Genomic DNA, 56,925 nt, shown 5'->3' with positions numbered 1-56,925 from the left:
GATGATTCTGTGCGGCATGCTCAGCGATCGGCTGTGTCGCAACTCACCGGAGCGCAAGGTCAGCCTGGCCATCGCCTTCTGCCTGGGCAGTTGCCTGCTCTTGTCGGCGGCGTTCGCGCTGCAGGCGGGGCCCGTGCAATTGCTGTTGATTTGCCTCGGCATGTTGATTGCCACCGGGACCACGGGCCCGGCTGGCGCGATGGTCGCCAACCTGACCCATTACTCGGTACACGGCACGGCGTTTGCCACGTTGACCCTGGCCAACAACCTGCTCGGCCTGGCCCCGGGGCCATTCATTACTGGCCGGGTTTCCGACCTGATCGGTCTGCATGCCGCGTTTCAACTGGTACCCCTGATCGGCCTCGCGGCAGCGGCGGTGTTCTTTTACGCCAAGTGTCACTACCTCAAAGACATTGCCCGTTTAACGGGTGACAGCGTCGCAGCCCCGCCACTGTGGTCAAGCTGATACGCGTCGCCATGCTGCTGCCGGTCATCGTCGCTGCGGCCATGGTTACCCGCATGCAAGGTGCCGACCCGACAGGCAAGCGCCCACCGCTGCTGCCATGGTTCGCCGTGGGATTTCTGATGCTGGCCTGCATCAACAGCACCGGCTGGATCGCGCCGGCGGTGCAAGGCGGGCTCAATGAGTTCTCGCGCTGGTGCCTGGTGATTTCCATCAGTGCCCTGGGCATGAAAACCCGGCTCAAGGAACTGGCGGCGGTCGGGATCAAGCCGATCCTGCTGATGGTCGGGGAAACGGTGTTTCTCGTGGTGCTGGTGCTTCTGTTACTGCACTGGGGCTCCTGAAAACAGGCTTCACACAGGTTTATGGCAGGGCTTCACTGGGCTGGCTCCTCGTGACAGTGAGGCTCACCACCGGTGTGACAAGCACCGGTTTTCACGGCGACTGTACCAGCAGTCGCCGTTTTTTGTGTGTGCGTTGAAAGGCGGGAACAGCGCTCCCTGTCAGGGAGCGACCGCTTGTTTCTGCGCGCGACGCCACGCCGCTGGCGGCATGCCGAACTGGTTGATGAACCAGCGGGTGAAGGAGCTGGCCATGGAGAAGCCGAACATGTCGGCGATGCTACTCATCGAGTGGTTCGGGTTTTCCAGATAACGGAGCGCCAGGTCACGGCGCACCTCGTTGATCAGGTCGTTGAAGGCACAGCCGTCGTCTTGCAGGCGGCGTTGAAAGGTGCGCACGTTCATGCCCTGTGACAGCGCGATCTGTTCGATCGTGGCGCGGCCCATGGGCAACAGCAGGTAGATGGCCTTGCGCACCTCGAACAGCAACGAAGTGTTTACATCGCTTTGCAGCGAGTCGATGTAGTGTCTGGCATAACTTGCCATGGCCGGGTCGGCATTGGCGTTGACCATGTCCAGGCTGGCATCGGAGCAGACGATGCCGTTGAAATCGCTGCCAAACTCCAGGTTGCAGCCGAACAGGCGCCGATGCAGATGCAGGTTCTCTGGCGGTTGGTGCATGAAGTTGACGCTGTACGGGCGCCACTGCGCGCCGAGCAGTGTCGAGCACAGGCCGAACAGCACACCGATGACCAGTTCCGAGGCCTGGCGACTGGGCAGCAGCGATTCGGTGACCATCTCGGCACGAATGATCACCATCCGGCCGGCTTCTTCAACGAAGATCCCCAGGGAGTCATTCATCAGATGACAATAGTGCTCCATTACCTGAAAGGCCTCACGCAGGGTGCGTTGCTGGCTGAGCAGCAGGCTGACCGCGCCGAAGTCTGAAAGCTGGCGCGACTCGGCCATGCGCAGGCCGAGGGTCTGACAACCACTGGCGACGGCAGAATCTTCCAGCAGGCGCACGGCGGAATCGATGGGTATACGGTTTTCCGGGACTCGCAGTTGAGACTTGCTCAGCCCGACGACGGTCATGATGTCGCACGGGTTGAATCCGAGGTCCTGGGTGACTTCCAGGTATTTGGTCAAGACGGCGGCGCGAACAAGCTTGGGCATGTGCAGGATCTCCCTCGGCCGATGGCGGCGTTGCTTTTTTCATCGAAGGTGTTTTGCGCGGGAAGAGGGCGCTTGTGGCGGAACTGCTGGCGCCAGCGATCTTCAACCCCTGGTCTGGCGTGATGCAGAGCAGGTAGCGCGGATCCATTTTAGGGAGCATGGGCCCGGTGCCATGGGCATGGCGGGATAATTTCTTAGCATACTGGGACACAGTCGAAGAGCCTGGAACGATGGCGTAAGGCGCCGCGCTGCAGGTGTTGGCGCTGTCCCAATTTCACCAGATTGTGTCCCGGGAAGCTCAGTGCAGGGCACCCTCACGGCGCTACCTTCAGGCCCACAATTAATAAGATGGAGGTAGAAAATGGAGACGCGCACTTCAATGCGTATCGGTCAGCCGCTCGCTGCAATGGCGCCTGCGGATGCCGACGACCCTGATGCATTCAACCACTGCTTTGCCGAAGTCAACGGCATCCGCATGCATTACATCGACGAGGGCCAGGGCCCGCTCGTCATCCTGCTGCATGGTTTCCCCTACCTCTGGTACATGTGGCGGCGCCAGATCGTGGCTTTGGCCGAGGCCGGCTTTCGGGTTGTCGTGCCCGATCAGCGCGGGTTCGGGCAGTCGGACCGACCCGATGCCATCGAAGCCTATGACATGAGCCAGGCCGTCGGCGACATGGTGGGCTTGATGGCGGCCCTGGGCGAAACGTCCGCGGTCATCATTGGGCATGACCTGGGGGCCTGGGTGGCTCAAGCGTCGGCCCTGTTGCGACCGGATCTGTTCCGTGGCCTGGTGATGCTCAATACGCCGGTGCCACCGCGCGGCCAGGTCAAGCCGACCGTGGGTTTGCGGGCCATGGCGAAAGGAAGGGTCTACCACCACCTGTATTTCCAGCAGCTCGACAAGCCGGATCGCGAGTTGGCCCATGATCCGCGCAAGACCTTGAGCAGCGTCTTCTATTCGATCTCCGGCAGCGCCGTCGGCGCCGAACGCTGGCGTCTGTTCGTCGAGGCCGGTGAGCCGATTCTCAATGCCTTCACCGAGCCGAAGGGGGCGTTTCCGTCCTGGTTGAGCCCGCGGTCGCTCGACTACTACGTCGCCGAGTACACACGCACGGGCTTTACCGGAGCCCTCAATTACTACCGCTGTCGTGACCGCAACTGGGAAATCACCGCGTTTCTCGACGGCGCGAAGGTCAGCCAACCGAGCCTGTTCATCGGTGGTGCTGCCGACCCTTCCCTGGAGCCGGTGGAAATCCGCGGCCTCTACGAGCAGATGGACGTCTACCTGCCCGCGCTGCGCAAAAAGGTGCTGCTACCCGGTGTGGGGCATAGCGCCGCAGAGGAAAGCCCCGCCCAGGTCAACGAATTGCTGCTGGAGTTTCTCGAGCAGTCGATGTCCTGTGAGCCAGCGGCACGCTAAGCCACTTCATAGCGTCAACGCAAAAGGCAGGGCGAACGCTACCGGCATCTGCCGTAACGTCCGCCCTGCCTTTGCACATGGACAGGGCTGGATTTCTACCTGGCTGCTCAGCTGACAACCTTGACCAGCAGATGATCGCCGAACTGCTCGCGCAGACGGTTCTTCAAGACCTTGCCCGTAGCACCCAGTGGAATCGTGTCGACGAAGACCACATCATCCGGCGTCCACCACTTGGCAATCTTGCCTTCATAAAAGGCCAGCAGTTCATCCCGCGTCAGGGCGGCCTGCGCTTTCCTGACGATGACCAGCAACGGCCGCTCATCCCACTTCGCATGTTTGGCCGCGATGCAGGCCGCCTGGGCGACTGACGGATGGCTCAGCGCAATGTTCTCCAGGTCGATGGAACCTATCCACTCGCCACCCGACTTGATCACATCCTTGCTGCGATCGGTGATCTGCATGAAGCCATCGCCATCGATGGTCGCCACATCGCCGGTCGGGAACCATGTCTGGCCGGCGTGCTCGAGCAGCGGCGAGCACTCACCTTCATTTCTGAAATAGTCGCGTACCACCCAGGGGCCACGCACCATCAGGTCACCGGACGTCGCGCCGTCCCAAGGCAGTTCCACGCCGTCCGTACCGACGATCTTCATGTCGACGCCAAATACTGCGCGGCCTTGTTTGGACTGCACGGCATTACGCTCGGCCGGGGACATGACCTGGTGCCTGGCCTTGAGGGTGCCAACGGTCCCGATCGGGCTCAATTCCGTCATCCCCCAGACGTGCAGCACCGCCACGCCGTAGGTCTCCTGAAACTTTTGCAGCATGGCCGTGGGGCAGGCTGCACCGCCAATGATGGTGCGCTTCATGCTGGAGAACCGCTGACCTGTGACCTCAAGATGCCCAAGAAGGCCTTGCCAGACCGTCGGTACGCCGGCGGACAGCGTCACCTGCTCGGCTTCGAGCAGCTCAAAAAGCGATTGGCCGTCCAGCGCAGGTCCCGGAAATACCAGCTTGGCGCCAACCATGCAGGCGATATACGGGAGCCCCCAGGCGTTGACATGGAACATCGGCACAACCGGCAGGATGACGTCGCGCGCCGAACAATTCAGGGCATCCGGTAGCGCCGCCGCATAAGTGTGTAGCAGCGATGAGCGATGACTGTACAAGACACCTTTTGGGTTGCCCGTGGTACCGGAGGTGTAGCAGAGCGTACACGCGGCATCCTCGTCGAGATCCGGCCAGGCGTAGTCGCAGGAACCCTGTTGAAGCAGATCTTCATAGCACAGCAGGTTGTCGATACCGGCATCTGTGGGCATGTGCGCCTGATCGGTCATGGCGATGAACGCCTTGACTGTGTGGCAGCGGCCAGCGATGAGCTTGATCAACGGCAGGAAGGTCATGTCGAAAAAGATGTACTGGTCTTCGGCATGATTGGCGATGTAGGCCACCTGGTCTTCATGCAGGCGCGGGTTGATGGTATGCACGATGGCACCCATGCCGCCGATGCCAAAGTACAACTCCAGGTGACGATAGCCGTTCCAGGCCAGCGTACCGATGCGGTCGGCTGGCTGCACGTCCAGTCCGGTCAGGGCGCTGGCCATCTGGCGCGCGCGACGGTGGCAGTCTCGGAAGGTGTAGCGATGGATATCGCCCTCGACCCTGCGGGACACAATCGGTGTATCGCCATGATGGCGGTCGGCATGTTCTATCAGAGAGGAAATCAACAGCTGCTTGTGCATCATCAAGCCATGCATGGGCATCGCTCCGTTCATGAGTCTGAGATCGGGGAGCGGACAGGGTTCTGGGTCAGATTCCACGTCAAGACCGCGAACCGGGACAGCCTGTTTTCCTCCCCTGGATGTTGGCGATCAGGTTTCTGTCCCGGCTCCCCTTGAATGGAGGGATGCCGGGAGTTTTCCCGGAACTTAGATCAATTGAATGCCGTGAGGTCTTTCGGTGTGATGTCGTGCTGCTCGCAATAGTCGAGATAACGCTTGAGTCCGGACTTCCAGTTTTCCAGTGCGACGATGTTGTCGTTGTCATCGACAAACGCAAGATCGCCATTGACCTGGACCAGGGTCAGCACATAGCCGTCGCCATTGCCGGTGCTGACGACTTCCGGTGTGTGGGTCGACCCGGCCGTCTCGTAGACAATGCTGCCCGGGCCGGCGACCCAGTCATGTTCCTTGTATTTCCACTGGCCTTCGAAGGTGTAGACCATCACCGTGCCCGTGTGATGGTGCTTGGGCAGTTGCATGTCGATCGGGGCCTTCATCATGACGATCCATTCGCCGCGGATCGGGTCGAGTTTGAAGTACTTGAGCAGGACGTTATCCGCATACGGGGTAAACGGAATCCAGGGCAGGGATTCGCCATCGATGACGGCGGTGTCGACGTGTTCGTAGAGCATAGGTATCTCCGTTGATTGTTATTGTGATCGGGGATTTTTCGGCGGCCGGGATCGCCCGACCATCACGCAGGGTCGGGTGTTCTGGCAGCCTGTCAGGCAGTCAGGGTCAGGTCAGCGGGGTGCCCGTCAGGGTCGCGCGCAGCATCTTGCGTGGTGCATTGCCGTAGTCAGCCACCGCGTAGTGCTGGACTTGCAGGTTGTCCCACATGGCAACCGTGTTGGTGCGCCACTTCAGGCGAACCTGATATTCAGGAATGGCGGCCTGGGAGATCAGGTAGTTCATCAGATGATGAGCCTCGGGCATGAAGTCCTGGCCGTAACGGATGTCCTCGAAGTTGAAGAAATTCGAGAAATGGGTGGTGAACGCGGAGTTGACGAACAGCACCTTTTCACCCGTCTCGGGATGGATCAGCACAACCGGGTGTTCAGCGCCGGGGGTCTTCAGGGCCATCGCGTGACGTTCTTCGCGTGACAACTGGGCGCCAAAGGTCTGCTCGGCACCGTGCTTGGCATACAAACCCTCGATCCGCTGCTTGATGGTGTCGGGCAGATTGTCGTAGGCCATCACCATGTTGGAAAACAGAGTGTCTCCGCCGGTTTCCGGACCCAGTTCGCAGCGCAACACCGCGCCGCGGGGCGGCGCCTTCTTGTAAGTGACATCGGCATGCCAGAGGTTCTCGCGGCTGGCCTTCTCGACATAGCTCTTGGGCTTGCTCGGATCGAGGTTGCGGTACAGCATCAGCAACTTGTCCGCCTCCGGATGGCTGGGCGCCAGGGGATGTGCTTCCAGTTCGCTGAATTGCGCGGCGAAATGCTGTTGCTCCATTGGAGTGATGTTCTGATCGCGAAAGAACAGCACTTTGTGCTTGAGCCACAGCTCCCGGATTTGCGCGATCAGTTCGGGGTCCTCAGCGGCGTCGACAAGGCTGACGTTGCTGAGCTCGGCGCCGATGGCGGGAGTGCAAAGCTCCACCTTGATCGAATGCTGGCGCACCGACGACCGGATGATGGCCGGTGCCGAGGGAGAGGTTGGTGAAGGGGTGTCCTGGATTTCGGCGATTTTTGTCATTGTTGTCTCCAATCCGTGCTTGTACGGCGGTGCGCAAGCTATGCGCCCGTTATAGGTAACTGGCCTTCGCTGATGGGGCGGAGGTAGTGGCCCTATCGTAGATATCCCGGGCACGAGGCTATGAGCGCAGCGGGACAGTTTCTTAGCATGTTGGGACAACGAGCCGAGCGGTCGGGACTCAGGTGAATGATGACCATGCTCCAGCGCTGTCTATCTTGCGAGGCCGGAATTAGTTGAGATCGACCGTGTGCCAGTGATTGGTCGAATAGGCAGCGCAACCCGTGCGAGATCTGCTGCTTTCATCGAAGGGCTTGAGGTTCTTAAAAAATCGAACGTCTCCTTTTGGCCGATTCTTGCCTTTCAGGCGGGGCGGGAACGGGCTGATCAAAGCCCGTTGCCAAGGGCCGTGAACGACCCTCTGGCGCTTCTCGACTCAGCCGATGTTTTTGCGTGCCTACTTCAAGGCAGGCGCTGCAGCGGCAAAAAGGAGCGTGCGCCTTTCACCGCAGGCAGCGGGTGTTTCACGCCGCAGCCCTCACGCCTGTGCGTTTGCCCTGCGCCTGTACGTCGTGCAGGGAAATTCGTGACGTCTCCGGCAATGCCAGCCCTCCCGCCAGGGCCAGCAAGGCAATCGCGATCAGGTAGAACGCCGGTGACAGGTTGCTGCCGGTGGTGCTGATCAGCCAGGTAGCCACCAGCGGCGCGGTGCCGCCGAAGATCGTGTAGGCCATGTTGTAGGTGATCGCCGAGGCGGTGTATCGAGTGCGGGTCGGGAAGGTTTCCGAGAGCAAGGCCGCGGTGACCACGCCACACAACACCGCACCGACCGCCAGCAACATCACGCCGGCGACGGAGGCCGCGAACGAGCCGGAGCTGGCCATCAGGAACGCCGGGTAAACGGCCACGATCAACAGGGCGCACGCGGTCATCACCGTCATTCGACGCCCGACCCGGTCCGAATACAGCCCGGCCAGCGGGCAGATCACCGCCGCGAACAGCAGGGCAATCAGTGACACCAGCAAGGCTGTCGCGCGACTCAGGCCTCCGGCGACTTGCAGGTAGGTCGCGAAGTAGGTGGTGAACATATAAAACGACAGCGCCGTGAGCGACACGAAGGCGCCCAGGCAACAGATGGCCGCGCCATGGTTGCGCAAGGTTTCCTTGAGGGGGGAGTGGGCGACGGCGTGTTCCTCGGTCACCGCCTGGAACGCCGGTGTCTCATCGAGTTTCCAGCGCAAGTACAGGCCCACCAGCCCCAGTGGCGCGGCAATCAGGAATGGCAGGCGCCAGCCCCAGCTGCCCATGGCTTCGGCCGATAAGGACGCTTCGAGGGCGTAGGCCACCACGGCGGCTGCGGCGAAGGCGGAAAAGGTCGAGACCGGGATGAAGCTGCCGTACCAGGCGCGTTTATCACTCGGTGCATGCTCCATCAGGTAGGCGCAGGCACCGGCGTATTCGCCGCCGGCGGAAAAACCCTGGGCGCAACGGATCAAGGACAGAAGTACCGGCGCCGCGACCCCGATTGCGGCATAGGTGGGCAGCAGACCGATCAGGGTCGTCGCAGCGGCCATCAGCAGGATCGTCATTGCCAGAGTGCGCTTGCGGCCGATCCTGTCGCCCAGCATGCCGAAGAAAATCCCGCCCAGTGGCCGAAACGCAAACGCCACGGCAAATACCGCGAAGGTCTTGAGCAGTGCCGCACTGGCATCGCCGCTGGGGAAAAATTGCTGGGCGATGGTGGTGGCCAGGAAGCCGTAGACGGCGAAATCGAACCACTCGACGAAATTGCCGATGCCGGCTGCCACGATCACTCTTCTCAGGGTTTTCGGGCTGACTTGTTCCGTAGTTGTGCTCGTCATGCTTGACCTCGCCAGTTCGTCAGTAAGCTAACGATTATCGAGGCAGGCGCTGCAGCGGTTCAGTTCAAAAGTGTCATTCACGTAGTCAGAAGCGACTTCGCCAACATCAAGTCCATGAATGTCACCGTTTCGGCGTTAATGGATCCATTAAAAGTCATATATCCGCAAAAAGCTTGACGTATATCAGGTTTATCCGCTCAAATGGATCCATAACAACAAGCCTGTCCCGGAGAATCCTATGTATCCGAAAAACACCTGGTATGTCGCCTGCACCCCCGACGAGATCGCTTCCAAGCCCCTGGGGCGGCAGATTTGCGGTGAGAAAATCGTCTTCTACCGTGGCAAAGAAGGGCGCGTGGCCGCCGTCGAGGACTTTTGCCCACACCGTGGCGCCCCCCTTTCGCTGGGCTATGTCGAGAACGGCAACCTGGTCTGTGGCTACCACGGCCTGGTCATGGGTTGCGATGGCAAGACCGTCGAAATGCCGGGGCAGCGTGTGCGGGGTTTTCCGTGCAACAAGACCTACGCGGTTGAAGAGCGTTACGGCTTCATCTGGGTCTGGCCCGGAGAGCAGGACAAGGCTGATCCTGCACTGATCCATCATCTGGAGTGGGCGGTCAGCGAGGAGTGGGCGTACGGCGGCGGGCTGTTCCACATCAATTGCGACTACCGGTTGATGATCGATAACCTGATGGACCTCACCCACGAAACCTACGTGCACGCCTCGAGCATCGGCCAGAAAGAGATCGATGAAGCGGCGCCGGTCACCACCGTCGAGGGTGACGAGGTGGTCACCGCGCGGCACATGGAAAACATCATGGCGCCGCCGTTCTGGCGCATGGCCCTGCGTGGCAACAATCTGGCCGACGACGTGCCGGTGGACCGCTGGCAGATCTGCCGCTTCAGCCCACCCAGCCACGTGTTGATCGAGGTGGGCGTGGCCCACGCGGGCAAGGGCGGTTACCACGCCGAGCCGCAACACAAGGCCGCGAGCATCGTGGTTGACTTCATCACCCCGGAAACCGAGACGTCGATCTGGTACTTCTGGGGCATGGCGCGCAATTTCAATCCCCACGACGAAGCACTGACCGCCACCATCCGCGAGGGCCAGGGCAAGATTTTCAGTGAAGACCTGGACATGCTCGAACAGCAGCAGAAGAACCTGCTGGCCAACCCTGAGCGCAACCTGCTCAAGCTCAATATCGATGCCGGTGGTGTGCAGTCCCGCCGTGTGCTGGAACGCATCATCGCCCGTGAGCGCGCGCCGGCTGTCGAGCTGATTGCCACGGCCAACTAGCTCAAGCGCTACGCCAGCCCACTCCCATTGATCCTGTTTGCGGCCACTGCGGTGGCCGGTCTTGAAGGTGCGCCATGATTGAAGTCGTCGTGACATCCCGCAACAACGAAGCGCTGGATATTTGCAGCTACGAACTGGCCTGTGCACAAGGAGGGGAGTTGCCCGGCTTCAGTGCCGGTGCCCATATCGACGTGCACTTGCCCGGCGGGTTGATCCGCCAGTATTCGCTGTGCAATCACCCGCAAGAGCGCCATCGCTACCTGATCGGTGTACTGAAGGATGTCGCCTCGCGTGGCGGTTCCCAAAGCCTGCATGAGCAGATCAACAGCGGCGACCGGCTATTCATCAGTGAACCGCGCAACCTGTTCCCGTTGGTGGCCGAGGGGCGGCGCAGCCTGTTGTTCGCCGGTGGCATCGGCATCACCCCGATCCTGTGCATGGCCGAGCAATTGGCCCACGGCGGCGCCGACTTCGAGTTGCATTACTGCGCGCGCTCCAGCGAGCGCGCGGCGTTTGTCGAGCGACTCAAAGGCGCCTCCTTTGCCGATCGCGTGCACCTGCATTTCGACGAAGAGGCTGATTCGCGCCTGGATGCCGCCAGGGTCCTGGCCAATCCGCAGCCTGACGTGCACCTGTATGTCTGCGGCCCTTCAGGATTCATGCAGCATGTGCTCGACAGCGCCAAGGCCCAGGGCTGGAGCGACGAGCACTTGCACCGTGAATACTTCGCCGCGGCGCCGGTGGATACCAGTGCCGATGGCTCGTTCCAGGTCAAGCTGGCCAACAGCGGGCAGGTGTTCGACATTCCGGCCGACAAGACAGTGGTCCAGGTGCTGGAAAGTCACGGCGTCGAGATTGCGCTTTCCTGCGAGCAGGGCATCTGCGGTACCTGCCTGACCCGTGTACTGGAAGGGGTGCCGGAGCACCGTGACCTGTTCCTCACCGAAGAAGAACAAGCGGCCAATGATCAGTTCACGCCTTGCTGTTCGAGGGCCAAGTCGAAGCTGTTGGTGCTGGACCTCTGAACCCGTCGATCACTCGCCGCGGGCGATCACTTTCATCCGGTCGCCGTTGTTGATCGCACCGAATACCTCGGCGTAGCGCAGTGTCGCATTGGCGTGCTCACGCATGATGGCTTCAGCGCGTGCGCCCTGGCGGCTGACCAGCGCGTCGAACACCGAGTGGTGTTGCATGTGGGCGAAGTTGAAGCGCCGGTATTCGCGCGCCATGTCCTGGCGATCGATCGCCAGCGCCGACACTGAAGCGAAAGGGCGATGGTCGTTGCGCGACAGGGCTTCGGCAATCGCCGGGTTGGCGCTGCTGTCGACGATTACCTGATGAAAGCGCATGTTGAGGTCATGGAATGCCTCAAGGTCTTCTTCCGTCACGTAGCCTTTGTCGAACAGCGCATCACCTTGCACCAGGCATTCGCGCAGCGCCGCCTGTGCTTCTTCACTCAAGCCGCGTTCGGCGCTCTGCCGCGCCGCCAGACCCTCCAGCACCCCGCGCACCTCCACGGCTCCGGCGATATCGTCGGCGCTCACCGAGCGCACCTGATAACCCCGGCCACCATGGCGCACCAGCAAGCCTTCCTGTTCCAGTGTCAGGAACGCCATGCGCACCGGCATGCGCGAGACGCCGAAGCGTTCCGCCGTCGGGATCTCCATCAGCCGTTCGCCGGCCGCCAGCTCGCCCGAAGCAATCATTTTGCGCAGTGCGACCAGCACCATTTGACCCGGTTTGCTCATGCAGGCGACTTCCAGAGGGGAGGGCGCCATAGTACCGCAAGGAGTGAGGAGATGCAGGGGCGACAAGCGCCCCTGGCGGGAAGATCAGAGGGAGAGGGGATAACTGACGATCACCCGGGTCTGATCGAAGTCGCTGTTGAAACTGCGACGGTTGGTGGCGTTGTTGACCCGCACGCTGAGGTTTTTCAGCGGGCCACTTTGCAGGGTGTAGCTGACCTCGGTGTCGCGTTCCCATTCCTTGCCATTGCTGCCGGCCTTGGTGGTGGCGTTGTCGCCATGACCGTAACGGGTCATCAGCAGCAGGCCGGGAATGCCGACGGCGACGAAGTTGTAGTCATAACGCGCCTGCCAGGAGCGCTCGTCGGCGTTACTGAAGTTGCCGTTGAACATGTCGTTGCCCAGGGTCCGCCCACTGCTGCCATACACCGACATCCAGCCGGTATCGCCGCTGACCTTTTGCAGCCCCAGGTACAGGGTATGGCCACCCAGGTTGGCCGAAAACAATCCGTAGGCGGTATGGCTTTGCACATTGCCGATCAGGGCGCTGCCGTCTTCCTTGTCGATGAAGTAGCCCAGGTTTGCGCCCAGGGTCCAGTCACCGACCTTCTGTTTATGCAGCAGGTTCAGATAGCTTTGCTGATAGATGTCTTCGAGCTGCGAGTACCAGGCGCCGATCTGGGTCTGTTGTTCGTTGAAGCGGTATTCGGCGCCCGCGTAGTTGAAGCCGTCCGACTTGACGGTGGGCGCCGCCCAGGCCGAGAGGTCTTGCATGTCCGAAGAGTTGCGCAGGCTCACCGAGGTGTATTGACCGCCCTGCAGGCTCAGGCCGGGAAGTTCCCGGGACACCAGCATGGCGCCCTGGAAGGTCTGGGGCAGCAGGCGACCGTCGTCGTAGCGCAGCAGCGGAATATCCGGCATGAGCTCGCCGAGCATCAGCTCGGTGTCGGACATTCGCATTTTTGCCGCCAGCCCCGCGCGCCCGTAGTCGTCGGCGGCGCGACCATCATCATGCACTGGCAACAGCTCCGACCCGCTGCGTTGCGGGCCACTGTCGAGCTTGATGCCCAGCATCGCGATACCGTCAAGGCCAAAGCCGACAACGCCCGGGGTGTAACCGGAACTGAACTTGAGAATCGCGCCTTGGGCCCATTCTTCGATCTTGCTCTTGCTGGCGCCGGGATCGTTGAAGTCCCGATTGAAGTAGTAATTTCGCAGCGTCAGGCTGGTCTTGGAATCTTCGAAAAAGCCGCGGCTTTCAGCGTGTGCCGAAGGCATCAGGGCAAGCGCCATTGCACCGCCGAGCAAGGCCCGGGGAGGGAGAGGGAAGCAAGTCATTATTGTTGTTTTCCTGGAGGATGTTGTCAGTAGCGAGGGCGAAGCCTCGCTACTGTTTTGGGTCAGGCCTGGCTGGGTTGGGCGGCAGGCTGCGCCGGGGCCTTGGGCCGCAGTTGCAGCAACACGGCGGCGGCAATCACGAAGACCACGGCAAATACCCCATACAGGTGCAGTGGCTGCCAACCGCTGTCGAGCAACAGACCGGCAACGGTGGGCGACAGGATCGCGCCGATGCGTCCGATGCCGATGCCCCAACCGACCCCCGTGGTGCGCACCGAGGCGTCGTAGACAATCGGCGACAGCGCGTACAAGCCAGCCACGCAACCGTTGGCGAACAAGCCGATCAGCAGGCCCAGGCCCAGTGCCATCGAGACCGATGATGCAGAGCCGACGAACAGCACCAGCAGGCCCGCGGTAATCAGCATGAACAGCGACAGCACCCGGGTCAGCCGCCAGCGCGAGGCCAGGCCGCCAATCAGCGCGGCGCCGAAGATGCCGCCGACGCTCAGCAGCACGCCGCCGCTGATGCCTTGCTGTGCCGACAGCCCTGCCGAGACCAGCAGCTTCGGCGTCCAGCTCATCACGAAGTAGAAGCCGAACATCACCAGGAAGAACAGCAGCCAGATCAGCAGGGTGGTGCGCCGGGTTTCGGGCGAAAGCAACTGCGCCAGGCGGCCACGGCCGGAAGTCGGCGCCGAAAGGGCGACGGGCAGTTCGCGCAGTGCCGGCTGGCCGAGACGGACGGCCAGGCGATTGATGCGCACCAGGGCGTTCGCGGGGCGACGGGCGATCAGGAAGTCCAGCGATTCAGGCAAATACAGCAGTACCAAAGGAATCACCGCCAGGGTCACGGCCCCGCCGAAGATGAACACCGAACGCCAGCCAAAGTGCGTCAGCAGCCACACCGATAACAGACCGCCCAGGGTCGCGCCCAAGGCGTAACCGGTGGATTGCAGGCTCACCGCCAGCCCGCGCCAGCGCTTGTTGGCATATTCACTGGCAATCACGTTACTGCTGGCCAGGATTCCGCCGATCCCGAGGCCGGTCAACCCGCGCAGCAGCGCCAGTTGCAGCGGCGTCTGGCTCAAGGCTGACAACAGCATGCCGGCACCCGAAAGGACCAGGCAAAACAGGATCAATGGCCGACGTCCATAACGATCCGCCCAGGGTGCAATGAACAGCGAGCCTGCCGCCATGCCAAACAATCCGGCACTCAACAGCAAGCCGATCTGCGCGCCATTCAGGCCCCATTCGGCAGACACCGAGGACGCCGTGAAGGCCATCACCAGCACGTCGAAGCCATCGATCATGTTCAGGACAATACAGATGCCCACGGCCAGCCACTGGAAGTGTGCCATGGGACGCTCATCTACCACGCTTTTCAGATCGACACTCATGGCTGCCCCTCGAGAAGAGGCTGCGTAATGGCAAAGCGAGAAAGGCACACGAAGCTGGGTGCAAGCCAAAGCTCGAACCCGATTGAGAACTCATTCATCCCGACACCCTTGTTATTTTTATGAGCGGGCAGGCGCTGTACCTGACACCGTGCAGTGCCAGTCAATCAATTTATGGATCCATTGAAAAGTGGGCTATTGATTGATTTTCTGTAAAATTTCTAGATGCATCTATAAAACCGTTAATAATCAACAGTTTAGCATTGATAATAAATCGTTCGATTATCGGACGAAATACAGCGTTCTTTTTAAGGGATCCAATGTGCAGTGTGAGATAAATTTGCACAGGGCCAGGCAGCGACCGAGTCTAGCTGTCCTGATCAACCGGCATCTGGATTTTCCCACTATGGTACGAGCGCGTGCACCCGCGCCCTGCCGTTCAGAAAGCACTTCGGCTAGAAGGGCTGGCGTGATGTCGGGCAGCAGCGCTTGCCTGCTCGATTGTGGTACAAACGGGCCCGGCAGACAGGGCAGCGTTTTGCTGCCTGAGATGTCTACAACGACAAGGAGTCCTTACATGAAGATGAACCCACTGGTTCCAGAGATGATTGTCTCTGACTTGCAACGCAGTCTGGCGTTTTACTGCCGGGTACTGGGCTTTCAGATTGAATACGAAAGGCCCGAACATAAATTCTCTTTTCTGTCGTTTCAAGGCAGCCAGTTGATGCTGGAAGAGGATGACCTGAATGAATCTCCATGGCGAGTTGGCCCTCTGGAAGCACCCTATGGCCGGGGGATGAATCTTTCCATCCGTTGCGCCGATGCCAACTTCTTGGCCAAGGCCATCGAAGACGCCGGTATTGAATTGCGCAGACCCATCGAAGAGTGTTGGTACCGCGATAACGAGCGTGAGCATGGAGAGCTCAACTTTTTGGTGCTGGATCCGGATGGCTATCTGTTGCGTTTCAATCAAAGTCTGGGTTTCAGGGCTGTCGAGCGGTGATGCCACTCTCTTGCCCTGCTCATCGATCGAAAGCGACCTCCCACGAATAGCCATCTCGGCCAATCTGCACCCGGAAGGACAGGTGGCGCCACCGCTTACATCCGGTGATGTTCCAACAGGAAGTCCACGAACAACCGCACCCGCGCCGGCATTGCCGAGCCACCTACGAACACCGCATGAATCGGTTCCTGGTCGCCAGGGTTCCAGGCTTGCAGCAGCGGTATCAGGTCACCGCGCTGCAGATCCTCGCTCACGCTGAACTCGCCGATACGCGCAATGCCGGCACCTACTCGCGCAAGTTGTGCCAGCGCTTCACCACTGCTGCATTCGATGTTGCCGCCGACCTTCAGGGAAAACTCTTCTCCAGCGCGGATGAACGGCCAGTTGGGTTCGGCACGTCGGAAGTTGAAGCGAAGGCAGTTGTGCCGTAGCAGGTCTTCCGGTTCCTGGGGGATGCCGTGGCGCTGCAGATACTTGGGCGATGCCACCACTACATGGCCGGTGTCGCCGATCCTGCGCGCGGTCAACGGGCTGTCGGGTAGATGGCCGAAGCGTACCGCGACGTCGGCCTTGCCGCCAAGAATGTCGACCACTTCGTCGCCGAGGGTGAGGTCGACGACGATGTTCGGGTAACGGGCGCTGAATGCTGCCACCAAGGGAACGATGGCCAGCCGCCCGTGACCAAGGGCGGCGCTGACCCGCAACCGGCCCCTTGGTACGCCCTGATCGGCAATGGCTTCTTCAACCTCGTCCATGTCGGCCAGGATACGCCGGGCGCCGCGCAGGAAAGCTTCACCCTCGGCGGTGAAGGTGATCGCTCGAGTGGTGCGCAACAGCAGGCGGGTGCCAAGACGTTGCTCGGTACGCGCGATGATCCGACTGACCGCCGAGGGTGTCAGCCCCAATGTACGCGCGGCGGCCGACAGGCTGCCTTCCTGCGCCACGGTGGCGAACACGCTCATTTCACCTGACCTGCCATTGAAGTCCACTTGTGCTCCTTACGCAAAGGTGATTGCCAAAAATGCGCTCTACCGCCTGAAAAGATTGGATCGTAGCATTAGCGGCATAGATGAGGAGCCTTCCATGCGTATCAATCCACCACTTGTAGCACTCGCCATGGGTGCCTTTGGCATCGGCGTTACCGAGTTCGCCCCGATGGGCATGTTGCCGGGCATCGCTGCGGATCTCGGCGTTTCCATTCCCGCCGCAGGTCTGTTGGTCAGTGCTTACGCCCTGGGCGTATTGCTCGGAGCGCCACTGATGACCCTGACTACCGGCAGGATTCCCCGGCGCTATCTGCTGGTCGGACTCATGGGGATTTTCACCCTGGGTAATCTGATGTCAGCTCTGGCTACCGATTACTACAGCCTCATGGTCGCCAGAGTGGTGACCTCACTGAGCCACGGCGCGTTCTTTGGCGTTGGCTCCATCGTCGCCGCGAGCGTGGTCGCCCCGGAGAAACGTGCCGGGGCGGTGGCGGCAATGTTCATGGGCCTGACCCTGGCGACCATCGGCGGTGTGCCGATGGCCGCCTGGTTTGGCGAACTGTTCGGCTGGCGCACCGCATTCTGGGGTATTACCGGCCTCGGCGTGGTGGCCATGGCCGCGTTGTGGTTCGCCTTGCCCAACTTGCAGGCGCCGCAAAGCGCCGGTGTACTGGCCGAAATTCGGGTACTGGGCCGTGGCCCGGTGCTGGGCGCGTTGGCCCTGACCGTAGTCGGCTCGGGTGCAATGTTTACCGTCTTCACTTACATCGCGCCGATCCTCAGCAGCGAGACCCATGCGTCCACCGCCTACATCACCGCCATGCTGGTGCTGTTTGGTGTGGGCTTGACGCTGGGCAACATGTGGGGCGGCAAGGCCGCCGACCGCTCGATAGATCGCACCCTGATCGTTTCGCTGAGCGTGCTGATTCTCGTCTTGCTGGCGTTCACCGTACTGATGCGTTGGCCGCTGCCGGCCGCCGTTGCCATCCTGATTTGGGGGATCGCCAGCTTCGCCCTCGTGCCGCCGCTGCAGATGCGCGTCATGGAGGCTGCCAAAGACGCGCCAAATCTGGCCTCGGCGGTGAACATCGGCGCCTTCAACCTCGGCAACGCGATTGGTGCGGCGATGGGCGGCGCGGTGATCAACGCAGGTCTGGGTTATCCAGCGATTTCCCTGGCCGGAGCGGCAATGGCAGGTTTGGGACTGCTGATGGTGTTAGCGTTTGCCTGGCGCTCCAGAACGATTGCAGCTGCGGTGGAGTGACGATGAGGTGAGGGGGCTGTTAGTCACCATTGATGGGTGACGTCCAGCCAGTACCGACGCCGTCGGCGCAGGTTCATAGCGTAACGCCCCGACATTCATCGTTGACCAGGTTTTCAATATTCCTGATTGCGGTGTGTCAGCATCAGTTTCACCCTGGTTTTGTGCGCAAGTTTGCCTCCGGTATCCGAAAAAACGTGGTCTATATCGACTACTCGATATTCCTCTTCCTCGGAGGCCGTTTTGCCCCATGCAATGTCAAGGCCTAGATGATTGAAACGATCACCTATCGACACTGCAGGGAAGGGCGTTATCGCTTCAACGCTCCAAACAGCGGCATTAGTGAAAGACTTTTCGTAGACCTCGAAAGAGTACTCAATTTGCTGTGCGCTCATAAAACCTCCTGACACCGGTTTGTTCACGAAAAAATGGCAGCTCATCGAAATTCAGAGGGTTGCCTGAATCGGATCGTTCAGTTCAAAGCCAAAAAACCAGGCTGTAAATCCGCAAAACCTTCCAAAAAAATCCACCGGTCGTAATCATCTACGTTCGAGATTGACCGCGAGCAGTCTTCGACGTTAACTGTATACATATACAGTTTAACCAGGCGTGTCTCATGAGCTTCACCATTATTGGTCCATTAGCAGCGGGGGGAGTCCAACTCCCGTTTTACTCGTTCAAAGTCCCTGCCGGATTTCCATCGCCAGCGGCTGATCATCTTGAGCAGCACATCTCGATCGACGAGCTCCTGGACATCCGCGCCCCGCATATTTACCTGGTGCGTATCGAGGGACACAGCATGGAAGGCGCCGGGATATTCGACGGGGACATGGTCGTGGTGGATCGCTCGATCACTGCTGAGCACGGGCACATCGTGATTGCCGCAGTGAACTGCGAGCCGGTATGCAAACGACTGTGCAAGCGCGGCGCCAACGTCATCCTGATGTCCGAGAATGTAGGCTATCCCCCGCGCTATATCCTCGAAGGCGACGAGTTGATCATCTGGGGTGTGGTGACGTTCAGTGTGCGCGCTCATGATCCAAAAGCCTGAGCCCGTCTTCGCTCTTATCGACTGCAACAGCTTCTACGCGAGCTGCGAGCGAGTGTTCCGCCCTGATCTGCTCAAGACGCCCATCGTGGTGCTGTCGAACAATGATCTGAAGGGTGCCAACTGTTAGCTAATCCATTACAGTCCGCCCCCCCTGATCGAGGTTTGTCCCGGCTCTTGATGGGAGATCACTAATAGGGGCTTGAAGGCTGTGGAATGAGGTTAGTGCTCGCGACAAAAGACCTGACGGTAGCCGGTCGATCCTTCAAAGGTTTCCCGCTCTTGGTTGGTTCAGATGGCTGGCCTGTGGAACCGGCTCAATCATTCCTATGGCACATCCTAGTCGAGTCAGGTGAGGCACTCAGTGTTCTGACGTGGGAGGCCTATGGTCGCCGTCTGTTCGACTACTTCGCCTTCCTGGAGGCTAATGGCCTGGCCTGGAATGAGGAGAGTCAGGCAGATGGCCTGAGCGTCCTGTCGCGATATAGAGACTGGTCGAGCGGTGAGCTGGAGCTAGATCCCAGCACACTGAATAAGCGACTGAACCTAATTGTGAGGTTCTACCAATGGGCCAAGCAGCGTGATCTGATCGCAGTTCTACCCTTTGGCGAGCGAAGGGTCAGAGCGACTCCGCACTCTGGCTTTCTCAGTCACGTAGCGCGTCCTAACGCCGCGAGTACCAAACCCTCAGTGATGGTGCGAGAGCGTAAGCGATTGACCAAATTCCTGACCAAAGATCAGGCAAAGGTTTGCCTCGCCCTTGATGCAGATCCGAGTCACCGGATCTTGTTCCATCTAATGGTTCGTACTGGCCTTCGCTCCTGCGAGGCTCGCACTTTCCCTCTCAAGTACATCTTTAATCCTCGGCTGAAGAAGGGCCTACGTCCTGGGCAAATGATCAGCGTGGCTCTTGAACCATCGGACATGCATCTCAAGTACAACCGTCCGAGGACAATTGACGTGCCTTGGTCGCTGATGGAGGAAATGTGGTCGTACACGCTTCATAAGCGCGAAGTACGGAAAGCGACCGGCAACGGACGCACCACGGCCTTGGTGCTGACCAAGGAGGGGCGGCAATACGCGAAAGACTCTATCGTCGACGTGATGAAAGCGTATGAGCGCAAGTGCGGCTTTTATGTTAGGGCCCATATGCTTCGCCATACCTATGGAACTTATACCCTTCTTGCATTGCGAAAAAGCCGAGATTTTAAAGGCGAGCCGTTACTCTATGTCCGAGACAGAATGGGGCACTCCGACATTCAAACAACAATGGTGTATCTGCATCTAATTAATCAGCTAGAGGCTCAGTCTGTTCTTGCCCATGAGGATGAGATAGACATGATGTTTATGGCCGGCTCTACTCCAAGCGCCTGAGGTACTACTGTTGGCCCGAAAGAAAAGCTATAAGGCCGAGATGCATTCGGTCACTAAAGGATTCGAGACCGTAGAGAATGAGCTTGTAATCGATCTCCCGAAAAATCCTCGGAATGTAACTAAAATTGATCACACTCAGTACATTGGGCTTGGCTTTGACGCATGGGCCATTCAGAGCACTCATGTAATCAGGGCGCTGGTCAATGGAGGGAACTTCTCTCTGGCTACTCTTGTAGGGTACTCCAGCTATGGCCTTCGATATTTCATGGCCTTCTTGAAAAGCGGAGCGATTGATTCACCACCGTCATCCCCCAACAGTCTAACTAGACGGCATCTTGATCGATATGTTTCTTGGTTGAAGCTAAAATATCCAAACGGGTCGACTGCAAAGAACTATTACACTTCACTGAGGTCATTGATCATCAGTCTAATTGAATACGGATTCATTGAGACAGACAAAGATAATTTTCTTCCAGTTGTTCCTTTCCCGAATAACGCGAAATCCACCAATGACGCGAAGCCGCTCAGCCTCTCGGAAATGCAGGGTCTTATAACTGCACTAAAATCAGACTTAATAGCTATTCATAAGGGGTTATTCCCTGGGAATGACGCTGAAGCAATGACGGTCTTGTTACTGATTACAGCCGCCAGATCTGGCATTAACACTACGCCGCTCCTAGAAATGTCTAGAGATGCGCTCCAGCCACACCCATTCATCCCTAATCTTCGACTTTTGAACACCGTAAAAAGACGCGGAAAGGGTGCTCAGAGCAAAACCATTCGACAGACGGGACTGCATGACGAATACAACTCAATTCCTTTAGATGGGGTTGCTGTTGTAAATAAGGCTTTGTCAATTTCTGAACCACTGGTTGGGTTTGCACCTGAGAATATTAAGTCGCATGTTTGGCTATATAGATCCGGACAGAATGGGCATGGTCATAAGATAGTCGCGCTTGCTTCCAGCACGTTATTTCAATCAACGAAGAGTATTTGTGCGCGACACTCTTTGAAGGATGATCAGGGCAAGCCGCTGATCGTTAATCTCAGTCGTCTTCGAAAGACTATGGAAAGTAGGCTTTGGAAGCTCAGCGGCGGCGACCTACTGGAAGTGTCCGCCGTGATGGGCCAGTCCCCTAGCGTCGCTGATAACCATTATTTGAAGATAAATGACGAGATCAGGGTTGAGGGAGCGATCTTCGTCGGATCGGCTTTCACCGATCAGCTGCGTGGCATCAATGTCACACCGACACCCCCAGGAGGCTGTAAAGATAGCCTCTATGGAAGCCTGGCGCCCAAAGATGGTGTCACCCATTGTTCCGAGTTCATTCATTGCTTGACATGTCCTAGTTACGCAATTGTCGGTACTCTTGATGACTTGTATCGACTGTTCAGCTATCAGCAGTTTCTGCGCGCGGAGATGGAGTATTTTTTAACGGATGAGTGGGCGGGATGGCGCAAACGCCAAGGCGATTTCATCAGGCTCATTGACGAGTTTACGTCGAGAAAATTTAATATTGAACTGATCGAGGCGGCTAAAGCCAAAGCGAAAATGTCCCCTCATCCGTTCTGGGGATGCAAGATTGAGTTTATGCGGAAAATTCGAGGGGGCGATCTTGTCGGCTAATAGGAACTCCAAGGCAGCTCTCAAGGCCTATGATGTACTGTTCGCGCAACCTGTAACAGCCTCGGGCCTAAGCAAGGCTGAGCGAGATGCGATAGTTGTTAGTGCGATTGTTAATGATCATGGCGAAACTTTTGTATTAAGCAGATTTGGTGATGCTCGGTGGGATCTTCGGCCATTCTTTGATCAATCTAACGTAAGCGAGGGGCACAAGTATGTCAGTTGGGACTTTAATCTCCCACCTGAGATGATTGATGACTGCAAGGCAGTCGCGTATGCATGGTTCAAGAGAGGGCTCCCAGGGTCAAAGCCACCTGTCGCCAGGGGGATCACAACTCTCGTCAGCGCCAGCGTAATTCCGTTCATTCGTTGGCTTAGTGGCTTGGGAATTGAACGGTTTTCCGATGTTCGGCCTATACATATCAGCAATTACATACATCATTGCAAGTCAGAATCATTGAGGCCGATGCCTCTTTATTCCAGGCTGCGGATAATTGATTTTTTATGGATTTTCTCTGTCGAAACCATTTCCCCTCTTCAGTATTTTCCATGGGGAGAGTCGTCCCTGTGGCGAGTTAGCGGAATTGGAGAAACAAGGGGCAGTTCAGCTGCTAATAAGAACACCGGTAGGACGGATATAATTCCACCAGACGATCAGGCGAAGATATTTAATTACTGCGAGCAGGTCGTCCATGAGGCGAAAGAAGATTTGATGGTCACCGGCATTGGCACCTTTACTCGCCGCAGCTCCAAAATGATTAATTGTCGTGATGCTGTCTTATACATCGCGTCAATTACCAGCGGCATGCGTAACGAAGAAGTCATCGGAATTGAAGTCGGTGCATGGCGAAAAGAGGTGGTGGATGGTGTTACTTACTGCTGGGTAATCACGACCGAGCATAAAACAGGAAAGGGGCGAGTCGAATATCTTGTCCCTGAGCTTACGCTGGATGCGTTAAATCTCTTTGCCATGTGCTCAACCCCAATGAGAAGAGAGCTTGAGGCGGAGTTGAGCGATCTTGAACTGTCGCCCAACTCAACTGACTCCGCTGATCTTTTGCTTCGATTGGAGAAGGCCAGAAAAGACTCGAAGAGACTGTTCCTCTGCTTGAATGGAAGCGGCAACAAAACCGAGCGTGTTGGACACATCGAAGTGCTCAGCGCCGCAGGTTCCAATGAGGCCTTCAAGCGGCTCGCAAAAGCCGCTGGAAGTGATTGGCCATTGCGGACTCACCAGTGCCGTCGCACCTATGCCCGGTGCTTTGTAGAGTCTCGTATGGGGCGTGCTTCGCTTGTATTCCTCAAGTGGCAGTTCAAACACAGCAGTATGAGCATGACTCAGCTCTATGCCTCCAACCCCCTTCAGGATCTCACGTTGTTCGATGAGATCCTCCAGCAGATGACCGAATTCAAAATCGACCTGATTGAATCTTGGCTCGACGATCAGCCATTGGCCGGAGGCGCAGGAGAGAGGATCGTTGAGTTGCGGGCTATTCCGGTCAAGAACAGGGCCGCTCTACTGGCCCAAACTGCGCCTCATGCGAATATTCGGGCGACTGGCCATGGCTGGTGCATTGCCACAGAGCGCGGATGCGGAGGTGCGGGCTTATACGAGGCGACACGGTGCCCTGGGTGCAAGCATTCGGTAATTGATGAGACATTCGCCGGCACTTGGCATGCTATCTACTCGCAACAGCGGGAGCTGATGAAAATTGAGGATGCAGGCCCAGCAGTAAGACAGCGTGCCGAGCGTGATTTGAAAGTCGCGCTCGATGTTATCAACAGCCTAGGCATATCCCCCCATGACGACGAGCAAGAAGGGGCTGTGAATGACTAAGCAAGCGACGGAGCCTCGCTCCACTGGACGATCTCGGCCAAAGACAACCGATGCACTCGACAAGGTCATCGATGGCATGGTCGAGGGCAACCAAAAGCTCAGCATCTCCTCAGTTGCCAGGGCCGCAGGAGTAACGCCGGGCCTTATCCATAACACCTACCCTGCGGTGGCGGAACGTATTCGCAACCTTATGGGCAAGTCGGTGCGCGCCCAGCGTGACTCCAAGCATCAAGCACTGATGAAGGAGAAAGAACTGAACAAGGCGCTCCGGGCGGAGAACAGCCTGCTTCTTGAGGAGTTAGCCAGGCTCGCGTCGGTGAACCAGCGCCTCATGATTGAGCTGGCCCAGTTGGATGGCGTTGCCCAAGGTAAGGTAGTTACGCTAGCACCGAAGCCTGGGGCTAAGTAGCCCCAGGGGCTTATTTCACCATCCGTAGCTGATCGATCCTGGTTGTATAGCTGGGGCTCAGCACCTCGTGCTTCATGTTCCACTCCGGGGTAACTGCTGCCGCATCGGTGGGGGCCTGCCTAACTCATGGTGGAATAGGATGCCCCCCGTGGCGTCGACGTGAGGGCTTAGCGAGGCGGTGTGCCCATGTGTTGCTGATGCTGCATCATCTGATCCATCATCATTTGCTGCATGCCCATGTACCTATCCATCATGTATTGATGCTGCTTCATCTGCTCAGGCGTCATCTGGGAGTAGTGGCTGCCCATTTGATCCCAGCCCATCATGTGACCACCTCCCATCATCTGACCGTCACCCATCATGTGGCCACCTCCCATCATCTGACCGTTACCCATCATATGGCCACCCATCATGCCCCCTCCGCAGCACCCCATCATTCCGCCGCCACGCATTCCGTTCATCATGTGCATTCCTTGCTGCATCATGGTTTGGTGCTCTTGCATCAGTTTCTGACGCTGTGCAGGGTCGCTAGCTTTCTGGATTTGGCTCATTTGCTCCTGCATTTTCTTGAGATTTTCTTGTGCCTTCGCCATCTCTTGGTCGAATTGCTCAACGCTTATCGGTTGCTGTTGGGCCGATTTAGCAGCGGTTGAGTCCTGCTGCGCGGAGGCTAATGCGGGGAAAAGCGCTGCCGCCAAAGCGACGGCGGCGAGTTGGGATGCTTTCATCTTCTACTCCTTGCAGCGGGTGATTGATCGAGGGTGAATCACTACTTTCCAATATAGACCTCAATTTTTGGCATAGCCTGACTGGGATCAATGGTTGACCCTGTACCTGCTACAGGGTGTATTTAGGCTGCCTACTTGTTAGGAGGTGAACGGGATGAGTGGTGACAAAGCTTGTGGTTGTGCGAATAGCGTTGCACCGTCGAATGAGGTGTCCACCCGAAGCAATGGGGCTGCGTGGGTCAGTGAGTTTTCTGTACCCAAGATGGACTGTCCCTCTGAAGAACGCATGATTCGCTTGGCTTTGGAGGGACTGGAAGGTATCGAGTCGTTATCCTTCGATCTCAGTCAACGGCGCGTTCACGTCTATCACTCGGGGGCGATAGATCTGCACGCTAACAAGCTCGATTCCTTGGGCCTTGGCTCGACCCTGATAGGTACGCGGGCTTGCGCACCAAGCGAGGTCGCGGAGAGAGGGAAAGCTGACGCCCAGGAGGCTCTAGACGAGTCCAGAGTGCTTAAAGCTTTGTTGGGTATCAACGCTCTTATGTTTGTAGCCGAGTTGGTTCTTGGGGTTATTGCTGAGTCCACAGGGTTGATTGCGGATTCACTGGATATGTTCGCCGATGCCGCTGTTTATGGCCTTGCCTTCTATGCCGCTGGACGGAGCAAGGGTCTACAGCTTAAGGCCGCACATCTGTCGGGCTTTCTACAAATAGCGCTCGCGTTAGGCGTTTTATTGGAAGTTGTGCGCAGATTTATTTTCGGCAGCGAACCTGAGTCATTGTTGATGATGGGGGTTGGCCTGGTCGCCCTTGTGGCCAATGTTGGCTGTTTGCTCTTGATATCAAAACACCGGAATGGTGGCGCTCACATGCGAGCAAGCTGGATATTCTCAGCAAACGATGTATTGGCCAACCTAGGGGTTATTGTTGCTGGCTTACTGGTTATGCTTACGGGTTCGCCTTATCCCGACCTTGCCATTGGTTTTGCTGTCGGGCTGCTTGTCCTCAACGGTGGTCGGCGAATTCTTGCCATGAAGGCTTGATGATCGTGCTCAAACCTCCGCCCATTAAGCAACGTGGAGGTTTAACCGGGAGGAAATTAATCTTTCTTTTTTCGATCTACCTAAAGGACGTGCTCACGCGCTTGCCAACCCTGAAAGCCAGCGCCTTGATCGAGCTGTTGCTGCACAGCTGGGCTCCCCGGCAGGGCGTGATGCCCCGTTCGCCTAGCTAGATGTATGCGTCCGGTTGATTTCTGTACGTCGGCACGATGGTGCCCACTTACCGTGAGCAAACGCTCTTTTCTGCCACCTCAATCAGATCGGCCTTGCCAGCTTGCGGGCGACTGTACGCATGACCTGCTGGGATGACGATGGTTGCGTTGGCGTTCGAACAGTGGTCGTGAAGGGTTTCAAGAGGCCTCGAAAAATTGAAAAATTGTTAGTCTTGTAAAATGCTTATAAAACAGTATGTTACAATCTACTAACTGTTAGAGTCATTCAGATATAACGACGGCTGCGTGATCGCCCGCAGCGCGGACAGCAAGCCGTTCATCAAGATGGGCGAGCCGTACTTCCAGATCAAACACAAACTCAAGCAGCACGGGATAGTCGCGTTCTCGTCGAACTATGCGTTGTACGGGGACATGAGTGAACGCGTGATGAGTGTGATCGAGTCCCTGGTGCCCGCCGTTGAGGTCTACAGTATCGATGAGGCTTTCGCAGATTTGGCAGGCGTGCCAGGTGATTTGGAGGCGCTCGGCCGGCGTATCCGTGCTCAGGTTTACCGAAGCACCGGCATACCCGTCGGCGTTGGTATTGCGGGCACTAAAACCCTGAGCAAGCTCGCCAATCACGCGGCCAAAAAGTGGCAGGCGCAGAGCGGTGGTGTCGTCGACCTCCGTGATCGGACCAAACGCGACTGGGTGCTCAAGAAGTGCCCGGTCTCAGACGTATGGGGCGTTGGTCGAAAGATGACCCTGCACCTGGAAGGTATGGGTATCAAGTCCGCTTGGGACCTCTCCAAAACCGACCCTTGGACACTGCGCAAAAAATTCAGTGTGGTCATCGAAAAGACCGCTCGCGAGTTAGCCGGTACACCGTGCCTTGAGCTCGACGAACCTGACCCACCCAGGCAAGAGATCTGTTGCAGTCGCATGTTCGGCAAGCGTCTGACCGAGATAGCGCCGATCAAAGAGGCGGTCGCCACCTACATGATGCGAGCCACGGAGAAGCTGCGGGCCCAGCAGTCGCTGTGCAAAAAAATCAGGATTAGCATTCGCACGGGCATGTTCAATCCCGAGGAAGCGAAATACGCCAATGGCGTGCTGGTGGAATTGCCGTATCCCACCGACGATGTTCGCTTAATGACGACCGCGGCGGTGGACGCGGTGGATCGGATCTTTCGACAAGGCTTCAAATACAGTAAAGCCGAGGTGCTGCTGGTTAACCTTTGCCAAAAGGGCGAGTACACCGAAGACCTCTTCTCAATCTCGCAGCCGCAAGCGACCGAGAAAGTGATGGGCGTACTGGATGCTATCAACGGCCGTTGGGGCAGGGGGACGATGCGTTTGGCAAGTGTGCCGACCGATCCGGATTGGGGCATGCGCAGGGAGATGATGAGCCAGAGCTTTACCACTCGAGTTGATCAGCTTTGGACGGTGTACTGCAGGTGAGTAAGTCCGAAGGACCTGGGATGGGCACACAGCGTTTGAGAGTGAAGTAGAAATAAAAGTTTTAATACGGTGAATAGCGATCGACGACCGGAGAGAAAACGGGTAATTGGCGCGGCGAAACACCGCTATTCATCGAACGTGAATCCACGCACAAGGGTTATCGAAAGGCGTTGCTGTTTTCCGTTCGTACCCCCTGGATCTTCGCGACATTCTGGATCGTCCTGGCTTCCTGGTCTTTATATATTCAACTGACAAACCCGGGCGCATAGCATCAGTACAGCTAATGACCACTTCCTAGAGCATGCGATCAGGACTGATAGTTCCAATGCCGATGTAACACGCCATTTACCCCCTGCACCGGATCCTGATCCGGGAACGGTAGATTTTTCATGTTCACCAATTGCTCCGGACTCGGCGCGTCGCGACAAATGTCGCCGTTCTGACCGGGTGGATAGGCACCGACAACCAGAAAGTCATCACTTGAATCCATGTTGCAGTGGCCAGTGCCGGCGGGTAAGAGCAAGACATCACCCGAACTGACTTCCAGCACCCGACCTTCCGGCCCGCCAAGCATCAGGCGAGCGTAACCGCAGGCGATGCCAAGCACTTCATGGCCTTCGGTATGGTAGTGGTGAAAGTCATAAACGCCATAGCGCCATTGTGGCGGCCAGCCATTGGCGCTGAAGGTTTTCTCGAATAAAGCCGCTGGATCGCTACCTTCAATGGCAATGGCTTTGATATAGATGAGCACCGGTAGACGAGGATTGTTCGGCACCCAGTCGTTGCGTTCGAGCAGCAGGGCTTGTACGGGAGCGTGTACGGCTTCTGACTTGACCATTAGCAAGGCTCCGAATTAGCTGTCGTTCATCTTGAATGGCCAGGGAAGGTGTGTAGCGGTAGAGGTTCATGAGATTTATGAAGTTCGTCCGAAAGGACGTACGGTTACAAAAATGGATTTCCCCATGAAAATTGCAGTGAGACCGAGGAGAGGAATTTTAAGGCGATTGTTGGTTTTTACCAGCCATTCAGGACGAACTGCAGTCTGTCCCGAATGCGAACTGTGCGCCCCTGGGAGTTTCCGTGAGAATCGAACAGCACCTGCTTGCTCTTCTGTTGCTCACCTTGCTGTTGGGTGGTTGTACGACACTCCATGTCCAGGTTGATCGCTGGGGCGGCGCTGCGCTGACAGTGCCGACGATGGCCGACGTTTATGTTGGCTCTCACATTGGCTGGGGGCTAGGCTTGCAAACCTTGCCGCACCGAGCTGCGTTTCTCGCTTACGCGCCTGAAACTCCCTACGGCCTCGGCAACATAATTCGAGCTTGCTTGCCGCGAATCACGGCACTTGGTGTGGCCAGTTCAGAAGAAGTCGAAATTGAAACGTTGCAAGAGCGTCTTGATCAGGAGCGCTCAGCCTCTGCAGGCATCTACATCGGTGACGTGATGTTCGGAAGCTGGGCGCGGAAAGTCTGACTCTTGCAGGTTCGCTCCTGCTGGGGAAGCGTCTGGCTGTTTTGATGGTTTCCTTACAGCCAGTCACTTCCCCGGCGTCAGAAAGGGCTCGCCGTGGGCCGAACGATCAGTTCGCTTACATCCACATCCGCAGGTTGTTCCACGGCATAGGCAATCGCTCGTGCTATGGCGTCGGCCGAAATCGCGATTTTGCGAAACGCCTTCATTTCTGCGCGACCACCCTCGTCAGAGATGCTGTCGGCCAACTCGGACTCGGTGACACCCGGCGCGATGACCGTCACCCGAATGTCGCCTCCAACCTCTTGGCGAAGGCCTTCGGAGATGGCCCGGACAGCGTACTTGGTGGCGCAGTAAACGGCCGCAGTCGGACTTACTGCATAGGCACCAATAGACGCAATATTGATGATCTGCCCGGCCCGTTGGCGCTGCATTAGCGGCAACGTAGCGGCGATACCGTGCAGAACTCCGCGAATGTTCACGTCAATCATACGGTCCCACTCATCCACCTTGAGTGCCTCGAGTTTGGAAAGAGGCATCACACCCGCGTTGTTCACCAGGACATCGACCCGATCGAACCGGGTAACGGCGAAGTCGATGAAGTCCTGGACATCCTTTCGGTCGGTGACGTCCAACGCACGAAATTCCGCCTTGCCGCCGCAGGCGTTGATCTCGCCAGCAATGATTTCAAGTCGGTCGGTACGACGAGCGCCAAGCAGCACTTTTGCGCCCTGGCTAGCCAGCAGTCGCGCAGTAGCCTCACCAATCCCGCTGCTTGCGCCGGTGATTGCGATGACTTTGTCCTTGATGTTCAACATGATCGGTTTCCTCTGCCGTTTGCCCAGGAAGCGGGCCTCGAAACAAGGTTAGGGACGAGCAACATGTTTGCGTTAGTCGAATACTGCGTAACCCTTGCCCATTTCTGCAGCGGCGACTTGCGCCGCTTAGCCCACCCGTTCATAGGGCATTTGTTCCCGGGCAGCTTTCAGGGCTCTAGCCCACCAATTGAGCTGTACCAGCATTCGAGCCATTGAAAGCCTGGCTTGATCAGTCTGAAATATTGCCTCAGCCCCCCAGGGATCAGGGAAGGAGACGAAATTGCAGATGGGTACCGCGTGCTGTCCGGCCAGGATCTGGCGAAGTTGACTGATCGCGCACAGTCCACCCGATACTCCGCCATAACCGATAAATGCCACCGGCCTTGCGTGCCAGCAATCCGAAACCTGGTCAATGAATGCCTTCAGCGCGCAGTGATGAACATTGCCCTGTTCCGAGGTAATGATCAGGAATGCATCAGCTTCGGCCAATTGGCGCAGAATTTCCCGTCGCTGTATGACTGCCGCATTGTCAGACCTGACCAGGAAGTTGGCGGGTTCTAGTAACCAAGGCTCGAACTCTGCACGCTGCGCTAACACATCAGTCGCCCATTTCATTAGCGCAGGCTGTGAACCTTGTTCATTTTCACCACTGTGAATCAGGGCCAGTTTTATCTCGCTGTTCATCTCATCCTCCAGACTTGGTCTCCAAGTGGTGGCACGTCATTTGCTGAAATTTACCTCCGCCTTTCAGCCTCTGGATTAGAGTATGAGTGGCAACACGGCAGATATAGCCGGGTCTGGGGCATACAACTTGTGACTTGAATTCATATGAGACGGCTGGACATAAACTGCTTCGCTGAAATGAACGTGTTCGTCAGGGTCGTTGAAGACGGCGGCTATACGGCTGCCGCCAAGAACTGTGCACTGACCCCATCAGCGGTCAGCAAGCTGGTCTCAAGGCTGGAAAACCGCCTGGGAGCGCGTTTGCTCAATCGCTCGACAAGGCGACAGTTGCTCACGCCTGAAGGCGCTGCATTCTATGAACGCTGCCTGACGATCCTGGCGGCGCTCGATGAAGCTGAGCAGGAAGCAGCAGCCAGCTCCGCCCCCCAGGGGACAGTGCGGGTCAACTGCAACGTCGATATCGGGCGTTTGTACCTGCTACCGCTCTTGTCGACGTTCCTGCAACATCACCCTGGCGTATCGGTGGAGGTTTTCCTCAGTGACGAAGTCGTCGACCTGATCAGCGCACGAGCTGACGTGGCCATTCGCAGCGGCCCACTCAAAAGCTCCAATCTCGTGGCCAGGCGCTTGGGCGAGACGAGAGGCCTCATCGTGGCATCACCGGCCTACCTTGCGGCACGCGGCACACCAAAAATTCCAGCCGATCTTGCAGACCACAACTGTCTGGGGTTCACCTTCAGTCAGCCGATGATGGAGTGGAGTCTGGTCAGCGATGGCGGCCAACTGACTCCGGTATCCGTTACCGGCAACGCACGGGTCAGCGACGGCAACGGAGTACGAGAACTTGCAATCCTCGGGCTCGGCCTTGCCCGCGTAGGCTTTTGCCAGGTTGAGCAAGATCTGGCGCATGGCCGCCTGGTTTCGGTTTTAGAGGGTTTCATGCCCGTCGCGAAGACTGAGGTGCATGCGGTTTACGTAGGGCAAGGAGGAAAATTGCCCACACGTGTCAGAGCCTTCATGGATTTTCTGGCAACGAACCTCAAGATCCACTAATCGCAAACGGCTGATAACGCGCGGCCACTTTCGTGTGCCGGCGGATACGCAAGCGGGACGAGCGCCTCAAGGTGCAGAGCTCGCAGGACCTGTCACGCTTGGCGGTAGGCGCTGGGTGTGACACCGACCTCGCGACGAAAAACCTGGGAGAAATGGCTGGGGCTGGAGTAACCCACTTCCAATCCAACATCAATGATGCTGCGATCGGTCTCGCGCAGTAGATGTCGTGCGCGGCTCATGCGCAGGCGAATGAAATACTGTGATGGCGACAGTCCCGTGGCGCGCTTGAACATCCGGCTGAAGTGATACTCGCTCAAATCAGCGATATGAGCCAAATCCGCAAGGCGAAAGTCATCGGCCAGGTGCTCGTTCATCGCATCGATGACGCGTCGCAGCTTGTACGCTTGTAGTGCGTTTCCGCGACGGACAGTGCTGTGCGGATCGAGATAACGGCGTATCAGGTGGACGGTCAGCGCCTGAGCCAGGCTGTTAACGAACAACAGGCTGGGCTTACGCTCCTCGATCAACTCGTAGCGCAACTGATTCAACATGAAATTCACCCGCTCATCCTGGGCACCGGAGATATCGAGGAAGGTCACCGCAGCGGTGTGCTCGCCCAGAAGATCACGGGCAGCCCGGTCGATCAGGGGAAGGCCGAGATACAGATGCATCACTTCGAAGGTGTCGCACCCCGTTGTCTGCCAGCGCATCTCGTAGGGCTCGCTTGTGTTGGTGAGAAAGAAGTCGCCAGCCTGCACCTTGACGGCTTTCCATTCCCCACCGAGGGAGCGTTCCTCGACCCTGGCCGTGCCTGCCAGGACCAATACCAGCAGAGGCTCCACCACAGCAGGCACCAGTATGGGCTCGACGGTGCTGTGATGGCTGAACAACTGCACCATCACATCCTGCATCTGCGGGAGAAGGGGCACCACCCGTGGTGTTCCCGGCAGATGATGCGGCATCGATTCGGCCGTGATGCGCTGAGCATCCATCGGTGTCAGGTCTTCATATTCAGGCTGGTGCACAGGAGGCTCCATCTAAAAGCCCTCAGGCAGGGGCTGGCGTTGATAGAGTAACTTAGCATCGTCGTACTCGAGTATGGCGGCCCGGCGGGTCAGCACCCAAGGCAATATCGGACGTGTAAAGCTTTAACGCTAGCGCAAAACTCCGACAGGTTCGGCAATCCCGCGAAAGCCCAACGCTCCTCATTGCGAGACAGTAAAGCCGTCGATAACGACAGCGCCTCACGGGCGCTGAGCCGACGAATATCTCGTCGGCCCGCATGGCAGGAGAGCATCATGACCGAGATCAATCACAGTATTTCCAACGAAGTCGACGGCAAAGTCGCGCTGGTCACCGGCGCAGCCAGTGGCATCGGCAAGGCTATCGCACTGTTGCTGCACGCGCGTGGCGCCAAGGTCATTGCTGAAGACCGCAATCGCGCCGTCGAAGAACTTGCCCGCCCTGGGTTAGTGCCGCTGGTGGCCGACATCACCGAAGACGGCGCCGCGGAGCGCGCAGTGGGGTTGGCCGTCGAGACGTTCGGTCGGCTGGACATTCTGGTGAACAACGCCGGGATCATCATCAACAAGTTAGTCATAGACATGACCCGAGAAGACTGGGAGCGCATCCAGGCGGTCAACGCCACCGCGGCCTTCCTGCATTGCCGCGAAGCGGTCAAGGCGATGATGCCAAATAAATCGGGAGCGATAGTCAACATCGCCTCTTACGCATCCTATTTCGCATTCCCAACCATTGCCGCTTACACCGCGTCCAAAGGCGCACTGGCCCAGTTGACCCGCACGCTGGCGCTCGAGGCGATTGGGCATGGCATTCGCGTTAATGCCATCGGCGTCGGCGACGTGGTCACCAACATCCTCAACGACGTGGTTGAGGACGGCCCTGGCTTCTTGGCCCAGCACGGCGAAGCCGCCCCTATCGGTCGTGCCGCGCAGCCTGAGGAAATCGCCGAAGTTGTGGCATTTCTCTCCTCGGACCGCGCGAGCTTCATCGTCGGCGCCGTGGTCATGGCCGACGGCGGTATGACCGTCACCGCGGGCTGATCAACTGACTCGGCTTAGCGTTTTGAGCACGTTGTCTAAAGCACTTTATGGAACGTAATAGATCTGGATTGCGTGCAGGCAATAGGGCGTCGTTGCGGCGCCCCTCTTATTCAAAATTATTCGAAAAGTCTGTCGGTGCCCATTGAAAGGGGGAGGCCGATGACTGCCCTGACGAAGGACTGTAATCGGCCTCAAGCCACTTCAATTCGGTTCCCGCTTTGGATTGACGCGTGGTCAGCGTCGGCGGTCGAGGAACTAAACGGTTCTGGCTGCCAGGGCTTTTTGCCGCCGATACAGAATGGTCGTCGCCGTGAACCCGCACATGGCCGCGAACATCAGCCAGTAGGCAGGTGAAGCCTTGTCGCCCGTGGCCTGGACAAGCAGTGTCGAGATTGCCGGGGTAAATCCGCCAAACACCGCGGTGGCCAAACTGAAGGCCAGTGAAAAGCCGACGACCCGCACGTTCTGTGGCATGACTTCGGTCAGTGCCGCGACCATGGCGCCGTTGTAAATGCCGAAGAAGAATGAGAAGTACAGCAGAACAGCGAGCAGTCGTTCGAAACTCGCCGCCTCAGCTAGCCAGTGCATGGCGGGATAGGCGGTGAAGATGCACAGCAACGATATCGCCAGCAACAGTGGTCGACGGCCGATGCGGTCGGAGAGGGCGCCGCCGATCGGCAGCCAGATAAAGTTGCTGATGCCCACCAGCAGTGTGACCGCCAGGCTGTCGGTGGTGCTCAGGTTCAGTACTGTCCTGCCAAACGTCGGTGTGTAGACCGTAATCAGGTAGAACGTGGTGGTGGTCATGGACGCCAGCAAGCCGCCTGCCAGTACGGTGCGCCAGTTGTCACGCATCGAGCGAAACACTTCGCGAGTGGTGGGCCGATGGCTGCGAGCCGTGAAGGCAGCGGTTTCTTCCAGTGAGTGGCGAATAATGAAAATGAACGGGATGATCACGCAGCCAATGAAGAACGGAATACGCCAGCCCCAATCGGCGATCTCGGCGGCTTGCATCGTGGCATTGATCGTGTAGCCCAACGCGGCTGCGACGACGATCGCCACCTGTTGGCTGGCCGATTGCCAACTGGTGTAGAAACCGGTGTGACCAGGGGTGGAAATTTCCGCCAGATACACGGAAACCCCGCCCATTTCCGCGCCGGCGGAGAAGCCCTGGAGCAGCCTGCCCAACAACACCAGAATCGGTGCCGCCACGCCGATGGTGGCATAGCCCGGCACCAGGGCGATCAATACGGTACCGGCGGCCATGATCGACAGCGTCACGATCAGCCCCTTGCGACGGCCCACCTTGTCGATGTACGCCCCCAGCACAATGGCGCCTAGCGGGCGCATCAGGAATCCGGAGCCGAATACCGCGAAGGTCATCATCAGCGAGGCAAACTCGCTGGTCGCTGGAAAGAACGTCTGGGAGATGTAGGTCGCGTAGAACCCGAACAGAAAGAAGTCGAACTGCTCGAGAAAGTTACCGCTGGTGACCCGCAAAATGGCGCCCAGTTTGGACCCCTTGGCTCGGGTTGTTGCCGTTGTCGTTTTCATGGCTACCGTTATGCTCGCTATTGTTTTTGGAATGAGTGTTTTCACCGTCAGTCGCTGCCGGCGTTGATCGGGTTGGGTTGACGTTTTTCGATGGCGTGTTTGAGCAGCGCTGCGCTGCGGAAAATTCCATGGGCGAATTTGCTGTAGGGCATGGTCAGGAAAAACGCCATGACCAGGCCGAGATGGATAGCCAACATCAAGCCCAAGGCGCTGGTCTCACGCAAACCCAGGAGCGCGAGGCCGCTTGCGCTGACCAGGAACAGCAGCGCGATGAAGCCGCGATCCATGGGTTTTTGGTTCTCATCGCCGTGCGCAGGGTTGCGACGCAGGTTCAGCCAAAGAAGACCCGCCGGGCCGATCAGCAGGCCGATGCCACCGGCAATGCCCAACATCACCGGCAAGCTGAAGACCGGATAAGGTGCCGACCACTTCAGCAGATAGTGAAAGAGCGTGGCGACACCGGTGGCGGCGAAGCACAGCATGAAACCGTAGAAGGTGAGGTGGTGGAATCGGCGTCGCCACAAAGTGAATTGATCGTCGGCGTTGTTGCAGCCTTCGCCATGGCCGCCGTCCAGGTATTTGAGCTGCGCGACGTTGGCCGTAGCCTCCAGTGCCGCGGATGTTTTCAATGGCAGTGGCGCTGCGACCGGCGAAACGTTGCGCCAGAAGCGCCGTACACCCATGGTCAAGGCAAGTACCGCAAAGCCGAACACTGAGCCGAACATCAGCGCCAGGGTGTTATGCGGGAAAATCTTGTAGAAGTTGCCCCCGGGAATGGCCGTGAACAGGTTGCCCATGAGCATCAGGGTCAGGCATAAAAACAAGGCCAGTCCCCCACCGCTCGCCAGCGCCAGGGTCAGGCCGTTGCGTTGATACAGCCTGCCCATCACTTGCGGCCAGGCGTATTCGGCGTAAGTATCCAGGCGCACTTTCGCCATGGCTTTGGGGATGTTGACGTCGAATTCGTGTGGGGCGGCGTACTGACAGGCGTGCAGGCACGCGCCGCAGTTATGGCACAAATTTGCCAGGTAATGGATGTCGGCCTGAGTGAATTCCAGGCGCCGGGTCATCGCCGGAAATACCGCGCAAAAGCCTTCGCAATAACGGCAGGCGTTGCAGATGGTCATCTGCCGCTGGACTTCACTTTCGTCAAGATTCAGCACCGGGATCAACCCGCCCGACGCCTGGGGATCAAACAGTTGCATGTCGAGACTCCGTGTTTGCAGATAAGACGCCAAAACCCACCGAAGCGGCCGCCTGCACACCGGCGATGCGACCAAACGCGGTACCGATGGCCATGCCGATGCCGGCGGTGTAGCCCTTGCCCAGCACATTGCCGGCCATCATTTCTCCCGCGACGAACAGGTTGGGGCTCGCTTTGCCGTTGAAATGCACGGCAGCGGTTTCGTCGGTGGCGAGGCCGAGGTAGGTGAACGTGACACCCGGTTTGAGCGGGTAGGCGTAGAAAGGTGGTTTCACCAAAGGCCGCGCCCAATGGGTTTTGGCGGGCGTCAGTCCTTGGGTGTGGCAGTCGTCCAGCGCCGTGTGATCGAACGTGCCAACGCGGCAGGCGCTGTTGTAGTCCTCGACCGTCTTGACGAATTTTTCCTGAGGCAGCTTCAACTGGCGGGCAAGGTCTTGCAGAGTCTGGGCGGTGGTGCCGGGAAACACCGGCGGCATGAAGCGGCCGATGGCTTGTTGATCGATGATCGAGTACGCCTGCTGACCGGGTTGGCCGGCCACCAGACGCCCCCAGATCGCATATCGTTTTGGCCAGAAATCCTCACCTTCATCGTAGAAGCGTTCGCCATCACGATTGACCACCACACCCAGCGACACGCAGTCGATGCGGGTGCAGATGCCGCCGTCGTAGAGTGGCGCACGGGCATCAATCGCGACCATGTGGGCTTGCGTCGGATCGCCGATCACATCGGCGCCAAGGTCGAGCATGCGCCGCAGCAAAATACCGGTGTTGAATCGGGTGCCCCGGATCAGGAAGTTGTCCGATGGCCATTCACCGCGTGCGTTCTGACCCCACGCTTCGCGCAGCCATTCACGGTTGGATTCGAAGCCACCGGCCGCCAACACGCAGGCCCGGGCTTCAATGCGTTCGGCGGCGAAATGCCGACCATCGACCTCATGTTCGCCCACATGGGCGGCGACGAATTTCCCCGCATCCAGTTCGATGTCGGTCACTTGCGCGTTGTAGCGAACTTTTACACCCAGGCGCTCGGCGCTGCGGAAATACGCATTGACCAGCGCTTTGCCGCCGCCCATGAAAAAAGCATTGGTCCGCGCCACGTGCAGCGCGCCGGACAGCGGTGGCTGAAAATGCACGCCGTGCGAACGCATCCAGTCGCGGCAAGAAGACGATGCCCGAATGGCAATGCGTGCAAGCTTTTCATTCGTAAGGCCACCGGTAACCTTCAACAGGTCTTGCCAGTATTCTTCTTCCGGATAGGCATCGATCAGCACGTCCTGTGGTTCGTCGTGCATGCACCGCAGGTTACGGGTGTGTTGGGAGTTGCCACCGCGCCAGATTTTTGGAGAGGCTTCCAGCAGCATCACGCTGGCGCCCGCTTCTCGCGCCATCAGAGCGGCGCACAAGGCAGCGTTGCCACCCCCTATGATTAAGACATCGATCATTATCGCTCCTCGATTTGCAAGGAGGCGGGAACGAAGTGCTCCTTGCGAGTGGGGAGAACGATAGGGTGGGGAAGGCGTGGTCGAAAGGCTGCTTTTGACCCGGGGTGTTTAGTTTTTCTAAAGGGCTTGTGGTCAGGAGAGGCTTATGTGTCCGGGTGGAAGGAGGACTACGCGTCTGCCTCTTCTATCCACGTCGCGCCAGGCCACTGTTTGTCGACGACCAACTGTCGCGCCACATCGACGATGACCAACCGCGTTGCCAGGGCAGCCGGGGAGAGTTCGTCGTCAGCCAGCGTCGCCAGAAGATTGCGCCGGCCCACATGGGAATCGGCAATCCTGATCAGCGAAAGTCCGGATCCGTCTTTCAATGCAGCGGCCGCCCCCGGTTGTATCGTTGCCGCATGACCGGCCCGAACGGCGTTCATCAAAACGGCGAGACCGTCGACCTCCATAATGACATTGGGTGTTAGCCCGACCCGCTCGAACGCGCTCATCAATGCCGAGCGCAATCCATGTTGCGCGCTGGGCATCACCAGCGGCAGACCGCCGAGGTCGGCTAACTGCACGCTATCACCCGAAGGCGCTAGAGGCAGGCTGGGCGAGGCAATGACAAACAGCTTTTCATCCAGCAACGGAGTCACGCTCCAGCGTTTACCCCCTTCGAGCTGGAACAGGATGGCCAGGTCAATTTGCCGTGCGTTGAGCTGCACCGCCAAGTGGCCGGAAAGCATTTCCACCAAATGCAGTTGTATGTCCGGATAACGCGTACGCATTGCATTGATCAGCGGCAACGCGAGCACCGTCGCGGTGGTCGGTGGTAAACCGACGCTGACATACCCGCTCATTCGCCCGCGATGGGCGGCCATGATCGCGTTTTCCGCCTGGCGTAACGTCAGTTGGGCATGGTGTAAAAACGCAAATCCGGCGCTAGTGGGCGTCACGCCGGTGGAGGTTCGATTCAGGAGGCGGGTGCACAGTTCGCTTTCGAGCTTGGAGATTTGCTGACTGAGGGCTGACACACCAACGTCCAGTTCAAGTGCCGCACGCCCCAGGCTGCCAAGCTCGATGATTTTTACGAAATAGCGCAGTTGTCTCAATTCCAATGCGTGTGCTCCCGCGAATTTGTTAATCAAAGACTGAACGTTTGCCACGCCAGTTACGAAGCCCCAAGAGGCAGTATTGTCGCAGGTCTGGGTTGACCGTTGAGCGCGTGCGCGTTGTCGAGAACGGGTAGCCGTTGACCCGAAGCTGTCATCGAGCCTGTCGCCCGGGACCAGAACAGCGACGAACCGCCCTGGCCACAGCACTGACGAAGCGCGGGTTCCGAAGAGCGGTAAGTCGTGATGCATCGACCGGTTGAATCCATAACCCATTGCTGAGCTTCGCTTTTGGAGTAAGAAGCCTGGCTGCCGGGCTGATCGGAATGTATCGAGCTATTCGATTTTTATAAGCAGTAATTGTTATTTTTTTTCGATAAGTTATCGAGGCAATAATCCATCCACGATTGAACTGAAAAGGCATACGGGATGGCAAAAGCAGAGAGTTACACCAGCACGGCTAAGTGGCTGCATTGGGGGATGGCGTTGCTCTGGATGGGTGCCTGGTTCATTGGAATCCTGGCCACGCACTGGCGTGATGAACTCAATGCGCATCATGAGCTGACATTCCTGCACAAAGCGATGGCGAGTACGCTGCTGTTTTTGATTGTTGTGCGTATCGCCTGGAGGATCACTCACCCCGCGCCGGCATTGCCCGCGGCGATGAGCCCGCTGATGAAGCGGGGGGCTTTCCTGGGTCACTTGATGCTTTACGCAATCGCGCTAATCGGCCTGCCACTTTCTGGCTGGTATTGGAGCTCTGTGGCAGATAAACCCATCCTCGTGGCCGGGCTGTTTCAGCTACCGCCTATGGTCGGTCCTGATCAAACGCTTTATGAATTGGCAAAATCGATTCATACCTATGTTGCCTGGCTATGTGGAGCCTTGGTGGGAGGGCACGTCCTCGTGGCGCTTACCCATCACTTCGTTGAAAAAGATGAAGTGTTGAAAGGCATGCTGCCGGGTCGTCATTCGTAAGTGGGTTCGGGAGTAGGCGCACAGGGAATAGAGGGCGGCTTATTATTCGCTCTCTCTACAACTCTCAATGCATTCCTAACGCACGCCTAAGTACTCGAAGGATATCGAGTGCAGACTGTTCAGTAATGCACCCCGGACTCTGGTCGAACATGTGTGGCGCGCCGGGGTAAACATGAATCTCAACGGGTACACCAGAGCGAGACAATCGCATAGCAAACGCGACGTCCTCTTCGAGGAACAAATCCAGCGCCCCTACCGATAGAAAAGTACGTGGCAAATGACTCAGGTCTGTATGCAGGGCAGGTGAAAGCAAACCGATCCGCTCATCATCCAGCGCGTAATTTCCGCGCAAGCACCGCCAGCAAAACTGGTTGGCTTGGGGCTGCCAGCCAATTATCCCCGTGGTGCTGTTCTTGTGAGGTGAGTCTGCAGTGCCTGAGCGGTAATCCAGCATCGGATAGATCAAGACTTGCCCCGCGATGGGATATGTGCCTCGGTCACGAGCCAGAATAGCCAGAGCTGCTGCCAGTCCTCCACCGGCACTGTGCCCCATGACGACTAATTTGCGTGTGTCGATATTGAGGGCTTGTCGATTCTCAAATAACCAGCCAAGCGCCGTGTAGCAATCTTCAAGGGGAATGGGGAAGGGGTGCTCGGGTGCAAGGCGGTAATCAACAGCGACGATGATCGCCTCCAGTTCTTCGGCCAGATCGGCCAGATAGTCGTCTGCCATTTCAGGTTGCCCGAGTACAAAACCACCGCCGTGGATATACAGGATCGCAGGAAAAGTTTTGCGCTCTGCCGCGACAACGGGCTTGTAAAGACAAAGGCGCAACCGCTCCCTGTCGTGAGCAGTTGTCCATACGGATTCACAACGCGTGTGTCCTGACGATTTGAACGTCGCATGGACACGCGTTCTGATGGCAGGCAGCGTATCCAGCGTCCAGGCTTCTGCGACAGGAGTCAAAAAGCTTCGGAACGCTGGATCAAGCAGTTCATGTGGTTTCAACGTTCTGCCCCTTTTTTCTCATGTGAGGAGGCGCTTCAAATAGAAGCGCCCTTCACGTGAACTACACCAAGATGGCGCTACAACCAGGCTTTTATTTGCGCACAAACGGCTGGTGTTGAGATGCCATACCGATCATGTAGCGTCGGCAGAGCGCCCGCGTCCAGGAACGCGTCAGGTAAAGCGATTTGGCGGAAGGTAGGCGTCACTCCATTACGCAGAAGTAATCCGGCAACGGCCTCGCCGAGTCCACCGATAATCGAGCTGTTTTCGGCTGTCACCACTAGGCGTCCGGACTTGCGGGCTTCGGCCAGGATGGTCTGTTCATCCAGCGGCTTGATGGTGGGTACGTGCAGCACTGCAACATCAATCCCATCCGCCTGGAGCTGCTTTGCCGCTTCCAACGAACGCATGGTCATCAGCCCCGTAGAGATGATCAGGACATCGTTACCGGTGCGCAGTGTCTTGGCTTTACCGATCTCGAATTTGTACCCGTACTCGTCCAGCACCAACGGGACATTGCCACGCAACAAACGCATGTAGACCGGGCCTTGATGAGCGGCGATTGCAGGCACGGCCTGCTCGATTTCCAGCGCGTCGCACGGATCGACGATCATCAGGTTTGGCATTGCGCGGAAGATCGCCAGGTCGTCCGTGGCCTGGTGGCTCGGGCCGTAACCGGTGGTTAGGCCGGGCAAGCCGCAGACAATCTTGACGTTGAGGTTTTCCTCGGCAATCGCCATGCAGATGAAATCGTAGGCGCGACGGGAGGCAAACACGGCGTAGGTAGTGGCGAAGGGTACAAAACCTTCCCTGGCCATACCTGCAGCTGCACTCATCAGCAACTGTTCGGCCATGCCCATTTGATAAAAGCGATCCGGATGCGCCTTGGCGAAAATGTGCAGGTCGGTGTACTTGGACAGGTCAGCAGAAAGACCGACGATGTCCGAGCGCTGATCCGCCAATGCAGCCAATGCGTGTCCGAACGGGGCCGATTTAGTCGCTTGGCCTTCTGAGGCAATGGAAGCGATCATCGCCGAGGTGGTCAGGCGTTTTTTGATTGGCTCGCCAGTCGAAGTCGGCGTGTTAGCGGCGTTGCTCATTGGTCTTTTCCTTCTTCAAGGTTGCTCAGTGCCAGATCCCACTCGTGTTCTTCCACGCGGATGAAGTGGGTCTTCTCGCGGGTTTCCAGAAACGGCACGCCTTTGCCCATTTTGGTGTCGCAGATAATCACGCGGGGTTGGGCGGTTGGATGGTTGCGCGCGGCATCGAAGGCGGCGACGAGAGCATCAAGGTCATTGCCATCGACGCGCTGGGTGAACCAGCCGAACGCCTGCCATCGATCGACGATGGGTTCGAATGACAGAATTTCGCTGGAGTAACCGTCGGCTTGCTGGTTGTTGACGTCGACGATGGCGATCAGGTTGTCGAGTTTCCAGTGCGAGGCCGACATCACCGCTTCCCAAGTCGAGCCCTCATTCAGCTCGCCGTCCGACAGCAGGTTGTAGACGAAAGAGGAGGAGCCTTTGCGCTTGAGGCCCAAACAGGCACCGACCGCGATGCCCAACCCCTGGCCCAGCGAGCCTCCGGTGATTTCCATGCCCGGTGTGTAGGCGGCCATGCCCGACATCGGCAGGCGGCTGTCATCTGATCCGTAGGTTTCCAGCTCTTCGAGCGGGATGATTTCCGCTTCGATCAAGGCGGCGTACAGCGCAATGGCGTAGTGGCCGATGGAGAGGTAGAAGCGATCACGCTCTTCCCACTCAGGATCGTCAGGCCGATGGTTCATGGCATGGAAGTAGGAGACTGCCAGCAGGTCGGCAGCACCGAGGGCCTGGCCAACATAGCCCTGCCCCTGGACTTGGCCCATTCGCAGTGCATGGCGGCGAATGTTGTGCGCGCGTTCAACCAGAGTCGTGGATGAAGCGAGTGAAGGATTAGTAGTCATGGTGAAACTCCATTAACTCAACGATTGACCAGGGCGGCGGGAATGCGCAGTACCAGAGTGGCTCCGGCGAACAGCACGCCAGTGATCAGGTACATGCCGATGGCACTGGAGCCGGTCATTGTGGTGATCCAGCCAATCAGATAAGGCGAGCAGAACCCGGCGAGGTTGGCGAAGCTGTTTACCGCTGCGATGCCAGCGGCGGCAGAAACGCCTCCGAGCAAAGTGGTGGGTAACATCCAGAACAAAGACGTCGCAGACAAAATGCCGGAAGCGGCCAAGCAAAGACTGAGGATGGACAGCGTTGGATTTCCACCCATCAGCGCTGCCAGACTCAGGCCGATAGCACCGGCAATCATCGGAATAATAAGGTGCCAGCGGCGCTCGCGATGTTTGTCACCACTTCGTCCCACCAGGAGCATGGCGGCAATGGCACAGAGGTAAGGCAGGCTGGTTAGAAAGCCGATATGCAATGGATCGGAAACCCCCGAATTACGTACCAGGGTGGGCAGCCAGAAGGTGATTGCGTACTGCCCCATCACCACACAGAAATAGATGGCCGCCAGCAACCACAGGCGACGGTCGCGAATGAACTCACCGACAGAGGCATGGGTGACTTTGTGCTGGTTGTCTTCGGCTAGCTCCCGAGTGATCAGTGCTTTTTCTTCCTCGTTGAGCCAACTGGCCTGATGCACCCCGTCTTTGAGGTAGCTCAATACCAGAAGACCGACAACGACCGTGGGTACAGCCTCCAACACGAACATCCATTGCCAGCCTGCCCAGCCATGCATGCCGGCGAAGTGGTTCATGATCCAGCCGGAGAGAGGGCCACCCACCATGCCTGACAGCGGAATGGCGATGAACCACAACACGGTCATGCGGGCGCGACGATAGGATGGAAACCAGTAGGTGAGGTACAGCAACAGGCCAGGCGCCAGACCGGCTTCGGCGATACCGAGCAGAAAGCGCAGCGCATAGAACTGCCAAGCTGTTTCGACGAAGGCAAACAGGGCGGAGACGATGCCCCAGGTGATCATGATGCGCGCGATCCAGACGCGTGCACCGACCTTGTGCAGGATGATGTTGCTCGGCACTTCGCACAGGAAGTAACCGATGAAGAACATGCCGGCACCCAGCCCGTAGACCATTTCGCTAAGCGCCAGATCGTTCATCATTTGCAGCTTGGCAAAGCCGACGTTGACGCGATCAAGGTAAGCGCACAGGTAGCACAGCATCAGGAAGGGCATCAAGCGCCAGGCCGTTTTCCGGTAGGCGTTGGAACGCACGGTCGAAACCGCTTCGAGCGACAGGGTAGTCATGATGGTCTGATCTCTTGTTTTTATTGACTGCCAGGCCATGAGACCCGGCTACGTCATCGATCCAGAACCGCACGAGCCGCAAAGGCCCGCCCAGGTGTACTCAATGAATCAGCATGCCGCCGTTCACATCCAGCGTGATGCCTGTGAGGTAAGAGGATAGGTCGCTGGCCAGAAACAGGGCGGCGTTGGCGACATCCTGTGCTGCACCGAGTCGGCCCAGGGGAATGCCGTCGATGATCGCGTGGCGGCGTTCGTCCTGCATCAGGCCACCGGTGATGTCGGTATGAATCAAACCAGGGGCGATGGAGTTGACGCGAATGTTGTCCGGCCCCAGTTCCCGTGCCATGGCTTTGCCCAGACCCAGCACACCGGCTTTGGCCGCACTGTAATGAGGGCCACCAAAAATGCCGCCGCCCCGCTGAGCAGAAACGGAAGACATGCACACAATGCTGCCGGAAGATTGTTGGCGCATGTGCGGAATTACGGCCTGCGACATCAGCAGTGTGCCGCGCAGACTGACGTCCAGCACCTTGTCGTAGTCTGAAGGGCGGATGTCCAGAGTCTTGAGTGGCTGAGTAATGCCGGCATTGTTGACGAGGACGTCGATGCGGCCGAAGTACTCGATGATTTTGGCAATGGCCTGCTGAACCTGCGATTCGTCAGCAACGTTGGCCGCAAGACCGAGATGACCTTCGCCCAAGGAAGCTGCGGCATCACGGGCAGCGGATTCATCCAGGTCAAGGATCACGACGTGAGCGCCCTGTTGCGCGAAAGTGGTCGCTGTAGCGCGGCCAATGCCACGGGCAGATGCTGCACCGGTGATGATTGCGACTTTGCCTTGGAGAAGCATGGAGGAGTACCTCAAATTGTTTTTATTGGGTCGATCCGTCAAGAACCGATGACTCAGCTTGTTCTCCAGGGATGGTCTGAGCAATAACGCGAATGTCACTCGATGCTGAAAAAAATTCAGCACTCGTCAATGCAGTTGTCAGGTGATTGAATGAAAGACAAATCTAATAATCGTAAAAAATGCAGTGGGGGTGCCATGCGCACAGATGCTGATACACCAATCATCCTGCCACCGCTGAGAGCAATTCAGGCCTTCGAGCAAACGGCGCGCTTCGGGAATGTTGCCAGGGCGGCGGAAGTATTGGATTTGACGCCATCAGCTGTGAGTCACCAACTGGCCAAGCTTGAGGGGATGATAGGCAGGCAATTATTCGTTCGAGCGGCACGTGGTGTCTCTCTGACTCCGGTGGGGGAGCAATACCTGAAAGAAGTCTCCGGGATCCTGCACAGCCTTGCAGTGGCAACCGAGCGCGCTGCCAGCGATGTCAGTCTCGATTGTCTGCGGCTGCACTCATCGCCCAGCTTCGGCCTGCTCTGGTTGATGCCGCGATTGGAGGCATTCCGTGCAAGTCATCCTGATATTCAGCTCAACTTGTCATGCTCTTACGAGTCACTGCACTTCAGCCGGGACAAGATTGACGTGGATATACGCCATGGCATGCCCAACTGGCCAAGCTATGAGGTTCGCACAGTACAAAATGAAGAGTTCGCCGTTCTAACTTCACCCAAATTGCTTGCGCAACGACCTATCCGGGGTGCGTCGGATCTACTCGATTGTGACTTGATATTGTCTGAAGCAACGCTGCTCAGGTGGCCGCAATGGTTCGCCCAACACGGATTGGCTCGACCGGAAAAGCCCTACGCATTGAGCTTTGATCGATCCTATATGTCACTGGAAGCTGCCAGCCACGGGCTTGGATTCGCACTAGAAAGTACGCTGCTCGCGCAGAAGTACCTGGCGTCCGGCGCTTTGGTCGAAGTCGCGCCCGAATCACTCAACGCTCCGGTGGCCGCTCATCATCTGGTGTTTCCAAAAGCGCACTCCAGCTTTCCGCGCGTCAGACGCTTTTTAGAGTGGATGGAAAGTGAGCTAGAACATGAGTTTGCGTATTGAGTATCCGTAACGTCTTAACGTGATGCCAAGCGGTCAGCAGTTTTTTGCGGACGAAAAAAAGCCCGCGATGGGGAGGGCGGGCTGGGAATCACAAAAGGAGCTGGACCCACCATATGCCGATCAATGTGAAAATCTTGTGATAGATGGCGAACTACTTTCAGCTTCGCTCGCTAGTCAGTCGCCAACCGGAAGATATCGACCCAATACTGCCGGCCAGCAATAGCTGAAATTGGCCGAAACCAGCCTGTCATGAAGATCCTGAGCTTTTGAGCGCCTTCATTAAACCGTTAGTACCAATGGCTCGCATCATCTCTGGTGATTTGCTCAGCCGAAGGTGCATCTCCTCCAATACGTCTTCATGCTCCCAGCGTCGAACTCGTCGTTCCGTGCTCGGTGTGCACTGCAATTTCAACGCGCAGCCCTGGCATTTCCCACCACCGACAACGTATCTGACGCCATCACCTCGCGGGCCTGCTTGGCCATCGAGCTGAGTTGATTTCGATCGGAACCGACGTTGGTCACCTCGTGCACACATTTGAGTTTTGAGCTTGGCAATTTTCTCTTCCAGCCGCACTTCGTTTCACGCCATCCCGAAAAGCTGATCGTGCTGTTTCTCTCGATCCTGGCGTCGTGGAAGTTGCCCAAACTATTGAATGTTGCGGTTGGGTGTCGTCGCTGGCGATGCTCATAAGAAAAACCGATACCCGCTTAAGGATTTCCCGGAGGCGGGGTAGGCACTTGCGCTTTAGAGTCACGCCCAACGTTCGACTGTTGGGGGCCTCTGCTGGTCGCGTCATTTCCCGAGCCTGTCGGATTTTTCACAACAATAAGAAAGTGAAAGCATGAGTAACGAAACCGTCGATATCAAAGCGTGGATCGACAACCGGCCGGTTGCCCGATATCAGTGGCTCATCATGTGTCTGTGTTTTTTCATTGTCCTGTTCGATGGCTTTGACGTCGCGGTGATGGGCTTCATCGCCCCTTCGCTGATTCAGGAGTGGGGGCTGTCCAAAGCGGCGTTCGGCCCGGTGATGAGCGCCGGCATGGTTGGTCTCGCTATCGGCGCGTTGACCGCCGGGCCTTATGCGGATCGGTTGGGACGCAAGAAGGTGCTGTTGATCGCCGTGACCGGCTTCAGTGTATTGAGTCTGGCGTGTGCGTTCGCCCGCAATCCCTACGAACTGGCGGCTTTGCGTCTGTTGACAGGCGTTGCGCTTGGCGCCGCATTGCCTAACACCACCACGCTGCTTTCCGAATACCTGCCTGAGCGCAATTTCGGCTGTTAGCGGTTCGGCGGTCACGGTGCTGGTGGCGCCGGGCGATAACTGGATGTTCCATGTGGCGGTCGAGCAATGCCGCCCGGGCGATATCCTTGTGGTCGCACCGAGTTCGCCGTGCACCGACGGCTATTTCGGCGACTTGCTGGCGACGTCGCTCAAGGCCCATGGCGTGCGTGCGCTGGTGATCGACGCCGGCGTGCGTGATACCCACACCCTGCGCGAGATGGGGTTTCCGGTGTGGTCCAGGGCAATCAGTGCCCAGGGCACGATCAAAGAGACCCTCGGTTCGGTGAACCTGCCGTTGGTGTGTGGCGGTCAGTTGGTCCATCCCGGAGACGTAGTGGTAGCCGATGACGATGGCGTGGTGGTCGTGCGGCGCAGTGAAGTAGCGCACGTGGTGGAGGCGAGTCGCGCACGGGCCGATCTGGAAGAGCAGAAGGCCCTGCGTCTGGCCAACGGCGAGTTGGGCCTGGATATCTACAACATGCGTTCGCGCCTGGCTGAAAAAGGCTTGCGCTACGTCGACAGCCTTGACGACCTCGGAGAGTAAACATGGCGCAGACCCGCATTCCTTGCGTGCTGATGCGCGGCGGTACGTCCAAAGGCGCGTATTTCCTGGCGCAGGATTTACCCGATCAGCCAGTACTGTGCGACCGTGTGCTGCTGGCGGCCATGGGCTCGCCGGATGCGCGACAGATCGATGGCATCGGTGGCGGTGACTCACTGACGAGCAAGGTTGCGATCATTCGCCAATCTTTGCGTAGCAACGCCGATGTCGATTACCTGTTCGCTAAAGTTATTGTCGATGAGCCCCGGGTCGATTACGGCCAGAACTGCGGCAATATTCTGGCCGGAGTCGGACCGTTTGCCATTGAACGTGGCCTGGTCGCGCCGCCCCACGCGGGTGGAGCGCTGAGCACGCGCAGCTTCATTCCCCATCGTTGCCACACCAGCATTGGGGTGTTCGGCGCTGTCAGCGTGGCAGCGGCATGCTTGATTCCGGGTAGCGTGGTTGCAGACCTGGCCTGTGTCGGTGAGGGCACAGTGAAGCACTTATCGATTGAACATCCGACAGGAGAATTCACCGTAGAGTTACGTCTTCGTGATGGTCAGCTGGTCAGCTGCGGACTTATCCGAACCTCCCGATTGTTATTCGATGGGGCGGTATGCATTCCCGAAGCGTTATGGAGTAGTAATCCAGTCGATTGCACGGAGTGATCTGGGTTATCAATTGAAGGGCGGAATCTGATTGATGTGTGAGACCGGAAGGCGAGTTAGAGCCGCAGTTGGCCTGAGGTTTTCACCAAGGTGAAGGTCCGCTTTTGGCGAGATCTGCCTGTCATGAAGGGCTGCTATAAACCGGTTTCTGCACATTGTGAGGGGCAGAAACCGACCCTTTGCAGACATCCGAGTCAGAGGGTTGTTGACCGATATACTGGTTTAGGTGTCGCCTAGCAGCTTGATGTGACTGGCATGGTCATCTTCTGTTCGCATGAAACCGCAGTGCAGGTAAAACGCGTCTCCTTCGGGCGTATCGGTGTATAGACGTACGCTCTGAAAGCGAAGAGTGGCATGTGCGAGCAGCGCTTTTACTATCGATTGACCCACGTGTTGCCCCCTTGAAGAACCTGCGACGTAAACCCGTCGCAGCCTTGCCGTATTATTCGCGCCAAATGGATCAACTGAAAGGCCTCCGATGCCTATAAGTTGCTGGTTGAAATACGCCGCTATAAGGCATTCTCCAGGTGCATCGAAACGATTCGCTCCGGAGTGCCATTCGGCAATGAGCCGAGTGAGAAATCTGAAACCCTCTCCAACTGCCTCTTTTTCCAAGGTCAGAATCTGTGGCGGCAGGTGCGTGATGTGATGAATATCGACTTGTTTCATGCCTCGTCCTTGATTTGGTGCTGTGCTGTTTTGGCTGGTCGAGGATCTTCGTGTGCACTCTATGAGATATGCAAATGGCAGCTATCAACCCAAGGCGCCATTCAGGAAGCTCATGTCCCCATAAATATTCGCCATGAGTTGAAGGACTATCCAATCGTCATTTGATATGCCGGTAAACCTTAGTTGTGCGCATCGAGAATCCTGCTCCCTCGTATAAACGATGGGCAGACTCACGGTTTGGGTTTGATGTTAAATCCAGTGTTCTCGCACCGAGGTCATGGCTTTTTTCTATTGCTGCTTGTATGAGTGCTTTGCCGACGCCTTGACCTCGAGCACTGGCATCTACTACGACGTCTTCGATCCAGGCGCGAATGCCTGTCGGAATGCGGAAATGAATTAGGGTTAATGCCCCTAGAATGCTTCCTCCACCTGCTGCTCTCACTACCAATAAGTCGGCGCACTCTGAATCCACTATCTGCTTGAGATCTTCCATTGTCATCGCTTGAGTGCTTTTGGAAAGCTGTGGGAGAAGGTCATTCAAAGATCTGAGCAGCATAGGATCGGTTTCTTGAACCACCTCAACAATAGCGGATTGGTTTGTCATTGGAGATCCTCAGTGAAGGGGAGGTGAAGCTTCGATGGTTCAATTCGACACCTTACTCCAAAGCGTCTGCGAGTGACCGTTTCTGGCAGATCGGTGCCTGTAAAAAAGGGGAGAGTGCGACCCATTGCGGACGCGGACCAGAATTTGGTTAAGGGGCGGGCTTTAGCCCGGTCCCAGTGAGCGAAGCGAGCGGTTTGAACCAGTTGTTATGAATGTTTTACTAGCCGTTTCTTTAAGTGATACAGGTTAGTCCCGATTGGTCGATCCTCAAGAACACCATAAATCTCATACCCATGCCGCTCATAGAACTGTTTAGCATCAACAGTTTTTAAGAATGCAACTACTGCCCCATTATTGGCGCCTATCGTTTCTGCTTTTTCCAGTAGCATAGAGCCAACTTTTTTACCTCGATGAGATTCTTTAACCCAAAAGGTATCAATTTCTAAGCCATCCCAATAACAATTACAGCTTATTGCACCGATGTAGTCGCCTACTTCATCGCGTGCAACCACCATAAATTTTTTATCTTCCGATTCTGGCGGTAGATCCGGATACTGAATTCGAAGAAATTCTGAAAACCTATTATTCAGAACTCCTTGATCCTTTTCTGTTGGAGAATCCAATATATCGATCTTGATTTCCACTTTATTGCCCCATCATTCAATTTTGAGGTGCCATACGGCTTTTGGCATAACATTCCATGTTCATGCGTAATCCCTTGAGCAATCAAAAAATCGAGTCTGTAAACGCGATATCAAGAAGGGGGGGAAAGTGGCATATTTTTTTGCACAATACTGACGTATCAGTTGCGTGTCCATGGTCCGCTACTGGCCGATTGCAGCCTGTCGCGAAGGGCGGGTTGAATCCACAGCCCAAAGCGGCCCTTTGACGAAAGATAGATAAGGAAAGTCGAATGTGTTGTTTTCCTGGGTGGGCTGTCGAGGAAGAGCAGGCGGCTCCTACAGGGGGAGTGGCTGGCTGTTTTAAACGTTGTTGGAAGGGGCGTGTTTAAGCGTCCGACAGCTTACTTCCTGAAAGCTACAAGGCCTTGCGCCGTTGCCTACGGTTACGCCAGAATCCGCCGGCTTGTGCGTCTACGGGCCGGGTTTTATCGTTTGCCGGTCGCTGAAAAACAGCGATCGGGTTTGGTAGCCCGGATTAGCTAGTCGCATAGATCCATCGTTTTCAGGTCCCTGTCGGGCTCTGGATTATGGTGGCCATGCGCAGGGCTCCTAAGGGGGCGCCGGGTCCTAGCTACCGGTCTACCAACCCGCGTATGGCCGCCACCCCTCGTTTGGTAGCGAGGTGAAGGCTCCTTCATTTCAGTTAGGAGTTTCACTATGTTCAAAGTAACGCCAAACCCCCCCGAATCCGATCCAGCATCCCCGTACGAACCCGACTCAAAAAAGCTCAACGAAGCCGCCGAACGCGCGCTCAACTTTCACTTCCCGTCGACGGCCGATATCAACGCGACGCCGCGCACGGTCTGCACCCTGTTTACGGTTGATCCCGAAGCCACGAGCGAAACCCTGATGGTGTATCTGGTCGAAACGCTGGCCTCGGTCGACGTGATGGTTCACCAGTTGGTGGATCATCTGGATGGCGGGTCGCGCAACGCGCTGCTGGGTATTTCCAACAGCGTGATGCTGGCGGAAATCACCGCGAACCGGATACTGGATCAGATCGATCCGCCTGACTGAAGCGATGACTGCGGCGCAAAAAAAACCACCCCGACACGTTCAATGCCGGGGTGGTTTACAGACGCTCAACTATTTCTTCAGATCAAAACGGTCCAGGTTCATTACCTTGGTCCACGCGGCCACGAAGTCCTTGACCAGTTTCTCCTGTCCGCCGGCGCTGGCATAGACTTCGGCCAGGGCCCGCAGTTGCGAGTTGGAGCCAAAGACCAGGTCGACGCGGGTCGCGGTCCATTTCTGCTGCCCGGTTTTGCGGTCGCGACCGGTGAACTCTTCATTGGCCTCCGACACGGGTTTCCATTCCACGCCCATGTCCAGCAGGTTGGTGAAGAAGTCGTTAGTCAATGCTTCCGGCCGGCTCGTGAAGACGCCGTGGGCGGTTTTGCCGACGTTGGTGTTGAGTACGCGCATGCCGCCAATCAGCGCGGTCATTTCCGGTGCGGTGAGGGTCAGCAATTGTGCCTTGTCGATCAGCAGTTTTTCCGCCGGGACGGTGTAACGGCCCTTGAGGTAGTTGCGGAAGCCATCGGCGATCGGTTCCAGGAAGCCGAAGGATTCGACATCGGTCTGCTCCTGGCTCGCGTCCGCGCGCCCAGGCGTGAAGGGTACCGTGACGGTTTGCCCGGCATTTTTCGCCGCCTGTTCGACGCCGACGGAACCGGCCAGCACGATCAGGTCAGCCAGCGAGATTTTCTTGCCACCGGCGTTGAATTCCTGCTGGATGCCTTCGAGTTTGCCCAGCACGTTGCCCAGTTGATCAGGTTGGTTGGCTTGCCAGAATTTCTGTGGCGCCAGACGCAGGCGCCCACCGTTGGCACCGCCGCGTTTGTCGGAGCCACGGAAGGTCGAAGCCGCCGCCCACGCGGTGGAGACAAGCTGTGAAACCGACAGCCCGGAGGCCAGGAGTTTGCTCTTCAGGGCGGCGACATCGCTGTCGTTGACCAACTCATGATCGACCTCTGGAATCGGGTCTTGCCACAGCAGTATTTCGTTGGGCATTTCCGGGCCGAGGTAACGTGACAGTGGCCCCATGTCGCGGTGGATCAGCTTGAACCAGGCGCGGGCAAAGGCGTCGGCCAGTTGATCGGGGTTCTCGAGGAAGCGCCGGGAAATCGGCTCGTAGATCGGGTCGAAGCGCAGCGCCAGGTCGGTGGTCAGCATGGTGGGGTTGCGCCGTTTCGACGGGTCGTGAGCGTCCGGGATGATGCCGGCACCAGCGCCGTTTTTTGGCGTCCACTGGTGTGCGCCGGCCGGGCTCTTGGTCAGCTCCCACTCGAAGCCGAACACGTTCTCGAGGAAGTTGTTGCTCCATTGGGTCGGGGTGGTGGTCCAGGTCACTTCCAGGCCGCTGGTGATGGTGTCGGCGCCTTTGCCGGTGCCGAATGTGTTGCGCCAGCCAAGGCCCTGCTCTTCGAGGCCTGCAGCTTCCGGTTCCGGCCCGACATTGTCCGCAGGCCCTGCGCCGTGGGTTTTACCGAAGGCGTGACCACCGGCGATCAGTGCCACGGTTTCTTCGTCGTTCATCGCCATGCGGCCGAAGGTTTCGCGAATGTCCAGGCCGGCGGCGACCGGGTCCGGATTGGCTTCGGGGCCTTCCGGGTTCACATAGATCAGGCCCATTTGCACGGCGGCCAGCGGGTTCTCCAGATTGCGGCCTGGCTCGACACGAGTGTCTTCGTTTTCGCCAGGCTCGGCCACGAGCGGGCCTTCGCCAGGTTTCTGCATCGGTTCATCGTTTTTGCCGTAGCGGGAGTCACCGGCCAGCCATTTGCTTTCCGAACCCCAGTACACATCTTCGTCCGGTTCCCAGACGTCGGCGCGGCCACCGGAAAAGCCGAAGGTCTTGAAGCCCATGGACTCCAGCGCGACGTTGCCGGTGAGCACGATCAGGTCAGCCCAGGAAATATTGCGGCCGTATTTTTGCTTGATCGGCCAGAGCAGTCGGCGCGCCTTGTCCAGGCTGACGTTGTCAGGCCAGCTGTTGAGCGGGGCAAAGCGTTGCTGCCCGGAACCGGCGCCGCCGCGCCCGTCACCGGTGCGATAGGTCCCCGCGGCGTGCCAGGCCATGCGCACGAAGAGCGGGCCATAGTGGCCGAAGTCGGCGGGCCACCAGTCCTGCGAATCGGTCATCAGCGCCGTCAGGTCGCGCTTGACGGCTGCAAAGTCCAGCGCCTTGAACGCCTCGGCATAGTCAAAGCCCTCGTCCATGGGGTCGGACAGGGACGAGTGCTGGTGCAGGATCTTCAGATTCAGTTGGTTAGGCCACCAGTCACGGTTGGTTGTGCCACCGCCAGCGGCCTGATGAAACGGGCATTTCGATTCAGTTGCCATGTGTGAGCTACCCTCGGTCGTGTCATTCAGCTATCCGTCCCGGTTCATGGGCGGACAGCGGTGATTGAAATCAATGACTCAGGCTTCTGGCCCTGCATTTCGATCCTTTGATCGTTGTGGCCATGCGGGCATTCTGAATACAGGCAACGCGCTTGCCGACAGGATGACCCACGGTACGCCCAGTCAGTTGCTGACTCGTTCTTATCTCGTTATCAGGTCTCGGCCGGCCAGATGGCACCGGCGTTAGATAATGCTAGTCGCCCCTTGGGAAGTCAGCTAATAGCCACAGTATTGGTCGCTGATAGGCGAAATCTTTCAGGGGCGAGCTGTTGTGCAAAAGCCGTCAGGCCTTTACCCAGCGTTGACGGCTCCAGCTGCTCAACGTATCGACAGCGAATACCAGTAATAGCATGGCCAGGATGACCGTGCTGGCTTGAGCCTCCTGAAACAGGCTGAGGCTGACGTACAGCATCTGTCCCAGACCACCGGCACCGACGAAACCGAGCACGCTGGCCATGCGGATGTTGTTCTCCCAGCGGTACAGAATGTAGGCCACCAGTTGCGGCCACAGGTTGGGCAGCGTGCCGTAACAGAACGCCCACAGTGCGTTGCCGCCTTGCAGGCGAATCGCTTCGGCCGGTTGCGGCGGGGTGTTTTCCAGCGCTTCGGCGAACAACCGGCCGAGTACGCCGGTGGTGTGCAGGGCCAATGCCAGCGTGCCGGCATTGGGGCCGAGCCCCGCGGCCAGCACCATCAGCGCGGCCCACACCAGTTCCGGCACCGCGCGCAGGGCATTGAGCACCAGACGTGAGGCGCTCTGCAGCGGCCAGCCGAAGCGTCCCGCTGCCGGTAACGCCAACACCAGGCCGAACACCGCCGCGAGCAATGTGCCCAGGGCCGACATGGCGATGGTTTCCAGTGCGCCGTGGGCGATGGCTTGCAGGTGAGCGGTGCTCAGGTCGGGGCTGAGAAAGCGCCGGGCATACGCCGCCATGCGTTCGAGATTGCCGGTCGCGCCCAACTCGCCGAGGTCGATGCCCAAGTAGATGAAAGAGGCGATGACCGCCGCGCCGATGCCGAGCAACAGCGCCAGGTTGATCAGGCGATTCATGCCAGCCTCCAGCGCAGCAGGCGGCTGAGTTGATCGGCGAACAGCACCAGCACCAGGAACGTCAGCAACAGACTGGCCACCTCGCCGCCGGCGAACATGCGCAGCGACAGGTCCATTTGCTGGCCGAGGCCACCGGCACCGACAAACCCCATCACCACCGAGGCGCGGATCGCGCATTCCCAGCGGTACACCGTGTACGAGACCAACTCCGCCGCGACATTGGGCAGAATCCCGTAAGCGAAGGCCGCGAGGCGACCGCTGCCGGCCTGCAGCAGGGCGTGGGCCGGGCGCTGGTCCACCGATTCATAGATTTCCGCGTAGACCTTGCCCAGCATGCCGCTGTAGGTAATGGCGATGGCCAGAACCCCGGCCGTGGGGCCGAGGCCGACGGCGCGCACGAACAGCAACGCCCAGACGATCTCCGGCACGCTGCGCAGAAAGATCAGCAAGCCGCGCACCGGCCAGCGCAGCCATTGCCCCCAGTAGTCAGGACGCCCAGAGCGGGATGCCGCCGACAGCGACAATGCACGACTGGCCAACAGGCTGGCGGGCACCGCCAGTAACAGCGCCAGGGCCATACCCGCCGTGGCGATGGCCAGGGTTTGCAGGGTGGCTTGCAGGAGCAACGGCAGGAAGTCTCCGTCATGGGCCGGTGGCCAGAACGCAGCGACAAAACGGCCCATTTCGCTCTGACTGTCGCTGGCTACCAGCACGCTCAAATCCAGCTCACTGAAGCGAATGCCAGGCCACAGCAGGGCAATGGCCAACAGTGTCAGCAACAGGCGGGGGCGGGTGGCCGGGTCTCGGGTATCGCGCTTCAGCATCGGGGAATCTGCACAACCAGAGGGGCCGGCGGCACCGGTGGGGAAAGCAACTGTTCGTTGGCGTAGAGCTTGTCGAGCCGTTCGCGGTCGACTTCGCTGGCCGGCAGATCGAACAGGATCTGTCCGTCTCGCAAGCCGATGATGCGGGAAAAATGCGACAGCGCCAGTTCCACCGCATGCAGGCTGGCGACCAGCGTGACGTTGTGTTCGCGGGCATGACGGCACAGCACTGAAAGGGTGTGTTCGGCCAAAACCGGGTCCATCGCGGACACCGGTTCATCGGCCAACAATACCTCGGGCGCCTGATACAGCACGCGGGCAATTCCCACGCGCTGTAGCTGACCACCGGACAGTTGCTGGCACTGGGTGAACAACTTGTCGCTCAAGTCCAGCCGGGCCAGCGCCGCGCGGGCGCCGGCAATATCCAGCGGATGCAGCAGGTTCATCAGGCTTTTGCCCAGGCCCCACTGGCCAACCTTGCCGGCCAGCACCGCCGTGACCACCCGTTGGCGCGGTGGCAGCGGCGGCGACTGGTGCACCAGGCCGATCCGCGCACGCAACCGCTGGCGCTGGCGGGCAGACAGCTGCCACGCCGGTTCCCCGAGGACTTGTAACTCGCCACTGCTCGGTTGCAGGGCCGTGGCCAGCAGGTTGAGCAGGCTGGATTTACCCGCGCCGGAAGGGCCGATGATGGCGACCTGTTCGTTCGCACCGATGTGCAGGTCCACGCCATGCAGCGCGTGGACCCCATTGGCATGGGTCAGGTTGACCCGTTTCAACTGCAAGGTCATTTGAGCAGGTCGGCAGCGCGCGCGGCTTCCTCGATACCCTTGTAGTTGTCAGGGTTGGTTTCGATGAAGCGGCTGGCAGCCTGCAGATCGAGGATTTCCTTGTCCGCCGGTTTTGCCGGATCGAGGGCCAGGAACGCCGCCTTGATTTTCGCGGCCAGCGCCGGGTCGAGGGTGCCGCGCACGGTCCAGTTGTAATCGAAGTAGGCCGGGGTGGTGGCAAATACTTTGACCTTGTTGGTGTCGACCTTGCCGGCGGCCACCAGTTTTTCCCAGACGCTGGCGTTGAGCACGCCGGCATCGACTTTGCCGGCCTGGACCCAGGCAACCGTGGCGTCATGGG

Annotated in this window: 52 protein-coding genes and 5 pseudogenes (2 of these 57 only partly in view); 24 read left to right on the top strand and 33 right to left on the bottom strand. The window is 58.0% G+C overall.

The window, feature by feature from the left end; translation table 11 throughout:
- A protein-coding gene (locus tag KHO07_RS16330; protein ID WP_212624885.1) for an MFS transporter crosses the window boundary here: on the top strand, positions 1-466 show its end. The gene continues 845 nt to the left of window position 1, outside the view; 466 of the gene's 1,311 nt are visible here — the last part of the coding sequence; the start codon falls outside the window, past its left edge; it ends in the stop codon at positions 464-466.
- Positions 448-807 (top strand): annotated as a pseudogene (locus KHO07_RS16325) (putative sulfate exporter family transporter); the annotation flags it as partial. The gene KHO07_RS16330 and the pseudogene KHO07_RS16325, both read left to right, overlap by 19 nt.
- Before the next feature lie 159 nt (positions 808-966).
- On the opposite strand, the gene KHO07_RS16320 reads toward KHO07_RS16325, so the two are convergent.
- Positions 967-1,980 carry an AraC family transcriptional regulator gene (locus tag KHO07_RS16320; protein WP_212624884.1) on the bottom strand — a complete coding sequence of 338 codons (1,014 nt, stop codon included), beginning with the start codon at positions 1,978-1,980 and terminating at the stop codon, positions 967-969.
- Positions 1,981-2,341: 361 nt separating this feature from the next.
- Here KHO07_RS16320 and KHO07_RS16315 point away from each other — a divergent pair, with 361 nt between their 5' ends.
- Positions 2,342-3,403: an alpha/beta hydrolase gene (locus KHO07_RS16315; protein WP_212624883.1), complete on the top strand. Its 1,062-nt coding sequence runs from the start codon at positions 2,342-2,344 to the stop codon at positions 3,401-3,403.
- A 107-nt stretch (positions 3,404-3,510) separates the two neighbouring features.
- Here KHO07_RS16315 and KHO07_RS16310 read toward each other — a convergent pair whose 3' ends face one another.
- The 4 genes from KHO07_RS16310 to KHO07_RS16295 form a co-directional block, all read right to left on the bottom strand.
- Positions 3,511-5,160: a 3-(methylthio)propionyl-CoA ligase gene (locus KHO07_RS16310; RefSeq protein WP_212624882.1), complete on the bottom strand. Its 1,650-nt coding sequence runs from the start codon at positions 5,158-5,160 to the stop codon at positions 3,511-3,513.
- Between the two features lie 176 nt (positions 5,161-5,336).
- Positions 5,337-5,816, bottom strand: a complete 480-nt coding sequence (locus KHO07_RS16305) for a 2,4'-dihydroxyacetophenone dioxygenase family protein (RefSeq protein ID WP_212624881.1) — start codon at positions 5,814-5,816, stop codon at positions 5,337-5,339.
- Positions 5,817-5,922: 106 nt separating this feature from the next.
- Positions 5,923-6,795: a TauD/TfdA family dioxygenase gene (locus tag KHO07_RS16300; RefSeq protein ID WP_212627646.1), complete on the bottom strand. Its 873-nt coding sequence runs from the start codon at positions 6,793-6,795 to the stop codon at positions 5,923-5,925.
- A gap of 611 nt (positions 6,796-7,406) precedes the next feature.
- Entirely contained in the window at positions 7,407-8,744 is a 1,338-nt protein-coding gene (locus KHO07_RS16295) for an MFS transporter (protein ID WP_212624880.1), read from the bottom strand.
- 238 nt (positions 8,745-8,982) lie between these two features.
- Here KHO07_RS16295 and KHO07_RS16290 point away from each other — a divergent pair, with 238 nt between their 5' ends.
- Complete coding sequence (locus tag KHO07_RS16290) at positions 8,983-10,041, top strand: aromatic ring-hydroxylating dioxygenase subunit alpha (RefSeq protein WP_150732566.1); 1,059 nt, start codon at positions 8,983-8,985, stop codon at positions 10,039-10,041.
- A 74-nt stretch (positions 10,042-10,115) separates the two neighbouring features.
- A complete protein-coding gene (locus KHO07_RS16285) occupies positions 10,116-11,066 on the top strand; it encodes a PDR/VanB family oxidoreductase (RefSeq protein WP_212624879.1) in 951 nt (316 codons plus the stop codon).
- A 9-nt stretch (positions 11,067-11,075) separates the two neighbouring features.
- Here KHO07_RS16285 and KHO07_RS16280 read toward each other — a convergent pair whose 3' ends face one another.
- The 3 genes from KHO07_RS16280 to KHO07_RS16270 form a co-directional block, all read right to left on the bottom strand.
- Complete coding sequence (locus KHO07_RS16280; RefSeq protein ID WP_150732568.1) at positions 11,076-11,789, bottom strand: GntR family transcriptional regulator; 714 nt, start codon at positions 11,787-11,789, stop codon at positions 11,076-11,078.
- An 84-nt stretch (positions 11,790-11,873) separates the two neighbouring features.
- Positions 11,874-13,079 (bottom strand): OprD family porin, encoded by a 1,206-nt coding sequence (locus KHO07_RS16275; protein ID WP_244858308.1) that lies wholly within the window; start codon positions 13,077-13,079, stop codon positions 11,874-11,876.
- A gap of 107 nt (positions 13,080-13,186) precedes the next feature.
- Positions 13,187-14,521: an MFS transporter gene (locus KHO07_RS16270; protein WP_212624877.1), complete on the bottom strand. Its 1,335-nt coding sequence runs from the start codon at positions 14,519-14,521 to the stop codon at positions 13,187-13,189.
- Between the two features lie 574 nt (positions 14,522-15,095).
- Here KHO07_RS16270 and KHO07_RS16265 point away from each other — a divergent pair.
- Positions 15,096-15,521 carry a VOC family protein gene (locus KHO07_RS16265; protein WP_150732571.1) on the top strand — a complete coding sequence of 142 codons (426 nt, stop codon included), beginning with the start codon at positions 15,096-15,098 and terminating at the stop codon, positions 15,519-15,521.
- Between the two features lie 95 nt (positions 15,522-15,616).
- Here the strand turns inward: KHO07_RS16265 and KHO07_RS16260 are convergent, their stop codons facing one another.
- Entirely contained in the window at positions 15,617-16,510 is an 894-nt protein-coding gene (locus KHO07_RS16260; RefSeq protein ID WP_212624876.1) for a LysR family transcriptional regulator, read from the bottom strand.
- A 94-nt stretch (positions 16,511-16,604) separates the two neighbouring features.
- Between KHO07_RS16260 and KHO07_RS16255 the strand changes: the two genes are divergently transcribed.
- A complete protein-coding gene (locus KHO07_RS16255; RefSeq protein ID WP_212624875.1) occupies positions 16,605-17,771 on the top strand; it encodes an MFS transporter in 1,167 nt (388 codons plus the stop codon).
- A 113-nt stretch (positions 17,772-17,884) separates the two neighbouring features.
- On the opposite strand, the gene KHO07_RS16250 is transcribed toward KHO07_RS16255, so the two are convergent.
- Positions 17,885-18,163 carry a hypothetical protein gene (locus KHO07_RS16250; protein ID WP_150732572.1) on the bottom strand — a complete coding sequence of 93 codons (279 nt, stop codon included), beginning with the start codon at positions 18,161-18,163 and terminating at the stop codon, positions 17,885-17,887.
- A gap of 221 nt (positions 18,164-18,384) precedes the next feature.
- Between KHO07_RS16250 and umuD the strand changes: the two genes are divergently transcribed.
- From umuD to KHO07_RS16220, 6 genes are all read left to right on the top strand, one after another.
- Positions 18,385-18,819 carry a translesion error-prone DNA polymerase V autoproteolytic subunit gene (gene umuD / locus KHO07_RS16245; RefSeq protein ID WP_150732573.1) on the top strand — a complete coding sequence of 145 codons (435 nt, stop codon included), beginning with the start codon at positions 18,385-18,387 and terminating at the stop codon, positions 18,817-18,819.
- Positions 18,803-18,946: a hypothetical protein gene (locus KHO07_RS16240; RefSeq protein WP_244858223.1), complete on the top strand. Its 144-nt coding sequence runs from the start codon at positions 18,803-18,805 to the stop codon at positions 18,944-18,946. The genes umuD and KHO07_RS16240 overlap by 17 nt, the downstream gene beginning before the upstream one ends.
- A gap of 86 nt (positions 18,947-19,032) precedes the next feature.
- On the top strand, positions 19,033-20,190 hold the full coding sequence (locus KHO07_RS16235) for a site-specific integrase (protein ID WP_045633891.1): 1,158 nt from the start codon (positions 19,033-19,035) through the stop codon (positions 20,188-20,190).
- Between the two features lie 10 nt (positions 20,191-20,200).
- Positions 20,201-21,817: a hypothetical protein gene (locus tag KHO07_RS16230; protein WP_047299985.1), complete on the top strand. Its 1,617-nt coding sequence runs from the start codon at positions 20,201-20,203 to the stop codon at positions 21,815-21,817.
- On the top strand, positions 21,807-23,651 hold the full coding sequence (locus KHO07_RS29205) for a site-specific integrase (RefSeq protein ID WP_230679663.1): 1,845 nt from the start codon (positions 21,807-21,809) through the stop codon (positions 23,649-23,651). Before KHO07_RS16230 ends, KHO07_RS29205 begins: the two co-directional genes overlap by 11 nt.
- Positions 23,644-24,060, top strand: coding sequence for a TetR family transcriptional regulator (locus tag KHO07_RS16220; RefSeq protein ID WP_170934336.1), 417 nt, complete (start codon positions 23,644-23,646; stop codon positions 24,058-24,060). The genes KHO07_RS29205 and KHO07_RS16220 overlap by 8 nt, the downstream gene beginning before the upstream one ends.
- A gap of 167 nt (positions 24,061-24,227) precedes the next feature.
- Here the strand turns inward: KHO07_RS16220 and KHO07_RS16210 are convergent, their stop codons facing one another.
- Positions 24,228-24,788, bottom strand: a complete 561-nt coding sequence (locus KHO07_RS16210) for a hypothetical protein (RefSeq protein ID WP_045633889.1) — start codon at positions 24,786-24,788, stop codon at positions 24,228-24,230.
- 154 nt (positions 24,789-24,942) lie between these two features.
- Here KHO07_RS16210 and KHO07_RS16205 point away from each other — a divergent pair, with 154 nt between their 5' ends.
- Positions 24,943-25,833: a cation transporter gene (locus KHO07_RS16205; protein ID WP_052906047.1), complete on the top strand. Its 891-nt coding sequence runs from the start codon at positions 24,943-24,945 to the stop codon at positions 25,831-25,833.
- Positions 25,834-26,297: 464 nt separating this feature from the next.
- Positions 26,298-27,464: pseudogene (umuC, locus tag KHO07_RS16200) on the top strand (translesion error-prone DNA polymerase V subunit UmuC); the annotation flags it as partial.
- A gap of 307 nt (positions 27,465-27,771) precedes the next feature.
- On the opposite strand, the gene KHO07_RS16195 reads toward umuC, so the two are convergent.
- Positions 27,772-28,302, bottom strand: coding sequence for a cupin (locus KHO07_RS16195; protein ID WP_150732574.1), 531 nt, complete (start codon positions 28,300-28,302; stop codon positions 27,772-27,774).
- A gap of 242 nt (positions 28,303-28,544) precedes the next feature.
- Here KHO07_RS16195 and KHO07_RS16190 point away from each other — a divergent pair, with 242 nt between their 5' ends.
- A complete protein-coding gene (locus KHO07_RS16190) occupies positions 28,545-28,937 on the top strand; it encodes a hypothetical protein (RefSeq protein ID WP_212624874.1) in 393 nt (130 codons plus the stop codon).
- A gap of 77 nt (positions 28,938-29,014) precedes the next feature.
- Here KHO07_RS16190 and KHO07_RS16185 read toward each other — a convergent pair whose 3' ends face one another.
- On the bottom strand, positions 29,015-29,752 hold the full coding sequence (locus tag KHO07_RS16185) for an SDR family oxidoreductase (RefSeq protein ID WP_212624873.1): 738 nt from the start codon (positions 29,750-29,752) through the stop codon (positions 29,015-29,017).
- A gap of 126 nt (positions 29,753-29,878) precedes the next feature.
- Positions 29,879-30,436 (bottom strand): NAD(P)H-dependent oxidoreductase, encoded by a 558-nt coding sequence (locus KHO07_RS16180; protein WP_212624872.1) that lies wholly within the window; start codon positions 30,434-30,436, stop codon positions 29,879-29,881.
- A gap of 144 nt (positions 30,437-30,580) precedes the next feature.
- Here KHO07_RS16180 and KHO07_RS16175 point away from each other — a divergent pair, with 144 nt between their 5' ends.
- Positions 30,581-31,489, top strand: a complete 909-nt coding sequence (locus tag KHO07_RS16175) for a LysR family transcriptional regulator (RefSeq protein WP_150732578.1) — start codon at positions 30,581-30,583, stop codon at positions 31,487-31,489.
- Between the two features lie 92 nt (positions 31,490-31,581).
- Here the strand turns inward: KHO07_RS16175 and KHO07_RS16170 are convergent, their stop codons facing one another.
- Positions 31,582-32,481: a helix-turn-helix domain-containing protein gene (locus KHO07_RS16170; RefSeq protein WP_212624871.1), complete on the bottom strand. Its 900-nt coding sequence runs from the start codon at positions 32,479-32,481 to the stop codon at positions 31,582-31,584.
- A 306-nt stretch (positions 32,482-32,787) separates the two neighbouring features.
- Here KHO07_RS16170 and KHO07_RS16165 point away from each other — a divergent pair, with 306 nt between their 5' ends.
- A complete protein-coding gene (locus tag KHO07_RS16165; RefSeq protein WP_212624870.1) occupies positions 32,788-33,552 on the top strand; it encodes an SDR family oxidoreductase in 765 nt (254 codons plus the stop codon).
- Positions 33,553-33,807: 255 nt separating this feature from the next.
- Here KHO07_RS16165 and KHO07_RS16160 read toward each other — a convergent pair whose 3' ends face one another.
- From KHO07_RS16160 to KHO07_RS16145, 4 genes are all read right to left on the bottom strand, one after another.
- Positions 33,808-35,106: an MFS transporter gene (locus KHO07_RS16160; protein WP_212624869.1), complete on the bottom strand. Its 1,299-nt coding sequence runs from the start codon at positions 35,104-35,106 to the stop codon at positions 33,808-33,810.
- 47 nt (positions 35,107-35,153) lie between these two features.
- Complete coding sequence (gene tcuB, locus KHO07_RS16155) at positions 35,154-36,311, bottom strand: tricarballylate utilization 4Fe-4S protein TcuB (protein ID WP_150732581.1); 1,158 nt, start codon at positions 36,309-36,311, stop codon at positions 35,154-35,156.
- On the bottom strand, positions 36,298-37,752 hold the full coding sequence (gene tcuA / locus KHO07_RS16150) for an FAD-dependent tricarballylate dehydrogenase TcuA (RefSeq protein ID WP_212624868.1): 1,455 nt from the start codon (positions 37,750-37,752) through the stop codon (positions 36,298-36,300). The genes tcuB and tcuA overlap by 14 nt, the downstream gene beginning before the upstream one ends.
- A 167-nt stretch (positions 37,753-37,919) precedes the next feature.
- Positions 37,920-38,855, bottom strand: coding sequence for a LysR substrate-binding domain-containing protein (locus KHO07_RS16145; protein ID WP_150732583.1), 936 nt, complete (start codon positions 38,853-38,855; stop codon positions 37,920-37,922).
- A gap of 423 nt (positions 38,856-39,278) precedes the next feature.
- On the opposite strand from KHO07_RS16145, the gene KHO07_RS16140 reads away from it, so the two are divergent.
- A complete protein-coding gene (locus tag KHO07_RS16140; RefSeq protein WP_212624867.1) occupies positions 39,279-39,827 on the top strand; it encodes a cytochrome b in 549 nt (182 codons plus the stop codon).
- A gap of 64 nt (positions 39,828-39,891) precedes the next feature.
- On the opposite strand, the gene KHO07_RS16135 is transcribed toward KHO07_RS16140, so the two are convergent.
- The 5 genes from KHO07_RS16135 to KHO07_RS16115 form a co-directional block, all read right to left on the bottom strand.
- The gene (locus KHO07_RS16135; RefSeq protein ID WP_212624866.1) at positions 39,892-40,836 is read right to left on the bottom strand and encodes an alpha/beta hydrolase; all 945 of its coding nucleotides are present in this window, start codon (positions 40,834-40,836) and stop codon (positions 39,892-39,894) included.
- Positions 40,837-40,913: 77 nt separating this feature from the next.
- Positions 40,914-41,936, bottom strand: coding sequence for a transketolase family protein (locus KHO07_RS16130; RefSeq protein WP_150779184.1), 1,023 nt, complete (start codon positions 41,934-41,936; stop codon positions 40,914-40,916).
- Positions 41,933-42,781, bottom strand: a complete 849-nt coding sequence (locus KHO07_RS16125; protein WP_212624865.1) for a transketolase — start codon at positions 42,779-42,781, stop codon at positions 41,933-41,935. The genes KHO07_RS16130 and KHO07_RS16125 overlap by 4 nt, the downstream gene beginning before the upstream one ends.
- 17 nt (positions 42,782-42,798) lie before the next feature.
- The gene (locus KHO07_RS16120; RefSeq protein ID WP_212624864.1) at positions 42,799-44,097 is read right to left on the bottom strand and encodes an MFS transporter; all 1,299 of its coding nucleotides are present in this window, start codon (positions 44,095-44,097) and stop codon (positions 42,799-42,801) included.
- Positions 44,098-44,197: 100 nt separating this feature from the next.
- Positions 44,198-44,947, bottom strand: coding sequence for an SDR family NAD(P)-dependent oxidoreductase (locus tag KHO07_RS16115; RefSeq protein ID WP_212624863.1), 750 nt, complete (start codon positions 44,945-44,947; stop codon positions 44,198-44,200).
- 195 nt (positions 44,948-45,142) lie between these two features.
- On the opposite strand from KHO07_RS16115, the gene KHO07_RS16110 reads away from it, so the two are divergent.
- Positions 45,143-46,060, top strand: coding sequence for a LysR substrate-binding domain-containing protein (locus KHO07_RS16110; RefSeq protein ID WP_212627645.1), 918 nt, complete (start codon positions 45,143-45,145; stop codon positions 46,058-46,060).
- Positions 46,061-46,361: 301 nt separating this feature from the next.
- On the opposite strand, the pseudogene KHO07_RS16105 reads toward KHO07_RS16110, so the two are convergent.
- Positions 46,362-46,588: pseudogene (locus KHO07_RS16105) on the bottom strand (hypothetical protein); the annotation flags it as partial.
- 314 nt (positions 46,589-46,902) lie between these two features.
- Between KHO07_RS16105 and KHO07_RS16100 the strand changes: the two are divergent.
- The 3 genes and pseudogenes from KHO07_RS16100 to KHO07_RS16090 form a co-directional block, all read left to right on the top strand.
- Positions 46,903-47,334 (top strand): annotated as a pseudogene (locus KHO07_RS16100) (MFS transporter); the annotation flags it as partial.
- 4 nt (positions 47,335-47,338) lie between these two features.
- Positions 47,339-47,890 (top strand): annotated as a pseudogene (locus KHO07_RS16095) (4-carboxy-4-hydroxy-2-oxoadipate aldolase/oxaloacetate decarboxylase); the annotation flags it as partial.
- 2 nt (positions 47,891-47,892) lie between these two features.
- Positions 47,893-48,558, top strand: a complete 666-nt coding sequence (locus KHO07_RS16090) for a PrpF domain-containing protein (protein WP_212624862.1) — start codon at positions 47,893-47,895, stop codon at positions 48,556-48,558.
- 222 nt (positions 48,559-48,780) lie between these two features.
- Here KHO07_RS16090 and KHO07_RS16085 read toward each other — a convergent pair whose 3' ends face one another.
- The 3 genes from KHO07_RS16085 to KHO07_RS16075 form a co-directional block, all read right to left on the bottom strand.
- A complete protein-coding gene (locus KHO07_RS16085) occupies positions 48,781-49,227 on the bottom strand; it encodes a GNAT family N-acetyltransferase (protein WP_212624861.1) in 447 nt (148 codons plus the stop codon).
- Between the two features lie 157 nt (positions 49,228-49,384).
- Entirely contained in the window at positions 49,385-49,831 is a 447-nt protein-coding gene (locus tag KHO07_RS16080; RefSeq protein WP_212624860.1) for a GNAT family N-acetyltransferase, read from the bottom strand.
- A gap of 206 nt (positions 49,832-50,037) precedes the next feature.
- On the bottom strand, positions 50,038-50,475 hold the full coding sequence (locus KHO07_RS16075; RefSeq protein ID WP_212624859.1) for a GNAT family N-acetyltransferase: 438 nt from the start codon (positions 50,473-50,475) through the stop codon (positions 50,038-50,040).
- Positions 50,476-51,171: 696 nt separating this feature from the next.
- Between KHO07_RS16075 and KHO07_RS16070 the strand changes: the two genes are divergently transcribed.
- On the top strand, positions 51,172-51,531 hold the full coding sequence (locus tag KHO07_RS16070) for a DUF6124 family protein (RefSeq protein WP_212624858.1): 360 nt from the start codon (positions 51,172-51,174) through the stop codon (positions 51,529-51,531).
- A 69-nt stretch (positions 51,532-51,600) separates the two neighbouring features.
- Here the strand turns inward: KHO07_RS16070 and katG are convergent, their stop codons facing one another.
- The 5 genes from katG to KHO07_RS16045 all read right to left on the bottom strand — a co-directional run.
- Positions 51,601-53,859, bottom strand: a complete 2,259-nt coding sequence (gene katG, locus KHO07_RS16065; protein ID WP_150732588.1) for a catalase/peroxidase HPI — start codon at positions 53,857-53,859, stop codon at positions 51,601-51,603.
- Positions 53,860-54,202: 343 nt separating this feature from the next.
- Entirely contained in the window at positions 54,203-54,970 is a 768-nt protein-coding gene (gene phnE, locus KHO07_RS16060; protein ID WP_150732589.1) for a phosphonate ABC transporter, permease protein PhnE, read from the bottom strand.
- The gene (locus tag KHO07_RS16055; protein WP_150732590.1) at positions 54,967-55,794 is read right to left on the bottom strand and encodes an ABC transporter permease; all 828 of its coding nucleotides are present in this window, start codon (positions 55,792-55,794) and stop codon (positions 54,967-54,969) included. The genes phnE and KHO07_RS16055 overlap by 4 nt, the downstream gene beginning before the upstream one ends.
- A complete protein-coding gene (locus KHO07_RS16050; RefSeq protein WP_212624857.1) occupies positions 55,788-56,585 on the bottom strand; it encodes an ATP-binding cassette domain-containing protein in 798 nt (265 codons plus the stop codon). The genes KHO07_RS16055 and KHO07_RS16050 overlap by 7 nt, the downstream gene beginning before the upstream one ends.
- On the bottom strand, positions 56,582-56,925 hold the 3' portion of the coding sequence (locus KHO07_RS16045; protein WP_212624856.1) for a putative selenate ABC transporter substrate-binding protein. It continues 508 nt past the right edge of the window; the window shows 344 of its 852 coding nt (coding positions 509-852); its start codon lies beyond the right edge, outside the window — the gene reads right to left on this strand; its stop codon occupies positions 56,582-56,584. The genes KHO07_RS16050 and KHO07_RS16045 overlap by 4 nt, the downstream gene beginning before the upstream one ends.

Source organism: Pseudomonas sp. PP3 (assembly GCF_905336995.1).
Classification (GTDB): domain Bacteria; phylum Pseudomonadota; class Gammaproteobacteria; order Pseudomonadales; family Pseudomonadaceae; genus Aquipseudomonas; species Aquipseudomonas reinekei.
The sequence above is the reverse complement of the archived record's forward strand: the minus strand, read 5'-3'. Positions and strand labels throughout refer to the sequence as shown.

Bases quoted from the DNA above. Each gene is read 5' to 3' on its own strand.
- KHO07_RS16320 (WP_212624884.1), bottom strand. From the start codon at position 1,980: ATGCCCAAGCTTGTTCGCGCCGCCGTCTTGACCAAATACCTGGAAGTC.
- KHO07_RS16315 (WP_212624883.1), top strand. From the start codon at position 2,342: ATGGAGACGCGCACTTCAATGCGTATCGGTCAGCCGCTCGCTGCAATG.
- KHO07_RS16310 (WP_212624882.1), bottom strand. From the start codon at position 5,160: ATGCATGGCTTGATGATGCACAAGCAGCTGTTGATTTCCTCTCTGATA.
- KHO07_RS16305 (WP_212624881.1), bottom strand. From the start codon at position 5,816: ATGCTCTACGAACACGTCGACACCGCCGTCATCGATGGCGAATCCCTG.
- KHO07_RS16295 (WP_212624880.1), bottom strand. From the start codon at position 8,744: ATGACGAGCACAACTACGGAACAAGTCAGCCCGAAAACCCTGAGAAGA.
- KHO07_RS16290 (WP_150732566.1), top strand. From the start codon at position 8,983: ATGTATCCGAAAAACACCTGGTATGTCGCCTGCACCCCCGACGAGATC.
- KHO07_RS16285 (WP_212624879.1), top strand. From the start codon at position 10,116: ATGATTGAAGTCGTCGTGACATCCCGCAACAACGAAGCGCTGGATATT.
- KHO07_RS16280 (WP_150732568.1), bottom strand. From the start codon at position 11,789: ATGAGCAAACCGGGTCAAATGGTGCTGGTCGCACTGCGCAAAATGATT.
- KHO07_RS16275 (WP_244858308.1), bottom strand. From the start codon at position 13,079: ATGGCGCTTGCCCTGATGCCTTCGGCACACGCTGAAAGCCGCGGCTTT.
- KHO07_RS16270 (WP_212624877.1), bottom strand. From the start codon at position 14,521: ATGAGTGTCGATCTGAAAAGCGTGGTAGATGAGCGTCCCATGGCACAC.
- KHO07_RS16265 (WP_150732571.1), top strand. From the start codon at position 15,096: ATGAAGATGAACCCACTGGTTCCAGAGATGATTGTCTCTGACTTGCAA.
- KHO07_RS16255 (WP_212624875.1), top strand. From the start codon at position 16,605: ATGCGTATCAATCCACCACTTGTAGCACTCGCCATGGGTGCCTTTGGC.
- KHO07_RS16250 (WP_150732572.1), bottom strand. From the start codon at position 18,163: ATGAGCGCACAGCAAATTGAGTACTCTTTCGAGGTCTACGAAAAGTCT.
- umuD (WP_150732573.1), top strand. From the start codon at position 18,385: ATGAGCTTCACCATTATTGGTCCATTAGCAGCGGGGGGAGTCCAACTC.
- KHO07_RS16240 (WP_244858223.1), top strand. From the start codon at position 18,803: ATGATCCAAAAGCCTGAGCCCGTCTTCGCTCTTATCGACTGCAACAGC.
- KHO07_RS16235 (WP_045633891.1), top strand. From the start codon at position 19,033: ATGAGGTTAGTGCTCGCGACAAAAGACCTGACGGTAGCCGGTCGATCC.
- KHO07_RS16220 (WP_170934336.1), top strand. From the start codon at position 23,644: ATGACTAAGCAAGCGACGGAGCCTCGCTCCACTGGACGATCTCGGCCA.
- KHO07_RS16210 (WP_045633889.1), bottom strand. From the start codon at position 24,788: ATGAAAGCATCCCAACTCGCCGCCGTCGCTTTGGCGGCAGCGCTTTTC.
- KHO07_RS16205 (WP_052906047.1), top strand. From the start codon at position 24,943: ATGAGTGGTGACAAAGCTTGTGGTTGTGCGAATAGCGTTGCACCGTCG.
- KHO07_RS16195 (WP_150732574.1), bottom strand. From the start codon at position 28,302: ATGGTCAAGTCAGAAGCCGTACACGCTCCCGTACAAGCCCTGCTGCTC.
- KHO07_RS16185 (WP_212624873.1), bottom strand. From the start codon at position 29,752: ATGTTGAACATCAAGGACAAAGTCATCGCAATCACCGGCGCAAGCAGC.
- KHO07_RS16180 (WP_212624872.1), bottom strand. From the start codon at position 30,436: ATGAACAGCGAGATAAAACTGGCCCTGATTCACAGTGGTGAAAATGAA.
- KHO07_RS16175 (WP_150732578.1), top strand. From the start codon at position 30,581: ATGAGACGGCTGGACATAAACTGCTTCGCTGAAATGAACGTGTTCGTC.
- KHO07_RS16170 (WP_212624871.1), bottom strand. From the start codon at position 32,481: ATGGATGCTCAGCGCATCACGGCCGAATCGATGCCGCATCATCTGCCG.
- KHO07_RS16165 (WP_212624870.1), top strand. From the start codon at position 32,788: ATGACCGAGATCAATCACAGTATTTCCAACGAAGTCGACGGCAAAGTC.
- KHO07_RS16160 (WP_212624869.1), bottom strand. From the start codon at position 35,106: ATGAAAACGACAACGGCAACAACCCGAGCCAAGGGGTCCAAACTGGGC.
- tcuB (WP_150732581.1), bottom strand. From the start codon at position 36,311: ATGCAACTGTTTGATCCCCAGGCGTCGGGCGGGTTGATCCCGGTGCTG.
- tcuA (WP_212624868.1), bottom strand. From the start codon at position 37,752: ATGATCGATGTCTTAATCATAGGGGGTGGCAACGCTGCCTTGTGCGCC.
- KHO07_RS16140 (WP_212624867.1), top strand. From the start codon at position 39,279: ATGGCAAAAGCAGAGAGTTACACCAGCACGGCTAAGTGGCTGCATTGG.
- KHO07_RS16130 (WP_150779184.1), bottom strand. From the start codon at position 41,936: ATGAGCAACGCCGCTAACACGCCGACTTCGACTGGCGAGCCAATCAAA.
- KHO07_RS16125 (WP_212624865.1), bottom strand. From the start codon at position 42,781: ATGACTACTAATCCTTCACTCGCTTCATCCACGACTCTGGTTGAACGC.
- KHO07_RS16120 (WP_212624864.1), bottom strand. From the start codon at position 44,097: ATGACTACCCTGTCGCTCGAAGCGGTTTCGACCGTGCGTTCCAACGCC.
- KHO07_RS16115 (WP_212624863.1), bottom strand. From the start codon at position 44,947: ATGCTTCTCCAAGGCAAAGTCGCAATCATCACCGGTGCAGCATCTGCC.
- KHO07_RS16110 (WP_212627645.1), top strand. From the start codon at position 45,143: ATGCGCACAGATGCTGATACACCAATCATCCTGCCACCGCTGAGAGCA.
- KHO07_RS16090 (WP_212624862.1), top strand. From the start codon at position 47,893: ATGGCGCAGACCCGCATTCCTTGCGTGCTGATGCGCGGCGGTACGTCC.
- KHO07_RS16085 (WP_212624861.1), bottom strand. From the start codon at position 49,227: ATGAAACAAGTCGATATTCATCACATCACGCACCTGCCGCCACAGATT.
- KHO07_RS16080 (WP_212624860.1), bottom strand. From the start codon at position 49,831: ATGACAAACCAATCCGCTATTGTTGAGGTGGTTCAAGAAACCGATCCT.
- KHO07_RS16070 (WP_212624858.1), top strand. From the start codon at position 51,172: ATGTTCAAAGTAACGCCAAACCCCCCCGAATCCGATCCAGCATCCCCG.
- katG (WP_150732588.1), bottom strand. From the start codon at position 53,859: ATGGCAACTGAATCGAAATGCCCGTTTCATCAGGCCGCTGGCGGTGGC.
- phnE (WP_150732589.1), bottom strand. From the start codon at position 54,970: ATGAATCGCCTGATCAACCTGGCGCTGTTGCTCGGCATCGGCGCGGCG.
- KHO07_RS16055 (WP_150732590.1), bottom strand. From the start codon at position 55,794: ATGCTGAAGCGCGATACCCGAGACCCGGCCACCCGCCCCCGCCTGTTG.
- KHO07_RS16050 (WP_212624857.1), bottom strand. From the start codon at position 56,585: ATGACCTTGCAGTTGAAACGGGTCAACCTGACCCATGCCAATGGGGTC.